We start from the raw sequence: 56418 nt of genomic DNA, 5'->3' as shown, positions 1-56418 counted from the left end.
TGACAGCAGACATTTGCCGTGAGCGCAAAGTCGCGCTGGACGAAGCTGGTTTTGAAGTGGCTATGGAAGCGCAAAGAAAGAAAGCGCGTGAAGGCGGCAAATTCAAGATGGCTGCGGCAATTGAATACAGCGGCGATAAAACCAAATTCGTCGGTTACGACCAGTTGCAGCATGAAGCCAAGGTCATCGCTTTGTATGTGGATGGCAGTGCCGTCAATGAAATCAAGGCTGGCCAGCACGCTATCGTGGTACTTGATACCACGCCTTTCTATGCTGAATCTGGTGGTCAGGCGGGTGATTCCGGTGTGCTGGTGACAGCAGATGGTACGGTATTCGAAGTCAGCGATACGCTGAAAGTGCAGGCCGATGTGTTTGGTCACCATGGCGTGTTGAAATCCGGCAGCCTTAGCGTAGCGCAAGGTGTGAAAGCTGAAGTGGCGACAGAAATTCGCGCACAAACCATGCGCAATCACTCTGCCACGCATTTGATGCACAAGGCCCTGCGTGAAGTATTGGGTAGCCATGTATCGCAAAAAGGCTCGCTGGTGGATGTAGAAAAAACCCGCTTTGACTTTAGTCATAATGCACCGATGACTGCCGATGAAATCCGTCAGGTAGAAACCATCGTCAACCGTGAAATTTTGGCGAATGCTGCTACCCAGGCACAAGTCATGGGTTATGACGATGCGGTCAAGCACGGTGCCATGGCACTGTTCGGCGAAAAATATGGTGACGAAGTACGTGTACTCGACATCGGTTCTTCGCGCGAGCTGTGCGGTGGTACGCACGTGTCCCGCACTGGCGATATCGGTCTGTTCAAGATCGTTGCCGAAGGCGGCGTTGCTGCCGGTATCCGTCGTGTTGAGGCGGTAACGGGCGAAGTTGCGCTGACGCTGGTACAAAATCTGAACAGCCGCATCAATGAAGCGGCTGTTGCCCTGAAAACCCAGCCAGAAGAATTGACGCTGCGTATTGGTCAGGTGCAGGATCACGTCAAGGCACTGGAAAAAGAACTGGCGACACTGAAATCCAAAATGGCTTCCAGCCAGGGCGATGAACTGGTGAACCAGGCGGTGGATGTCAAAGGCATCAAGGTATTGGCAGCAACGCTGGAAGGTGCTGATGTAACCGCCCTGCGTGAAACCATGGACAAGCTGAAAGACAAGCTGAAAACTGCCGCCATCGTATTGGCAGCCGTGAATGATGGCAAGGTCAGCCTGATCGCTGGTGTGACAGCGGATAGCACATCCAAAGTCAAGGCCGGTGACCTGGTCAACTTTGTGGCCCAGCAAGTCGGTGGCAAAGGTGGTGGCCGTCCTGACATGGCACAAGCCGGTGGTACGGATGCCAGCGGTTTGGCGAAAGCACTGGCAGGCGTCAGCGAATGGGTCAGCGCCAAATTATGATACACGTACGTCGCGCTGAAATATCAGATGCGGCCCAGCTGCAAAGGGTGTTCGCCAGCACGGGCACCTATGCAGGGACTTTGCAACTGCCACATCCAACTCTAGCGATGTGGCAGGAGCGGCTGGAAAAGACCGACCCCAAAGACACCCGCCTGGTTGCCATCTATGATGGCGTGGTGGTTGGTTCAGCCAGCCTGCATCTGGAAAAAGCCCAAAGACGTCAGCATGTCGGCAGTGTGGGCATGGGCGTGGCGGATGCGTTTTCCGGGCGCGGCATAGGTACTGCCTTGCTGACCGAGTTATTGCATATTTCTGATAACTGGCTCAACGTGCTCCGCGTGGAATTAAGCGTGTTTTGCGATAACGCTGCAGCCGTACATCTGTACAAGAAATTTGGTTTCGACATTGAAGGCACCATGCGTGCACATGCTTTTCGCAATGGTGAATTTGTCGATAGTTATGCCATGGCGCGCCTGCATCCTCGCCAGGCCTTGGTACCAGCAAAGAAATAAGCATAAGCAAACTTAAGCAAACGGCTGTCGTTTGATTGGTCGCCTGTGCTATTTACGCCAGGTGTCGCCGTTATGCCAAAGGCACAGCCGCTTGCGAATGACAGTCTGAGGTCTGCATGGAAATTAAATTTTGCCCCGTTTGTGCCACGTCACTGATAGAACGTCCGGATGAGCAGGAAGCCGGCAAGCTGCGCCTGGCTTGCCCGGATGGACACTGGACGCATTGGGATAATCCACTGCCGGTGCTGGCTGCCCTGGTTGAAGTCGAAGGCCATATCCTGCTGGCGCGCAACGCCGCATGGCCAGAAAAAACCTTTGCCCTGATCACCGGTTTCATGGAACGTGGTGAAACGCCAGAAGAGGGTGTCGCCAGGGAACTGAAGGAAGAAACCAATCTTGATGCTGACCAGATCACCCTTATCGGCGTCTATGAATTCATCCGCAAAAACGAACTCATCATCGCCTATCACGTCAAGGCATCAGGTGAAATCCGGCTGTCACCAGAACTGCTGGAATACCGCCTGATCGCGCCAGAAAAACTCAGGCCCTGGAATGCAGGCACCGGCCACGCCATGGCAGACTGGATGCGTGCCCGTGGTCTGGAGCCGGTGTATGCAGAATGGGAAAGCAAGTAAGTTTTTTATTAGGACTTACGCAAAACCGCCCAAACTGCGTTGCAGCTCCTTGCCGTACTGTCTTCGTCGCTGACGGTGTAGTCGGTGTTTCAGGCAACATGTTGCCTGCCGACGAAACGAACCTCCCCTGCAAGGGAGGTTTCCTAAAAGCGATAGGTGCAGTCGGGGTTTCAGGCAACATGTTGCCTGCCGACGAAACGAACCTTCCCTGCAAGGGAGGTTTCCTAAAAGCGATAGGTGCAGTCGGGGTTTCAGGCAACATGTTGCCTGCCGACGTAACGAACCTCCCCTGCAAGGGAGGTTTCCTAAAAGCGACAGCCTTGCTGGGACAATTTTGCGTAAGTCCTATTTATTTTGCATGTGCAAAAAAATTGAATGCAACAAGACAGGGCAGATGCATAAACCACAAATTAATGCACTGCTGACAAGCATTGCGGGATTTTACAATTGTTTTGATCAAATACCTGAGTAAAGTAAGTCGTCAGTAAGTTTAATGACTAACATGAAGACGTAAGTGTTCATTGTATGAATTTTCGATTTTGCACTGTTTTTGTGCGGAAAATTTGTAAAATATTTGGTCTTTTGTTGTTAGTCTGCTGCGTTGCACCATGTGAATGAAAATTCCGGTAGAATTGGTGCATCAATTGTCGGGCGAATTAGCTTACTCAATTTGTATTACTGGGAAAATCATGCAATTCAATAAAGAACTGGATGCACGCGGACTGAACTGTCCTCTTCCAATTTTAAAGACCAAGAAGGCACTGGCAGAAATGCTTACCGGTGAAGTCTTGCATGTCTTGGCGACTGATCCTGGATCTGTCCGCGACTTTAAAGCTTTCTCCAAGCAGACCGGCAATGAATTGCTGTCGCACATGGAAGGCGGAAAAGAGTTTGAATACTTCATCAAACGTAAGTAACTTGCTCAACAAGTTTGCTATGTAAGTTTGGCAAACAAGTTTGGTAAATGAGTTTGATCAGGCTGCACGTACCCGCCGGCAAAGCAGTCAATAAAAACCCGCAATCATGTTGCGGGTTTTTTTATGTGTGTCGCTGATCACTATAATTCTTCGAATGCTGTCGCAGGTTTCAATGGCGGCAGGCGGGCCTGCCACATGCCTGGACAGGTATTTTTACCTTGCATTGCCGCATTTTTCCCTAGGGCGCGTTATTTGCGCTGTTTGATTAGGCATTCTGCTCTAGCACTTAAGTGGATTAAAAAGAACGCTCGTGCTAAATTATGCAAAATGTTGATGTTTTCGTTTTATAATCATTAGAATTTACGTATACGTCAATTTGAGAATGCGAAAGCGCAGTAATATAAGTGCTTCAATGTGTGAGGCTTGTGCTTGGACTTGGTAGGGCGCAGTGCTCTTCGTTAAAGCTGCAAGCTTTATGGCAGCTCAGGCAGCAAATTGTCAGTATTCAGCATCCGTATTCGGTCTCTGTATTTGTATTAAGTATATTTGTATCACCTTCGGTATTTCCCAATTAGCTCATAAAGGCAGAACTATGAAAGTCCTGGTACCAGTCAAACGCGTCGTCGATTACAACGTCAAAGTACGTGTCAAATCTGATGGCTCTGGCGTTGATATCGCCAACGTTAAAATGTCCATGAACCCATTTGATGAAATCGCTGTTGAAGAAGCGACGCGCCTGAAAGAAGCTGGCGTCGTGACTGAAGTCATCGCTGTTTCTTGCGGCGTGGCGCAATGCCAAGAAACCCTGCGTACTGCCATGGCTATTGGTGCTGATCGCGGCATCCTGGTCGAAAGCGATGCAGAACTGCAACCGCTGGCTGTGGCCAAATTGCTCAAGGCACTGGCTGACAAAGAACAACCACAATTGATCATCCTCGGCAAACAGGCGATTGATGATGATTGCAACCAGACTGGTCAGATGCTGGCAGCCCTGCTGGGTTGGCCACAGGCGACTTTCGCATCCAAAGTGACGGTTGCTGATGGTAAAGCCACAGTGACACGTGAAGTTGACGGCGGCCTGGAAACTTTGTCCCTGACACTGCCAGCCATCATCACCACTGACTTGCGTTTGAATGAGCCACGTTATGTGACTTTGCCTAACATCATGAAGGCCAAGAAAAAACAACTGGACAATGTCAAACCGGCAGATCTGGGTGTAGACGTTGCTTCTCGCGTCAAGACCTTGAAAGTGGTAGAGCCACCAAAACGCAGCGCCGGTATCAAGGTACCTGACGTGGCCACACTGGTTGCCAAGCTGCGCAATGAAGCCAAGGTCATTGGCTGATTTCATCCGGCTTGATCGGCTTGATCAAGCCTGGACAGGTTTGGATAAAGATAGAATTTAAGAATAATTTTTGTTGCCAGGGCATGGTCCCTGACGACACATCAAGTGGAAGACATCATGACTACACTCGTCATCGCTGAACACGACAACGCTGGCCTCAAGGGCAGCACATTGAATACCATCACTGCTGCCACACAATGCGGTGCTGATGTACACGTACTGGTTGCTGGCTTTAATGCTGGCGCAGTGGCACAAGCCGCAGCACAAATCGCTGGCGTTGCCAAAGTATTGCATGCAGATGCAGCGCATTTTGCAGATGGCCTGGCAGAAAACATTGCTGAACAGGTATTGGCTATTGCTTCTGGCTACAGCCACATCCTGGCGCCAGCAACTGCCTACGGCAAAAACATTTTGCCACGCGTTGCAGCCAAGCTCGACGTTTCGCAAATCTCTGAAATTATCAAGGTAGACAGCCCAGATACGTTCGAGCGTCCTATCTATGCCGGTAATGCCATCGCCACCGTGCAATCGACTGATGCCATCAAGGTTATCACTGTACGTACTACAGGTTTTGATGCTGCTGCCACCGGTGGTTCTGCTGCTGTTGAAACAATTACTGCCGTTGCTGACTCTGGCAAATCTGCTTTCGTTTCCCGTGAAGTGGCCAAGTCTGACCGTCCTGAGCTGACTGCTGCCAAAGTCATCGTGTCCGGTGGTCGTGGCATGGGTTCTGGCGAAAACTTCAAGATTCTGGAACCACTGGCTGACAAGCTGGGTGCTGCCATGGGTGCGTCTCGCGCTGCGGTGGATGCAGGGTTCGTGCCGAATGACTGGCAAGTGGGCCAAACCGGCAAGATCGTTGCACCTACGTTGTATATTGCCGTTGGCATCTCTGGCGCGATTCAGCATCTGGCCGGTATGAAAGATTCCAAAACCATCGTCGCCATCAATAAAGATCCAGAAGCACCGATTTTCTCGGTTGCTGATTACGGCATCGTTGGCGATTTGTTTGAAATCGTTCCACAGTTGGTAGCTGAACTGGGCTAGTAAGCTTGGTACTGTAAATTGTTGGCCGCTATGGCGGCCTGATGGGGGTAGGTAAGCGGTTTATCGCATCATTCAGGCGATCTTCCTGACCTGCCCCTTTTTCTTTTTTTGGGATACAAAAATGAGCTATGTTGCCCCTGTCAAGGACATGCTGTTCCTCATCAATGAATTGGCCGGTCTGGCGGAAGTGAATGCCTTGCCTGGCTGTGAAGATGCGACGGCAGAAACCGTAGAAGCAGTGCTGGAAGAAAACGCCAAGTTTGCCGGTGAAGTGGTCGCGCCGCTGAACTGGCCTGGTGATCAGGCTCCCAGCTACTGGAAAGACGGCGAAGTCTTCACCACCAAGGGCTTTAAAGAAGCCTTCAAGATGTTTGGTGAAGCAGGCTGGCAGGGTGTGCAGCATCCGCAAGAATTTGGCGGCCAGGGCTTGCCCAAGCTGGTGGCAACCCCGTGCATAGAAATGTTGAATGCGGCAAGTATCTCATTTGCCCTGTGCCCCTTGCTGACCGATGGCGCGATTGAAGCCCTGCTGACGGCAGGCAGCGACGAACAAAAAGCCATCTACCTGGAAAACCTGATTTCCGGTAAATGGACAGGCACCATGAACCTGACCGAGCCACAAGCCGGTTCTGACCTGGCGATGGTACGTACCCGTGCGGTACCGCAGGGCGATGGCACATATAAAGTATTCGGTACCAAGATTTTCATCACCTATGGTGAACACGATATGGCAGAAAATATCGTCCACCTGGTGTTGGCACGCACACCTGATGCACCAGAAGGCGTCAAAGGTATTTCGCTGTTCATCGTGCCCAAGTTTTTGGTGAACGCTGATGGCAGTTTGGGTGCACGCAATGATGCACATTGCGTATCGATAGAACACAAGCTGGGCATCAAGGCCAGCCCGACTGCGGTATTGCAATTCGGCGACAACGGTGGTGCCTTGGGTACCCTGGTTGGCGAAGAAAATCGCGGCCTCGAATACATGTTTATCATGATGAATGCCGCCCGCTTTGGTGTTGGCATGCAGGGTATAGGTGTGGCAGAACGCGCTTACCAAAAGGCCGTGCAATACGCCAAAGACCGCGTGCAATCGCGTGACCTGGCGGGTTCTGCCGGCCCGGTTGCCATCATCAACCACCCGGATGTACGCCGCATGCTGATGTCCATGCGTGCCCAGACTGAAGGTGCACGTGCACTGGCCTATGTGGCTGCCGGTATCAGCGACTTTGCCCATCATCATGCAGATGCCGCAGTACGCAAGGCCAACCAGGCCAAGTATGAATATCTGGTACCTATCGTCAAAGGCTGGTCCACAGAAATGTCGCTGGATGTCACATCGACTGGTGTGCAGGTACACGGCGGCATGGGCTTCATCGAAGAAACCGGCGCCGCGCAACACTACCGCGACGCCAAGATTTTGACGATCTACGAAGGCACGACAGCCATACAGGCAAATGACCTGGTAGGCCGCAAGACTTCACGCGATGGCGGTGCCACAGCCAAAGCATTCATCGCTGACATGCGCGCAACAGAAGCACAACTTACGGCGATTGGTTCTGTTGATGCGCTGGCGATACAGCGTCAATTGGCAGCAGGTACAGCTGCGCTGGAAGATGTGGTTGATTATGTCGTCACCAACTTCAAGCAAGACATCAAAGGCGTGTTTGCCGGTAGTGTCCTGTACCTGAAGCTGGCAGGCATCGTCTTTGGTGGCTGGCAAATGGCGCGTGCTGCCATCATCGCCCAGCAAAAACTGGATGCGGGCGAGGGCGATGCGGCTTTCCTGAAAGCCAAGATCGCCACGGCACGTTATTTCGCTGACCATATCCTGTCAGCAGCGCAAGGCTTGCGTTCTGCGATTGTGGATGGCAGTGCAGGTGTCATGGCCTTGTCGGAAGATCAGTTCTGATGCTGGTGGTAACAAAATCAGTGGTTTGTTTTAATAAAAACTGAATAGAAATTGAATATAAGCTGAATAAGGACGGCTCATTCCATGTTGAATGAGCCGTTTTTTTTGATGTTGTCCTGTTTGTCCTTTCCTGGCTTGTCTCTCCCAAATCCTGTGTGCGTTAGCGCATAGAGGCTTTTCACGTTCATCTCTACCATCAAAGCTGGGCATCTGTTTTGCCCGCCCCCGGATGAGGAGAATCCCATGCAACAAACCGTCGCTGAATTTTTGGTTGCCACCTTATATGACATTGGTGTTCGTCAGATTTTTGGTGTGGTGGGCGATGCGCTCAATCCTTTTACTGACGCGATACGAAGACACAAGGGCATGGAATGGATAGGGGTAAGGCATGAAGAAGGTGCTGCACTTGCGGCAGCAGGCCAAGCCAAGCTGACCGGTAAGCTTGCGGTCTGTTGCGGCACGACAGGTCCGGGCGCCAATCACCTGATCGCGGGCTTGTATGAGGCGCACAAAGATCATGCCCCTGTGCTGGCTATTTCTGGCGGGGTGCCGGCCGCTCAGCGGGGTAATGATTATCTGCAGGAAAATACACCTGATCTGCTGTTTCGCGATGTCGCGGTATACACCCAGACGCTGACGAATGCAGAACAGGCCGCACATATATTTCATCAGGCTATTGCCCATGCTTATAGCATGCACGGAGTTGCTCATCTTAACATTCCGCCAGACGTATTCTCTGCAAAAACGGATGCCACGATGAGCAGTCTGGCCACCCTGCGTGCCGCACCAGAAATGGCTGCCGATCCTGAGGATGTTGCGGTGGCGGTTCATTTAATCAGCCAATCAAAAAAAATCGCGATTTTTGCTGGTGCAGGCTGTCGTTCAGCCATTGCACAAGTACTGCAACTGGCAGAACGTTTGCAGGCACCTGTCATGCATACTTTTCGGGCCATGGACATGGTGGCCCATGACCATCCTTTGTGGATGGGAGGGGTAGGCCTGATAGGTGGTGCGCCGGGTGTTGATGCCCTGCAAAATGCAGAATTGGTGCTGATGCTGGGATCCGATTACCCCTATACCGAATACCTGCCCAGGAACGGTAAGGTCATACAAATCGACTTGCGCGCCGAGGTGCTGGGGCGACGCACCGGCGTGCAATTGGGCATAGTCGGTGCGGTCAAACCCAGTGTCATGCAATTGCTCGGGCAATTGCCGCAGCGGCAAGATCAGGATTTTTTGCGGAGCGTGAGCGAAGCACGCAAAAAATGGGAAGAGATGCTGGATAAAAAAGCCGGGTTGAAAGACAGCAATGAGCATGTCAATCCGCAGGCTCTGACACGTGGCATCAGCCTGCATGCGCAAAGTGATGCTGCCATTATCATCGACACGGGCGTGGTGACACTCTGGTGCGGTAATTGGTTGCAGCAATCTGGCCAGCAAAGAATTTTGGCTTCATTCAATAACGCTGCTGTAGGCACCAGTTTGGGTCAGGCCAATGGCGTGCAGGCCCTGAATCGCGACAGGCAAGTCATCGTGGCGGTAGGGGATGGCGGCTTTACCATGTTGCTGGGTGAATTCATGACCAGTGTAGAACATCGTTTGCCGGTCAAGGTGATTGTTTTCAATAATCAGCAATGGGGTCTGGTCCATCTTGAAATGGAAGAGGCGGGTTTGCCTGCAGATAAAGGCAGCACATTTCCGAATATGGATTTTGCATCCTTTGCCCTGGCCTGTGGTGCATCAGGATTTACAGTGAGAAAATCCAGCGAACTGGAAAATGGCTTGCGCCAGCTATTTGCCGCAAGCGGCCCCGCGCTCCTGAATGTATTTATCGATCCCGCAGAGCTACCGTCCATGCCACATATCCACATTGACCAGATATGGCGTTTTGGTTTAGCACGCGTCAAGGAAGCCTTTTTGTCCATACGTGGTGGCTGAGAGGGAGTGATCCAGAGTGATAAGGCGTGAGGATAAAGAGTGAAAAATAGAACGCATTCATGACTAAGCGCATAGGCACGGCACTATGGAGAAAATCTTTCACCCGTATCGTCAGCAAGATGGCGAAGACAGCGACACGGGCGGGATCCAGGGTGATCAGGGAAGCGCTGACGACGGTGCCGGAAAATCGCAAACGCGTACCGGTTACAACACGACCGGTGTCGAAAGAGCGCAGCGAGCCCGGATTGACTGTCGGCATGACAGGTGCAAGGCGCTATCGTCTGTATAAGCCACCTGGCGTGCGGGGCACGGAATCTATTCCTCTGATCGTCATGCTGCATGGTTGCGGACAAGATGCCGCAGCCTTGGCAGCAAGTACCAGAATGAATCAAATTGCCAGGCGCGAACGTTTTCTTGTGCTTTACCCTGAGCAAGAGCGTCTTGCGAATGTTCAGGCTTGCTGGAACTGGTACGAAGCGCGCTCGGGCAGGGCGCAACGCGAGGCTGATTCTATTGATGCAGTGATCGATCAAATTTGTTTGACACAACCAGTGGATAGTCGTCGCATTGCGCTGGCCGGATTGTCTGCGGGAGCCAGTATGGCTGCACTTATGGCGATACGACACCCTGAACGTTTCCGGGTGCTGGCCATGCATTCCGGCATTGCAACGGGCCTTGCACATTCATCCGCAACGGCCATCATGGCAATGCGAGGGCGCAGGCTTGTGGCAGATGCGCTGCCAGCAGGATTGAAGTTACCAGCTTTGTTGATCATGCAGGGCAGTAAAGACCGCGTGGTTGCTCCCGTCAATAGCGCATTGCTGGCGCAACAATGGACTGCCCAATCGGGGGCGAAAGCGGGCGTGCCACGTACCGTTCAGCGCGGCGCACGTTACCCGGCAACGATTACCGATTATCGTATCCAGGGACAAATCGCCATCACCTTATGTGAGATAAATGGACTGGATCATGCCTGGAGCGGTGGCGCTGCGGGCCATGCCTATAGTGATCCCAAAGGTCCTGATGCATCCGGCATGATATGGGCTTTTGCACGCAAACAATTTGCATATGCAGTCTGATTTCTGCCATTGCAGATCAATCTGCCTTTTACGTGCAGCTTCGCTGCGTTCTTTCAGTCTGGTAGCGTTCAAATCATTGTCCGCAAGTTTGGACTGAGGGCAGGCTCTTTCACTGGTGTGCCAGTGTTCGTCAGCGTACAGACATCAACTACTGAGGCGCATACGCTAAAGTCACTCTCGAAGATTTTTGATGAAAAGACTCCAGAACTCCTTGCGAATAAAAACCAATTGAAAGCGGATGGATACTTCTATGAACAACAATACGACTGATGCAAATATGCTGGTAGTCACCCAGGAAAACGCTTCCCGTTCAGGCACTTCAGGCGTGTCCTGGGGGGCGGTGCTGGCCGGAGCGGTCGCAGCGGCAGCACTGTCCCTGATACTGTTGATGCTGGGTGCCGGGCTGGGTTTATCTTCGGTGTCGCCCTGGTCTTATAACGCGACTGTAATGGGTATATCCACCATTGCGTGGCTTGCTTTTACCCAGCTTGCGGCTTCTGGTATAGGTGGCTATATCGCGGGTCGCTTGCGTATCAAATGGAGCAATGTGCATGACGATGAAGTGTACTTTCGCGATACCGCGCATGGCATGCTGGCATGGGCCGTGGCTTCATTATTGACGGTGGGTTTGCTGGCCAGTGCTGCACACAGCATAGTGAGTGGCGTAGTTGATACGGCAGAGAAAGGTGCGGGTATCGCAGCGACAACAGCAGTCGCAGCGGCAGCAGGAACGCCGGCAACAGGTAGCCCAAAAATGAATCCCGCTGATTATTTTACGGACATGTTATTGCGCTCCGGGCAGGCTTCTACAGATAGCAATGCTGCACACATGGAAGTGAGCAGGATTTTATCTGTTGGTGTTGTGGCGGGTGCACTATCGCCGGGTGACCGGGATTATTTGGCAAGCATCGTCGCCAAACGCACGGAAATGACACCGGCTGATGCAGCAAAACGTGTTGATGCAATCTTTGAGCAAATGAATAAGGTGGTAACAGATATTGGGAATGCGGCTAAATCAGCGGCTGATCAGGCACGCAGGGCTGCCGCAAATTCTGCCTTGTGGATGTTTGTCTCACTGCTTCTCGGTGCGTTTGTGGCCAGCCTGGCAGCAACACTGGGTGGTCGTCAACGTGACCAGGCACATGTGATTTCATAATCATCACCCTTGCTTCCTGGTGGGGCAGGGTATACCTCATCGACTATTTTTTTGGAGCCTATCATGCGTTCAATTTTACTTTTACTGCTCGGCATACCTCTGCCTATCGTTATTCTGATTGCCTTGTTCGTTCGTTAATACATCGGTATCGTTGAGGCAAGTAAAAATGCCCCCGAAAAAATTTTTCGGGGGCATTTTATTTATTCAGGTAGATGTCGCATGGCGCACGCTACAGGTGCTATTTTTCTGCTCGGTAATCAGATCAACCGTATGCGCCACCGGTGTATAGCAGGTCAAAGGTGCGGGCAATGGCGGCGATCAGCGTAAATGCGCCTACACCCAGTGTCAGCACCAGCAGCAGGGCCAGTGGCCAGGTTGACTCGCTGGTTTTACCGGATTTGCTATTATATTTTGCGTCCCATTTTTCATCCGGTGTCAGGCCCATGACCAGTGCTTGCAGTATGGCGGCCAGGAAAGAAATCAGCAGCAGGCTGTATTGCACGATTTCGGGTTTGCCAAAATAGAAATAGTGGATGACCATGCTGAGTGGCAGTGAACTGAAATGCAGCCAGCCCCACTTGTCTTTTTTGCCAGCAAGATAAAAGCGGTGCAGGCCTATGCAGCCAAATACGGCGGCCAGCAATGCTGTCAGGGCTTTATTTTTATGCGGTGTGGTATTGGCGAGTGTCATTGCAGCATGTCATCAAAGTGGAAGCTGTGATTGTATGTCAAGCCGCCCTGATGTGTCGGAATAGTCACGTTGATCAATAAAAATGCGTTTGCGCAAGGGAAAAGTGGGATAGTCCTTGCGACTTGCTTAAGAAACGGGCTATAATCTACAGCTTTTTCCGCGTTCAGACATTTTTTGGAAATATTATGGTCGTTATTCGTTTAGCTCGTGGTGGCGCAAAAAAGCGCCCTTTTTACAACATCGTTGCAACTGATTCCCGTAATCGTCGCGATGGTCGCTTTATCGAGCGTATCGGTTTCTACAATCCTGTAGCAACTGGTAATGCCGAAACAGTACGTGTAGCAGCAGATCGCCTGGCATACTGGCAAGGTGTTGGCGCGCAATTGTCGCCAGCAGTAGCTCGTCTGGTAGCATCCTCCAAAGCTGCAGCTTAATAGCCGCTTTGATGTCTGCTGGAGTTCATGTTCCTGATGATCTGGTCCTGGTGGGCTATATCTCGGGAGCATTTGGTATTCATGGCTGGGTAAGGATACGTCCTTATTCTGCTGATGCTGATGCAATGCTGTCAGCAAAGACCTGGTGGTTGGATAAACCTGAGTTGCGTGATGTTGATCGCATGGAAGTCAAAATCCATGGCGAAGACGTGGTTGCGCGGCTGGTAGGTGTGCCTGACAGAAATGCCGCAGAAGCGCTGAAAGGTGCAACTGTGCAAATTTCTCGCAAGCATTTTCCTGCTTTGGGGACCGGTGAATTCTATTGGCTTGATCTGATAGGTTTGCAGGTAGACAATCTTCAGGGTGAAAATTTAGGTGTCGTCAGGGATTTGATGGACAACGGTGCACATCCGATTTTACGGGTTGCGGCAGCGGATGTACCCGAGAATGAACTGGCGAAACACGAACGCCTGATTCCTTTTGTAGAGACTTTCGTCAAGGAAGTGGATCAAAAGACAGGCAAAATCCAGGTCGACTGGGGTTCGGATTATTAAGCTGATGCATTCAGAAGGCATAAGCATGCAGTTCGATGTCATTACGCTGTTTCCCGAAATGTTCGCTGCCATTACCCAATCTGGTGTGACCAGGCGGGCGTTCGAGCAACAAAAATGCGAATTGAAGCTGTGGAATCCACGTGATTTCACCACAGACAGGCATCGTACCGTGGATGACCGGCCTTACGGCGGTGGCCCCGGCATGGTGATGATGGCAAAACCTTTGCAGTCGGCAATTGACGCGGCAAAGCAGCGCCAGTCTGTCTCGGCACAGGCGGTACCCAAGGTCGTTTATCTGTCGCCCCAAGGCAAACCGCTGACCCATCAAAAGGTCATGCAATTGTCCGAAGCTGCGGGTCTGGTCTTGTTGTGTGGCAGATATGAGGCCGTTGATCAGCGTTTGCTCGACAGGTATGTCGACGAAGAGATCAGTCTTGGTGACTTTGTGCTGTCTGGCGGTGAATTGCCGGCTATGGCCCTGATGGATGCCGTGATACGGCAAATCCCCGGCGTCTTGCATGATGAGTCGTCGGCAGTGCAGGACAGTTTTGTCAATGGTTTGCTGGATTGCCCGCATTACACCAGGCCAGAAGTATTTGAAGACGAAACCGTGCCTGCCGTGCTGATGGGCGGCAACCATGCCGAGATCGAAAAATGGCGCCGTCAGTGTGCACTGCAAGCCAGTCAGCTAAAGCGCCCGGATTTGATCGCCGCAGCCCGGGTTGCCGGTTTGCTGAGCCGTGCCGACGAAAAGTTTTTAAGCAGTTTGTAGTATTTTTCAGCTTCAGGGCTGAAATCTTTAAGCGTGAATCAATTGATTCACATGTTAAACCCCATCCTCTACCGGGCATCAGTCAGAACCAGATTCTGCGGCGTCGGCAAGATGGTCATAGGAGTAAAAAATGGATCTGATCCAAAAATTAGAGCAAGAAGAAATTGCTCGCCTCGGCAAGAACATTCCTGACTTTGCGCCAGGTGACACAGTTGTAGTGAGCGTCAACGTTGTTGAAGGCACACGCAAACGTGCACAGGCTTACGAAGGTGTTGTTATCTCCCGTCGTAACCGTGGTTTGAATTCCAACTTCATCGTCCGTAAGATTTCTTCCGGCGAAGGCGTTGAGCGTACATTCCAGTTGTATTCCCCACTGATCGCTTCTATCGAAGTGAAACGTCGCGGTGACGTACGTCGCGCCAAGTTGTACTACCTGCGTGAACGCTCTGGTAAATCTGCTCGTATCAAAGAGAAATTGCCAGCACGTAAGGTTGTTGCTGCAAAAGCAGAGTAATATCTGTTATTGCCGTATCGAAAAAAGGATGCTCAGGCATCCTTTTTTTATTGCTTTTCTTTAAATTTTTTCAAATGCTTTTTAGCGTGCCCGGACAGGCAAAGCAGGCTCTGTCCCGGTGTGATTTAAATCCCCCGCGATTGTGATAGCAATTCCGGGCCTGATTTGCTTGTAGACTTTTTCATCGTGAGCAACATTTTTCTGAATCCTGAATCCCTGCCCATCCAATCCGTGGCGACCGAGCCGGCGGTGCCTGTCAGCCGCCTGTCGCCAGCGTGGTTGCGTGCGCGTTTTGCCCAGCCGCCCGAGTGGACACCAGAAATCAATGATGAACATTCACTGTCCAGGAACCTGCCTTTTCGCCCGGCATCGGTACTGATACCCATCGTCATCCGCCAGAGCGGGCTGACCCTGCTGCTGACCGAGCGTGCAGCCAATCTGAATCATCATCCTGGCCAGATCAGTTTCCCTGGTGGGCGTTTTGAAGAAGAAGACATCAATCCGGTAGAAACCGCGCTGCGTGAAGCAGAAGAAGAGGTGGGTCTGAATCGCCGCTATGTGGATGTGCTGGGCCATTTGCCGGATTACCATACTGGCACCGGTTACCGCGTCAGCCCCGTGGTGTCGCTGGTAGACCCCGGTTTTGACCTGCGGGCCGATCCTACTGAAGTTGCATCGATTTTCGAGGTGCCCCTGGCTTTCCTGATGGATGGCCAGCATCACCAGCGCCGCCTGTTTGAACTGCCAGACGGCAGCGGCCAGAGGCAATTTTATTCCATGCCCTATGAGCAGCATTTCATCTGGGGAGCCACCGCCGGTATGCTGCGCAACCTGTTTCATTTCTTGCGCGCATGACAGCAAAAGACTTGCCTTCTTGTGTCCTGAGTTACTAATTCGTTGAATAAATCCGGCGAGAATCGATACGATACTGCCTCGCAAATGCGCGCAAGGCACCAGCCTTGCTGTGCTTTGCTCCTTGTCTCATACCGATTTCGCCTGATTTATTTTTCAACGAATTAGTAACTCAGGACACTGAACAAAGCTTCATAATCTGGGCAAATCGGTTTACACTTGCCGCATTTGCAAATTCATTGTTGCCAGCCTTGCGCTGCAACATCAATTCAGTCAATTATGACCTTTATTTCGATTCTGTTAGCTCTGTTGATCGAGCAGCTCAAACCCTTGCGTGCGGATAACCCTATCTATACGCAAATTCAGACGCTGGCTGAAAAAATCGAGGCCTCGTTCAATGCCGGTAAAGTCAAGCATGGTCGCCTGGGCTGGTGGATCATAGTCGGCCTGCTGACTGTGCCTACTGCGCTGATCTACTGGCTATGCCATCGCCTGAGCCCATTTGCGGCCCTGATCTGGAATGTGATCATCGTTTACCTGACGCTGGGTTTTCGTCGTTATAGCCACTATTTCACGTCGATACAATTGGCCCTGAGTTCAGGTGACGAAGACGCCGCCCGCCGTTATCTGGCGGAATGGACGCATCTGGACACCACTGGCTTGGATGTGTCTGAAATTTCAAGACTGGCTGTCGAGCGTTCGCTGATTGCCAGCCATCGCAATGTGTTTGGTGTGTTTTTCTGGTTCCTGATGCCCGTAGGGCCAGCCTGTGCCGTCATGTACCGCGTGGCCGAATACCTGTCGCGTGCCTGGAATGAACCCGACCACATGAAGAATGAAGAATTCGGTGTCTACGCAGCCCAGGTGTTTTACTGGATAGACTGGATACCAGCCCGCCTGACAGCCGTTGCCTTTGCCGTTGTCGGCAATTTTGAAGATGCTGTGTATTCCTGGCGTAATTATGCTGATCGCTGGTCTGACGAAGCGGTGGGTATTATCCTTTCCGCCGGTGGTGGTGCACTGGGCGTGCGTCTGGGCGAGCCAGAAGAAAAAGCCATGGTCTTGCAGGCCGATGCCAGCGCCGTCGATGTCGACAGCCTGGAACTGGAAAGCCAGCCCGGTGCCGAAGCATCACCCAGAGCCCTGCAAAGCGCCGTGGGTCTGGTCTGGCGCGCCTTGTTGCTGTGGATGCTGCTGTTATTGCTGCTCTCTTTTGCTGCCTGGGTATAAATAAAGAGCTGGCGCTCATGCTGCCAGCTTTTTTCTTCTTGCATGCGTGATGCCCTGTCTGCCCTGTCTGCGCAGCCACCATCCTGATATGAAAACTGCCTGCTGATCACATGAAAAAAATTATCGCCCCTGGTATTTGCCTGCGTGCCTTTGAGGCGCAGGATGCAGAACAATTTACTGCTATGGTGCTGGAATCGGTCCCTACCGTGGGTCGCTGGATGTCATGGTGCCATGCCGGCTTTACGATAGAAGGCACGCATGAATGGTTTGACACCTGCAACCGTGGCCGCGCAGAAGGCACAGCCTATGAATTCGGTATCTTTGCTGAAGACGGCAAGGAATTGCTGGGCGCCTGTGGCTTGAATCTGATCAGCAAGATGCACAATTACTGTAACCTCGGCTACTGGATCAGGCAATCCAGGCAGGGGCAGGGTATAGCCACCCGGGTGGCACGCATACTGACCGAAGCCGGATTTAAAGAACTGGGCTTTAACCGTATCGAGATCGTCGTGGCCGAAGGCAATGAACTCAGTATGCAAGTCGCCAGAAAGCTGGGTGCGCTGCATGAATGCACAGCCCGTAACCGTTTGATGGTTGGTGGCTTGCCGGCAGCGGCTTCGATCTATTCGCTGATACCGCAGCAATGGCCGGCACTGCCATATCAGATCATTATCGAGAGTTAAGTTTTCATATCAGGAGAGGGGAGCTTGTATGCAAGTGCTTGTTTCCGCCAATGACACTTCCCCCAGTGCCAGCCCTGATGCTGCCCATACCCATCACACTGCCCGCAATGCGACCATAGACATTGCCAAAGGGCTGGGGATTATCCTCGTGGTGTTCGGCCACAACTGGATCATTGCGCATGATCATGGCGAATTATTTCGTATTGTCTTTTCTTTCCACATGCCCCTGTTCTTCTTTCTATCTGGTGCTGTGTTTCATCATGATGCCGGTTTCCGGGACTTTCTGGTCTTCAAGGCGGATGCGCTGCTGAAACCGTATTTTGTGGTGCTGCTGGCCTGGGGGGCTTTTCGCATTCTGTTTGGGCATGTGCCATGGGATACTTACCTGGCCGGCATGTTATATGGCACTGGCAGCACCATAGAATGGGTGCCGTTATGGTATCTGCCGCACCTGTTTTTAGCCATGCTGGCAGCCTGGGGCCTGCTGCGTATCATCGATCATTTTGACGCCAGACAGGGTCTTGTTGCGCTTGTTACTACACTGCTGCTTGGCCTTGGGATCGTGCTGACACAGTTTGTGGCCCAACTCGACGGGCAAGCCTATACCCATCTGAACCAGGTACTGGGGAACCGGCAAAACAACTTCCCCGGCCTGCCCTGGAGCGCTGATCTGCTGGGCATCAGCACTGCCTTTATCCTGCTGGGTTATCTGTGGCGCGACAAGGTCATGCATTTCAAGCCGCAGCCATGGGGCGTGGTGCTGGCTGGCCTTACCTTCGTGGCCTTGCATGTGCTGTTTGACGACACCATAGATTTGAACATGCGCCTGTACGGCAGTTGGTGGGTTTCCACGGCACAGGCACTGGCTGGTATTTACCTGTTGTTGAGTCTGGCTGACGTACTGGGAAAATGGAATGCAAGCAGGCGGGCTCTGGCCTATCTGGGCAGCAGCAGCCTGTTCATCATGATTTTTCATTCATGGATAGAGTGGAAGGTGTTTGCCCTGCTGGGCAAGTTGGATGCCCTTGGGGATGCGTCATGGCATAATTATCTGCACGCCAGCATCGCCCTGGTATGCGGCCTGCTGTTGCCTTTGCTGATGCTGGAAGCGGTGAAAAGACAAAGTTTGCTGACCAAATTGCTACTGTCGTTAAGAGGCCGGCTGTAAAAAATCAGGCAACATCTTGTGAGTCAGCGCTGCACAAGTCATTACCACGTAGCTTGTCTGTGTTCATATACGAAGACCTTGCCGGTTCGGGCGCAAGCTGCTGCTTTACTATGGTCCAAAATGAACTATATTAGCCAGATGCCATCCTGGCTTTCACATGCTGGAACGGATTTTGCAAAGACTCGTAATATATCTACCTGGCGATTTTGATTCAAGTCTTCTATAAGATATAATATGGAAGTATTTTGAAAGCTTGGTATCACATAATGATGTTGAGCTTTATTCACTCTTGCTTTATCGCAAGCCGAGCACATGGCCGATACCAAAAAAACGCAACAAGTCCGCGAGTTTTTCATCCAGGGCATCACCAGTGATGGGAAGCAATTTCGCCCCAGTGACTGGGCAGAGCGCCTGTGTGGAGCCATGTCCTGTTTCAGCCCTGACGGTGGCCGTCACTCGCATCTGCAATATTCACCTTATGTTCGCCCCATCCTGCTGAATGGCGTGCGTTCTGTCGTGGTCAATGAAGCCATACGTGAAATCGAACCGCTGGCCTACCATTTCGTGGTCAGTTTTGCCAAAGATAATGATTTGCAAATTATCGATGCCTGTCTGTTGCCAGACGAGCCCAAGGCCGGTAAATAAATTTCGCCAAATCCTATCTGGTTTAGTTGCAAGCTTGGGTTGCAAGCAGAGCCATACTTTGTTCCTTGTCAAACCGTCTGGTTCTGAAACGCCGCTATCACCTGTTGTCTTAGCCAGCGATTGGCCGGGTCATTTTCCACATTCTGGTGCCAGTACAGGTACACGTCCCATGAAGGCATGGCTACGGGTAGAGGAAATATCTGGTTGCCAAACTGTTCATTCGCAATGCGCGCATAGCCTTCCGGCATGGTCAACAACAAATCGGTCTGGCTAACCACCCTGCAAGCGGCGAAGTAATGCTGGCAGCGCAGGCGTATGCGTCTTTGCAGGCCCAGGCGACTCAGTTCAAAATCTTCCAGACCCATACCCTTGCGGCGTGAGCTTGCCAGTATGTGTTCAGCCTGCATATACGTGTCCAGATCCAGCTTGCCATGAATGTTGGGGTGATCACGTCTTGCCAGCACGAAGGTATTGCCTTGCACTACCTTCTGGCGGTGTATTTCATTTGGCAATGGCAACAACATGTCAATCGCCAGATCCAGGCTGCCAGCTGCCAGTTCACTGACCAGTTCCCGCCTTTCTACCTGTATCGCTGCCAGATTGATTTGCGGTGCCTGCCGCGTAATGCTTTCCATTAATGGTGGCAGGGCAGTCGATTCCAAAACATCACGTAAGGCAAGATTGAACTGTTTGCTAGCCAGTGCCGGATCAAACTTGTCATTCTCGGTCAGCGTCACTTCCAGCCCGCGCAGCGCCTGCCGCACAGGTTCTATGATGCTGCGCGCCAGCGGGGTCGACACCATTGTCTGCCCCTGGCGTACAAACAGCGGGTCATTGAACAATTGCCGCAGGCGGTTCAAGGCATGGCTGATGGCTGGCTGGGTCAGGTTCAGTTGCTGGCTGGCACGGGTCACGCTGCCTTCGGTATAGATGGCAACAAAGACGGTGAAAAGGTTTAAATCGACACGGGATAAATGCATGAGATTAATTAATTCAGATAATAACTATTCATTTGATCAATTATAGGCGCGGGCATACACTTTGTTCATTGATTTACACATGATTTTTCGCATTGGAAGCAATAAATGGCAGCTTTATATCTGGTCAGGCACGGGCAAGCTTCATTCGGTAGCCAGAACTATGATCAATTGTCTGAACTGGGCGAACAGCAAGCACGCCACCTTGGCCGCTGGTGGGCAGAGCGTGATATGCAAGTGTCGCGGGTTGTTACTGGGGCCTTGAAACGGCACCAGCAAACCGCACAAGCCTGCATCGCAGAAATGCGGCAACAGGACCTTGATGCACTCGATACATCTGCATGGCATTGTGATGCCGGTTTCAATGAGTACAACCATCATGAAGTCCTTGCGCGGCATGTGCCGGCCTTTGATGACCCGGCAGCGGTCAAACATTTCCTTATGAATACGCCGAATGGCAAGCAGGCCTTTCAGGATATTTTTGCCCAGGCCATCAGCCGCTGGATGTCGGGTGAACATGATACTGAGTATGTGGAAAGCTGGAATGCATTTCGCCAGCGTTGCGTCACCGCCATGCACAAACAACTGGCGATTGCTGATGATGCCAAAAACATTGTCGTGTTCACCTCTGGCGGCACCATATCGGCGCTCTGCCAGCATGTGCTGGGTTTTCCTGATCCGCGCTTTGCTGAACTCAACTGGTCGCTGGTGAATAGTGCCGTCACGCGCTTTCATTTGCAGCCGACAGCAGATGGCGTATTGCGTCCTGCACTGGCTTACCTGAACAATTTTTCGCATCTTGAAGTGTTGAATAATCCCAAAGCAATTACCTACGTATAAATAAATAAGAAACCAAAGAGACGAGAGAGATTAGAAATGACAGCAATGTTCGATTTAACCGGCAAGGTCGCACTGGTCACCGGCGCCAGCCGTGGCATAGGTGAAGCGGTTGCCAAAACCCTGGCTGCCAACGGTGCTTATGTCATCGTTTCCAGCCGCAAGGCAGAAGCTTGCGAAGCCGTGGTAGCAGCCATTATTGCCGCTGGCGGCAAGGCCGAAGCACGTGCCTGCCATATTGGTGAAATGGCGCAGATTGATGCCCTGTTTGCCGACATTACGGCAGCGCATGGCAAGCTCGATATTCTGGTCAACAATGCCGCCACCAATCCGCACTTCGGGCATATCACCGAGACGGATGTGGGTGCCTTCCAGAAGACGGTAGATGTCAATATACGTGGCTACTTCTTCATGTCTTCTGCCGGTGCCAAACTGATGGCAAAACACGGTGGTGGCAGCATCATCAATGTGGCTTCCGTCAACGGTGTGGTGCCAGGTGCCATGCAGGGGATTTATTCCATCACCAAGGCGGCAGTCATCGCCATGACCAAATCCTTCGCGCTGGAATGTGCGGCCATGGGCGTGCGCGTGAATGCCTTGCTGCCAGGCGCGACGGACACCAAGTTTGCTTCGGCCCTGTTCCACAATCCTGTCATCCTCGAAAGAGCACTGACCCGCATACCGATGAAGCGCATTGCTGAACCCGATGAAATGGCGGGCACGGTCTTGTACCTGGCATCGAATGCGTCCAGCTACACCACCGGGGCCTGCATCAATGTTGATGGCGGTTATCTGGTTAGTTAATACGGCAAATAACAAGGCGCGATCATGAAACCGGCATACGTGGCAAGCAATCCAGATTACGCAACGCAACTGAAGAGTCTGGTGCTGGCCATGCCCATGGCGCAATGGCTGGGCATACAGTTTGTGATGGTGGAACCGGGCGAAGTGGAACTGGATATTGCCTACCGCGAAGAACTCAGTTTCGTACCCGGAAAGATGCAGGCCACAGCGATATTTGCAGCGGCAGATTTTGCCGGTGTTTCTGCTGCCGGCACCCTGTTGCCACCGGGCTGGATCAACGCCAGCATAGACAGTAGTTTAAAAATAGTCGCTCCCGCCGATGGTGAAAAACTGCGGGCACGCGGACGTGTGGTTTCACACGGGAAGTTATTGACAGTCAGCGCCGCAGAGGTTTTTTCTGTACGTGATGGCGAAGAGGTTTTATGCGCAACAGCATTGCTGACGGCGCGCAATATTGAGCTACAAAGAAAGTAAAGCGGGCATAGCCATGTCCATTTGAAAAAACTGAACAAACCGAGCTAACTGAACAAACAAGGAAAAAGGACACATCATGGATTTTCAATACAGCCCCAAAGTCAAAGATTTGCAGGCACGCCTGATCGCTTTCATGGATGAGCACGTCTATCCAAATGAAAAGACTTTCTTTGGCGAGATTGCTGCCAACCGCAAGGCAGGCAATGCATGGATACCGACCAAGGTCGTTGAGCAACTGAAAGCCAAGGCGCGCGATGCCGGTCTGTGGAACCTGTTCTTGCCAGAATCTGGCCATGGTGCAGGTTTGACCAATCTGGAATATGCACCGCTGTGCGAGATCATGGGCCGCGCTGTCTGGGCACCTGAAGTATTCAATTGCTCGGCACCCGACACAGGCAACATGGAAGTATTTGCCCGTTATGGCACGCCGGAACATCAGGAACAATGGCTGAAACCATTGTTGCGTGGTGAAATCCGTTCCTGCTTCGCCATGACAGAACCGGCAGTGGCGTCATCTGACGCCACCAATATTGAATCATCGATAGTGCTTGACGGCGATGAGTACGTTATCAATGGCCGCAAATGGTGGTCCTCCGGTGCCAATGATCCGCGCTGTAAAGTGTTCATCTTCATGGGCAAGAGTGATCCTGATAATGCTGACCGCCATAAACAGCAATCGATGATCATCGTGCCGCGTGATACACCGGGCGTGACCATCCTGCGCGCCTTGCCGGTATTTGGGTATGACGATGCACCGCATGGTCATGGTGAAGTGCTGTTTGAAAACGTGCGCGTGCCCGCATCCAATATCTTGCTGGGCGAGGGCCGAGGTTTTGAGATTGCCCAGGGCCGTCTGGGGCCTGGCCGTATCCATCACTGCATGCGTTTAATCGGTTTGGCAGAACGTGCACTGGAAGACATGTGTAAGCGCTCGTTGACACGTGTGGCCTTTGGCAAACGCGTAGCAGAGCAGGGCGTGACATTGGAACGCATTGCCAATGCCCGCATCCTGATCGACCAGGCACGCTTCCTGGTCCTGAATGCCGCACAGATGATGGATACGGTAGGCAACAAGGCAGCCGCCAAAGAAATCGCCATGATCAAGGTGGCAGCACCGACCATGGCTTGCCAGGTCATCGACTGGGCCATACAGGCGCATGGCGGTGGTGGCGTGTCGGATGATTTTGGTCTGGCGTATTCATACGCACAAGCCCGTACCCTGCGCCTGGCTGATGGCCCGGATGAAGTACACAGGAATCAGATCGGCAAGATGGAGTTGAAAAAATATACGGAGAAAAAATAATTACTTGTAGTTTCATAAGTGCGATTTACGGGTAGTTCCGGATTGGTCCTTCCTCTTTTTGAGGCAGGGCTTTTCCGACGTTAACTTCCCAGTTTTCCCAGTTGGCTGACATTTTCAGATGCTAATCGGGACTTATGCAAAATTGTCCCAGCAAGGCGTAGCGACGAAGACAGTACTTTAGTACAAAGTTTGTACTGACGGTCGCTACAACGCAGCTGGGGCGGTTTTGCGTAAGTCCCACTTAAAAAGAGAGACAAAAATGCGCGACTTACAACCCTGGATCAAATCTTACCCCGCAGGCGTGCACTGGGACGCCAACCTGCCCATCAGCAGCGTGCCACAATTACTGCATGATGCCGTCGCCAAATGGCCGGACTTGCCCGCACTGGAATTCATGGGCAAAAAGACCAGTTATGCGGAACTGCAAAAACTGGTGAACCAGGCCACCAAAGGCTTTCAGCAACTGGGGGTGAAGCCCGGCGTACATGTGGGCCTGTATTTGCCGAATACACCGCATTACGTCATCAGTTTCTTTGCGATCTTGCAGGCCGGTGGCACCGTGGTGAATTACTCGCCGCTGGATGCCGAGAAAGTGCTGGAGCATAAAATTGCCGACAGCCATACCGATATGCTGGTAACGCTGGACATGGTCATGCTGTATCCGCAAATGGCCAAGATGCTGGGCCATACCCGTCTGCAAAAAATCATCATCGGCAATATCCCGGAAATGACGCCTTATCCGGATGCCGTCAGGGCGAATCTGGACAAGGCCGGCCAGCTCAGTACGATTCCAGACAATGCACAACATCTGCTGTTTGCAAAACTGCTGAACAATGATGGCGAATACGCGCCCATTGCGGCAATCGATCCCAAAGAAGCCATCGCTACCCTGCAATACACGGGCGGCACCACTGGTCTGCCCAAGGGGGCCATGCTCACCCATGGCAACCTGACCACGGCGTGCAGCCAGATCATGGAAACCACCAATATCGAGCCGCGCGTGCTGGAAGAGGGCAAGGAAAAACTGCTGGCTGTGCTGCCGCTATTTCACATCTATGCGTTGACGGTGGACATGTTGTTTGGCATACGCCTGGGTGCAGAGATTGTCTTGCATACCCGCTTTGATGCTGATGCCGTGGTGAAGGATCTGGCGAATAAGAAGATCACGGTATTTCCCGGCGTACCCACCATGTACACCGCCATCATCAATCATCCGCAGATTAAAGAATATGATCTCAGCGCACTGAAGTTTTGCAATTCTGGCGGCGCACCCTTGCCGACGGAAGTACTGCAACAATTCCAGGCACTGACAGGCTGTACCCTGCTGGAAGGCTGGGGTATGACTGAAACCTCACCCACTGGTACCTTCACACCTTTAGGTGGCGTGCGCAAGACAGGTTCCTGTGGTTTGCCTACGCCCGGCATCAGCTTCAAGTTTGTCAGCATTGATGATCCGCGTCAGGAGGTGGCACCGGGTGAACGCGGTGAAATCTGTGTCGCTGGTGCGAATATCATGAAAGGCTACTGGAACAAGCCAGATGCGACCCGTGAAGCTTTTACTGCCGATGGCTATTTCCGCACTGGCGATGTCGGGTACATGGATGCGGACGGTTTTGTGTACATCGTTGACCGTACCAAGGACATGATTCTGTCGGGTGGCTATAACGTCTATCCACGCAATATCGAAGAAGCGATTTATGAACACCCGGCAGTAGCCGAGGTCAGCGTCATCGGCATCCCCGATTCTTATCGCGGGCAGGCGGCAAAGGCCTTTATCAAACTCAAGGCAGGGCAGGCCGTATTCAGTTTTGATGACCTGAAAGACTTCCTCAAAGACAGGCTGGGCAAACATGAAATGCCGCAAGCCATGGACATTCGGGCTGAATTGCCCAAAACGCCGGTAGGAAAATTGTCCAAAAAAGAATTATATGAAGAAGAGGCGAAGAAACGGGCAGCGTCATAAAATAGGTATGTCGGCTGGTTAGTTGCGCGTTTTGGCGGCTTTTCTTTGTTGTGAGAAAGGCCGCATTTTTTTATCCTTGTTTCTTGCTTTCAGCGGGCCCGGCTTGCTCTGGTGTTTGCAATGCGCGCAATTCTTCCTTGCTGCATTCCACGACGATGGTCCGGGTATCAATGGCCTGACTCAGGCTGCTTACCTGTAGTTCAGGAACGGCTTTTCTGGGGCGCACGGGTTGTGGGTGATGCAGAAAGAACATGGCGTACTCCTTGAATTTGGATGAACAGATTGAGACCAAATTCCAAATTTCAAGCCTGATTAACTTGTCGTAGCGTTTGCACGGATCTATTTTCCCGTAGGGGATCGTGAGACCGGCAATTGCCACCAGTCCGGATAATGTATTGCTTCCTCAAATCTGTCATAAACTTGGCGGTGACAGTGTAAGGATTTCCCAATCCAGAGCGGAAGTAATGTAAACCTGCGATATATTCAGGTTGAAAATTGATCTCTATTTTTCCCTCCATTAGCCACGTTGCTGGAATATTTTGTCTGTGCATTAGTGCATGCAGCTTCACTTTATAGTCATACATGACAGCATTAAACGCTGTGCTTTCCGGAGTGCATACAATATTCAGCAGATCTAGCGTCACCAAAGAAATAGATTGCTCATTCGCAAAGCGGCACAGCTTGCCTATTGCCCAATATCCTTCCAGATCATTATTGCGGCTGTTAAAGCTATCTGCAATCCCGGCAGCAATTGATTTGAGTTGCTTTCTGCGCGACACGAATTTTCCTTGTTCTTTTTAATTCATCTCAATCTTAAATCAAATCTTTCAAAGCACTACGCAAATCCGGGTAATCAAAGCGGAAACCCTCTTCCAGCAATCTTGCAGGTGCTACGCGCTGTCCTTCCAGCAATAAGTCAGCCTGTTCGCCCAGCATCAGGCGCATGGGCCAGGCAGGGGTAGGAAGGATGCAAGGGCGACGTAAAACACGCGCGGCGATGGTACTGAACTGTTTTTGTGTCACACTTTCAGGTGCCGTGAAATTATAAGTGCTGTCCAGTGGCAGGCTGGCTTCATGCTGCCAGATGTGGGCAATACCACGCAGCACATCATGCACGTGTATCCATGACTGCCATTGCTTGCCACTACCCAATGCACCACCAAGGCCCAGTTTAATGGGCAAGAGCATCATCCCCAGCGCACCTTGCTGACCAAGAACGACGCCTAAGCGCATCCTGGCGACCTTGACACCGCAGGTGCTGGCGGCCTGGTTTGCCTGTTCCCATTCCTGGCAAAGTTCAGACATGAAGATGGATTGCGGTTCTGCATTTTCGGTTAATTCCCTGTCGTCACCCCGGGCCTGTATGCCGTAGTAGCCGATGGCTGAAGCTGCCAGTAAAAGCCTGGGTTTGCTGTCTGCCTTGTTGATCCATTCAATGATTTGTTTCGTCAGACCGGTGCGGCTTTGGCGCAATTCTGCTTTACGTTTTTCTGACCAGCGCCAACCCAGTATGCGTTCACCTGCCAGGTTGATGATGACATCCACACGCTGATTGGCTGGCAGGTCCTGCATCGTAGCAATCGCCTTGACCTTGCCGTCGAATTTCCAGTTGGCCTGTTTGGGATTGCGGCTTAGCACCGTTACTTGTTGTCCGTCAGCCAGCAAGGCCTTTACCAATAATGTGCCGATAAAGCCAGTAGCGCCGGTGACCAGAACCTGCTCTGATTGGTCGCTAAAATGAATCATGTTTTTTCCCCTTTCTTTGATTGCCAGTTTGCCCAGTCGCAGCGCTGCAAGGCCGTCACGTACACCAGAAATGCCTACGCCTGCGCCGCACAGGGCCAGGAATACGCTAAGCCAGCCATGCGGCTGCCACGACATATATGTCGGTGCCTGCCACCAGCCTTGCGTATCGAATACACACAGGACCAACAAGGTGATGAAAGCGCCACCGTTGATGGCGAGTATGGTGTGAGTAACACGCTCGGTTGCGGGTAGCAGGCGGGTCTGGTCTTCAATGACAAAGTCCCATAAGGTGAGGACGATTTCTACGCCAAATACTAGCAGCAATACGATAGACCAGTTTCCCTGCCATACCCAGGCCGACAAACCAATGAAAAGTAAACTATAGATTAGCGCACGGACTGCATGTATGCCCAGTTCCTTGCGGGCACTCGCTCGTTGCGCCAGTGCCTCCGTCAATTCGTGGTGATACAGCGTATCGAAAGCACCAAGCAAACCTTGAGCGGCCATCAGTTGCAGGGCAATGAGGTGAGTGTTCATAGATTTCTTCCTGAGACGGGAGCATCCATTTTCCAAAGTATGAACAACGGCGGGATCATGCTCAGTACAGCAAACGCATCAACCCAGACATTCACCAGCATATCCGCCTGCATGGAAATCAGCATGTCTTGCGGTGCCCATATCAGGATACCTATCATCAGCCACAGCCACGCAAAGCGACTGCGATGCCGGTTGCCGAGATACACCAGCGCACCCATCCACAAACCGACTGTTTGCACGGTTGCGCCGAACAGACTCATCCACCAGACCTGCATAGTGCGGGCCGCATCGGGCGCAGCCTGGGGCCAGAAGTGACGTTCGATGTGCTGGTGATATACCTCAACCAGCCCGGTATTCGCTAACCACGGAAGCAGGGCGCCAATCACAAAATGAACCATGGCTGCTGCATACATCCAGCGTATCAACCAGGTTCTGAGCAGAATATGTTGCTCTTGTTGCATTTCTTTTCCTTTATTTCTTTAATTTCTGTCGTTACAGAAATTAAAGATCATGCGACGGCGACTGTCAAGTCATTTGCGACATATCTTTCAACTTATCCTTCAACTTATCCTTCAACTTATCCACCAACAAATCTTTCAACTTGTCGTTCAACTTCAGCCATGGCGTACAATCCACGCTGCACGTTTCCCTCGCAAACCAAACCCACATTAAACCCACATTAAACCCATATCAAACATGAAAGTCCTGCTCGTCGAAGACGATCCCATGATCGGTGAAAACATCCAGATCGCGCTGGAGAGTGAATCCAATCTGGTCGACTGGTTAACCAGTGGTGAAGCCGCAGAGGCCGCATTGCAAATACATAGTTATGATGTGCTGCTGCTGGACCTGAGCCTGCCACAGCGCGATGGCATGGATATCCTGAAAGCCTTGCGCAAACGTGGTGATACCCTGCCGGTGCTGGTGATGACAGCACGTGATACCGTGGCGCAGAGAGTGCAGGGTTTGCATGCCGGGGCGGACGATTACCTTATCAAACCCTTTGACCTGGATGAACTGATCGCCCGCATGCATGCCTTGCTGCGCCGTTCACGCGGGCGGGTGGATAGCTCTTATGTCTGTGGCGAGGTGGAGGTGGACTCGACCACGCGCCAGGTCTTCAACGCCAAGGAACAAGTGATTTTATCGGCGCGTGAATGGACCATACTGGACGCCCTGATCGCCAGGCCAGGTGCCATCCTCTCGCGCAGCCGGCTGGAAGAATTGTTGTTTGGCTATACGTCTGAAATTGAAAGTAATGCCGTCGAAGTATACATCCACGGTTTGCGAAAAAAGCTGGGGCAGAAATTCATCGTCAACGTGCGCGGCGTCGGTTACATGGTTGAGAAGAACGCATGAAATCCCTGCGCCTGCAAATGATGCTGCTGTTTGGCATAGCCATTCTGACTGCCGCCGCCCTGCAGTTTGCCACATCCCTGCATGCTGCCATCAGCGAAGCCGACAAGCTGTTTGATTACCACATGCAGCAAATGGCCCTGGCTCTGCAAGACGGCGATTTTGATCAGGTAGACTGGCATACCCTGCCCGGTACCGAGATGGATGATTTTGATTTTGTGGTACAGGTATGGTCAGAAGATGGTGCCAGGGTCTACCAGTCACGCCAGCATCGCAGCCTGCCGAAACAGGCCGCCCTTGGCTATTCCACCGTCAACTTGGAAAACGGTGACTGGCGCGTATACGCCGCTGAAGAAAACAAACGTGTGATTCAGGTCGCACAAAAAATCAGCGCCCGTCGTGAGCGTGCCTTTTCATTCGCACTCAGCACCCTGTGGCCTGTTATCCCGGTATCCATCTTGCTGTTTTGCGCGGCGTGGTGGGGCGTCAGCTCAGTGCTGGCACCACTCAACCGCATCGGTAGCGAACTGGCCAATCGCAGTGCCAATTCCATCGATCCGGTGTCAGACAAAGGTTTGCCCGGCGAAGTGTCCTTACTGGTGACAGAACTAAATTCGTTGCTTAGCCGCATGGGCCAGGCCCTACAGGCGCAGCAGCGCTTTGTCGCGGATGCCGCGCATGAACTGCGTTCACCCATCACAGCCCTGCGCCTGCAAGTACAAAACCTGGGGCGCGCCAAGGATGAAAACACGCATGATCAGGCCGTCAACCGCCTGCTGGGTGGGGTAGACCGCGCGTCGCGCCTGGTGGAACAATTGCTGGCATTGGCCAGGCAAGACCCAACGTCACAGGCGGCAGTCAGCTTCAGCCCGACCTTGCTCAACGCCTGTGTGGAGCAGGCCGTCAGTGACGTGACCCCGCTTGCCGTTTCCAAGAAAATCAGCATCACCAGCCAGATGTCTGCGAATACAGAATTGATGGGCGATGCCGAAAGCCTGCGCGTCATGATACGCAACCTGCTGGACAATGCCGTACGTTATATCCAGGGGGAAGGGGCAATCTACATTACCCTGATTGACGATATAGGCGGTATACAACTGGTGATCCAGGATTCTGGCCCCGGCATACCCGAAGCCGAACGTGAGCGTATTTTTGATCGTTTCTACCGTGTCGCCGGCAGCAGTGCCAGTGGCAGCGGCCTGGGTCTGGCGATTACCAAAGCCATTGCCGATCGCCATCAGGCAAGCATACAGATGGCCCAGGCTGCCATCGGCGGGCTGGAAGTACGCATACAATTTTCGGCTTCCCTTCGCCATGCAGGTTAAAGATAGCCGAAAATTGGCTGACAAATATTGTAAAAATCATCAATCTCAGGGTAAAAATCCCTGTTTTATCTCTATCCACGGGTATTTTTTAAGATTCGCCTAAGTTTCCTAGGGCACCATAGCGAAGTTTTGTAATACCTGTGGTGTGTACTTCCCCGCTTCAGGTTTGAATTCATTAATTAAAACTTCGAGGAAATTTTCATGCGTGCAATCAACACAATCAAAAGCGCCGCCAGTCTGGCAGCAGTAGCAGTTTTATTGGCAGCCTGTAACAGCACACCCATCAAACCGGCAGAGCCAGTTGCACAGCCACAGCAGCAACCAATACCAAAACCAGAAGCAAAAAATGACCGCATCGTGACGCCTGTTGTTGTCAAAGATGAACTGGATGATCCGAACAGCCCATTGGCGAAACGCAGCGTGTATTTCGATTTTGACCAATACGTTGTCAAACCAGAATACAGCTCTACCGTGAATGCCCATTCCAAATATCTGGCTGCCAACAAAGGTAAAAAAATCCTGATTCAAGGTAATACCGATGAACGTGGTGGCCGTGAATACAATCTGGCGCTGGGCCAGAAACGTGCTGAAGCCGTACGCAAGTCCTTGTCCCTGTTGGGCGTACCTGAAGCACAAATGGAAGCCGTTTCCCTGGGTAAAGAAAAACCAAAAGCAACTGGCAGCGATGAAGCTTCCTGGGCAGAAAACCGCCGCGCCGATATTATTTATTCCGGCAAATAATGCTTGAAAAGGGAACCTGTGGTTCCCTTTGTATGACCAGACCATGCGGTGGTACATTTGATCGTTATCAGGTGTGCTGCCAATTGGTTTTTTTGTTTTTGATACATGTAACCGAATGCCCAGATGTTAATGCGTAAGTTAGTCGTCGTCTTGCTGTTTTATAGCAGCAGCCTGGCTGCCATGCAGTTGAATTCCCAGAATGCGATTGTGGTCGATGACCGCAATGGCCAGGTCCTGCTGGAAAAAAATGCCTCCACCGTCGTACCCATCGCCTCGCTGACCAAGTTGATGACCGCCATGGTCGTCCTCGACAGCAAGCCTAATATGGATGAAAAAATCGACATCAAAGAAGATGACGTCGACCAGTTAAAACATAGCCGATCACACGTACCTGTAGGCAGCTCCATCACCCGCAGGGACGCCCTGCAACTGGCACTGATGTCTTCCGATAACCGCGCCGCAGCATCGCTGGCACGCACCTATCCCGGTGGCAACAATGCCTTTCTAGTCGCCGTCAAAAGCAAGCTGGTCGCCCTGGGTATGCCCAACACCGTCATCAAGGAAGCCACCGGCCTGTCGCCAGAAAACACGTCCACCGCCGCCGACCTGGTCAAAATGGCCCAGGCCGCTGCCCGTTATCCCGAAATCGCCGACATCACCACCGATAGCGAAGACAGCATCTCACTTAAGGATGGACGCACGCGCGAATTCCACAACACCAATCGTCTGGTAGGTAAAAAAGGCTGGGATGTCCTGCTTTCCAAAACCGGCTTCACCAACGAAGCAGGCAATTGCCTCATCATGCGCGTCAAACTCGCAGGCAAAATGGCCACCCTGGTATTACTCAACGCCAGAGCCAGTTCAGCCAGATTGATGGATGCCTTGAATATAGGCAAACTGCTGGGCTACAAAGAAGAAGTCAAACACAAGCTGGCGCGGCATAGACGGCGTCGCTGATAGTGCAGGCGACTGGCGACAGTCGCTCTGACCTTTGATCCGCAAATAATCAACTGCGCAAAGTAATACCCTTCCACTGGTGTGACATGGCAGACATACGCCATGCCATAGCCATCTGTCCGCATCCATCTGTCCACATCCCCACGTCCACATCTATAGTCACGCTTGCAAAAAGGAATAATTCTCTATTTCCTCTCAGATCAATTTGCAAGAACTGCGCTCTTCGCCATAAACGGCATGCAAATATTATTGTCTTTATGTTAAATATAAAGCACAATGTTTCATCTTGCGAAACGCGATCAAGCCAGATCGAAGTGAGCCAGGGGCAGCAAGTTGCAACTCATCGTTTAATTCCTGAAACACCCTCCATACTTATGAGGCCATCATGCAAATTGATTTCCATCATGCCGTCACCTACGTCGTTGCACGCCTGGCTGGTTTCCCTCACGACGAGGCGCATATCATTGCCTACAGCGCGCAGTATGTGGATGATGCGACCAATGACGGTTATATAGAATTTGATACCGGTGCCCTGTATTCCCGCATTGCGTCCGCCCACAAGATGCTGGACTACAAGAACTTTAATGACCTGGCCAATCACCACGCATGGATACCATTTCATTTCCTTCCCGGTAATAACGGACTGCCGGCAGGCCAGGGCAATGATCTGGGCTTCATACAAAGAATTATCTGCAAGCCAAATAGTTATGTGGCGCGTGACATGGTAGCCGAATGTATCCAGCGAAAAAAAGACAGAAATGCGCTGCACCGGCTGGGAATCACCATGCACGTCTATGCTGATACATGGGCACATCAAGGCTTTGTCGGTGTCGAACATAAAATTAACCGGGCCTCGGAATTAAGCAGCAATCATGCAGGCCTTGCATCCGCCAGTATGACTGACAGCATCAAGAGGTATTTTTCCGGATTATTTGACCATGCAAAGGGCGAACTGGTCGCAGACGCATTACCTTTGGGACATGGGGCAGTATTGAGTTACCCAGACCGACCTTACCTGAACTGGACATATACAAACGGTGAAGGAAAAGTTGTTAAACGAAATAACCCGGCAGATTTTCTGGACGCTGCCGACCATATGTGCATCGCCATGAAAAGCTTCATTGCAGGTGATCCATCATTGAGCACCACTGGCTTGGCAGCGGACGACAAGAAGAAGATCGATAAACTGATCCGGGAAACAGTCAACGAAGATGGCGATATCAGACATGCGACATGGTTAAAAGCCATCAAGAAAGGGGACTTCAGTTTTGGAAAAAGTGACGTGAACTATGTAGCCAAAGGCTTGAATTCCTGGAAGCATGCGGCCTTGAACACGATAGAAACTGAAGACACAGGAAATGAAAATTTTACCTACCACCCCAATTTCCTCAACAGCGACTGGAAAAAATTCCACGACGCGCTGCAAATGCACAGGCTATACGTTGTGCAAGAGCTTTTACCTGGATACGGGATTTGTGCGGCATAATTAAATCTGTCCCCTGCTAAAAAAGGAGAGAGAAATGATAGAGAACCAAGCGGCGATGGCCACCGATAACCTGAGTCTGCAACGGCTCTACCATGGCACCCGGGCTGACCTGAAACCGGGCGACCTCATCGAACCCGGCTATGCCTCTAATTACGGCAAGCGCAAAAAGGCGAGCTATATCTATCTGACCGCCACCCTGGATGCCGCCACCTGGGGTGCAGAACTGGCACTCGGCGACGGCCCCGGCAGAATCTACATCGTAGAACCAACCGGCACCATCATGGATGACCCCAACCTGACAGACAAAAAATTCCCGGGTAATCCAACAAAATCATACCGCTCCCGCGAACCGCTGCGGGTTGTGGGCGAAGTAACAGATTGGCAGGGCCATCCTCCTGAATTGCTGCAAGCCATGAAGGACAATATCGAACGACTCAAGGCGCTTGGCATTGAGGCTATTGATGATTAGTGGCACCTTCTTTTAAAACCCTTGCAAGAGCGCATGGTCATTTATACCTTACCCAAAAACAGAGATATGCATGTGGATTAATCTTGAACACTGCTGGCGTTGCCCCACCAGAGCCGCTATTGATGCGCTGGCGCTCAGGTTAAATCTGCGCAATACCCGGGACATGCAGGACTGGGAATATGAAGTTTCAGACGCCAAGAGAATCGACGAATTTTTAGCCGCCTATGAAAGTGGTGAGTTGAACGATGACGAACGCTTCACCCTGATGGAAACTTTGTTGGAGTCCTGTTGCGAAGCGGAAATGTACGACAAGGCATTTTTATCCAGCGATGTCTGGAAAAAAATACTGGCGTTGCTAGAACAAAATATTGCACTGCATATTTACACGGTCTGGTATTGGTCCGCCACTGAAAAAGCGGAAGAAGATATTAGCGATTCCTTCGCTATAACACCCTGTATCCGAACTATTTTATTGCGGCAGCAGCATGCGTTTGCTCTACCTGTAAACATTCCTGAAGGAATTGATGCGTGACCCTGATTCGAATATTTTTTTGTGCTCTGATACTGCAATCAGGTTTTTTAAGCATCACTTTTGCCTCGCAAAATGAAATTGACCGTACTGAGACTAACAGGAAACATAAATTAATTGACGGAGTAGTTCAAAGAACAGTATTTCTTCTTGAAAATCCAAGGGAGCAACTAGTCGAACCTACAAATAGCCTTGAAATGGGGGAAGTAGTCTCAATTCAAAAACAGGAAGGCGATTGGATGTATGTTGCAAGCCCGGAAAAAGCCGGATGGTTAAAATCTGATAACGTAATTTTAAGAAGTCGTTTTTCGCTGACTAAAACATGGGCGGCTCCTCAACATATTAATGTAGGAGATGGAGACTATGAAGCAACATATACCTTTATGAAAGGCGGCAGTTTTTCACTAAAGGAAACGACATTGATGGGAGATAATTCGTATCGCCTGATTAAAAGAAAAGGAAAGCTTTTTCAATTCAATAATTTTTTGTGGGCCAAAGTAGAAGGCGAGCCTCTGGACGTAATAAGAATATTTTTAATCGGTACAAAAGGGAAATTGTGTTGGAAAATGTATATGGATGGACGGTGTTCTATTCAATAAATTTTTTAATATGGCCGTCGGATAGAAATCGGTCATTAGTATTATTTTTCAATTTTTAATTCCAGTGGCTATCAAGTCACATCGGCGCTAAAACGAGGTATGCAACATGAAATTCAACTACTCTTTTTCTCTTACACCACCCGCGCAGCCAAGTCGAAAGCTCGTCGAGTATTCTTACAGCGAATTTTTAATTGATTTGCCGTCTCATTGGAAGCTTGTCCCGAATTCACAGCACAACACGCTTACGTTTCAATCTGATATAGAAGGCGCCTCAATTATTATTAGTGTAGATTTTTATGATGTGCCGTCTTCGAAAGCGCAGACGGTGGCAGAAAAATGTATTGATGGCCGCTTATCTGCACATGAACAACAATTCCCAGCGCGGGTCGAAGTCCTTCAACGCAGCATTCGCATGCATTCGGGCGGTACGGGACTTGAAATGAGTTATGCCGCCGAGGTCGCTGGTGATCATATGTTCATGTACTTAGGATATGTGACATCACGTAAAATCCTTAACTTAACTATGGTATGCAAGCCGGAAAGATCGAAAGCATCGGAATTATTCAACGTAACTATTGGAAACTTCCGCCCTAAATTACCTTAACAAGACATTCAAAGTTGATGTCATGTCATGATATGACTAGATTTAAGGGTGGCATTGATGCCACTCTGGCATATTTATTTCTTTGACCTCTGCTTTGTTTTTGAAAGCGACGATACTCGCTGATCCGAATGTCTCGGTGATCATGTTAATGTCCAGGTAGGCATTGCGTACGTCAGCAACATATCTTTGAATTACTTTGCTGGAACCAAAGATTGCCATATGCGGTTTGTCAAAATTCTCGTCCATACGAACGGCTTTCTTTTTCTCGGTACCTACCATTCTTGTGCGCGCATTGAATGAGTAGCCATTGTCAATATAGCCGATATAACCTTCTACGTACTTATTGCCGATCATTGTAAAAAAACCGGAAAATAGCTCAATCATATTATCGCTGGAAATTTTTTGCGTTTCGTCGACAAGTCGAATTTCAATAAAGATAGAAACAGGATCTCGTTTCAACCGATTGAAGAAAACATATCCTTCACGCGTACCAAGACTAAATAATTCTTTTCCAACCGGCCGTGTATAGTCTACAAAATCAAATTTCTCGATCGCCGCCCAATCTTCATTCAGGGGGCTGGGTTCAATCGTCATTTTGATATTTTCCAATTCTTCAGGCAATAACTTCCTTATGCCTTTTCCGCTAATTTCTAGACGGTTGATGCCGTCGGGATAGGTCTTTCTGAAGTGGGAAAATATGTCCGTTAGGGTTTTCTTCTTTGCCTTTTTTACACCGGCCTTGCTGAGGCCTTTGTAATTCCATACGCCTTCATCGCCACAAAGACTAACCAGAAATTCCAGCAGAAATGGAAAGAGTGTTTTACGCTCGTAAATATAGAACTGTGCGTAAATGTTGGGGTTAGTTTCTTTCATGGGCTTCTCGATTTGTATATCAGCGACCTGCATTATTGCCTGTATTTAGGCGGCGAAGTTTAATTCTGCAACGTACTTATACAAGACGGTATCGCCGACTGTATTTCTCTGCCCGCACACGACAGAGCAGACTAAGTAGCTGCTGTGCAGTCTAACAAATTTTATCTATAGTTTGTGAATAGTGATGAATCGCCAAAATTAATGCATACCCTAGTCCACCTGTCATTTGCGGCAACAGGAGAAGTGATTCGCAAGAAACGATATGCACGCGAATTTAATTTGCAGCCGATAGATGAATACGACTGTTGTAAAGCATCGCATTATTGGCGAGATCGATATCGGCTTTAACGCGTGTTTCTTGGCAATGGTAACTGCTCCCGTAGGATTTCCTTGCGAGATCTTGGGGTGCCTGGAAAAAATGCCTTACTTCGCCTATTATTGTATGGATACTTTTTAGCACGTCATATGTGCTCAGCTTCGTTCACCATTCATATCGCAGAGTCAATCATGCCATCTTTCGAACAACTCACTATCGATACCCCGCGCCTGCATTTGCGGCCCTTGCGTCTGGATGATGCTGATGCAATTTTGCGCATACGTTCAAACCCGGATGTCATGCGCTACATGCCATCCGCACCCTGGACCGAGTTGGCACAGGCCACGGCGATGGTCGAGCGCGATAAGGCGGCCATGCTCAAAGGTGATTTTGCGCGACTGGGGTTGATACGTAAAACTGACAATCTCTTTCTTGGCAGTTGTATTCTGTTTCATCTGGATGCCGGGTGTCGCCGTGCTGAAATTGGTTATGAAATGGACGCCGCAGTCTGGGGGCAGGGCTATATGCATGAAGCATTGGTCGCCTTATTGAATTATGGTTTTAATGAAATGAATCTCAACCGTGTCGAAGCCGACATAGCGCCGCACAACCTCGGCTCTGCCAAAACACTGGAAAGACTGGGTTTCATTCAAGAAGGTTTTTTACGCGAACGCTGGATCGTTGAGGAAAAAGTGTCAGATTCGGCGTTATATGGTTTGTTGCGCAGTGATTGGGTGAAGCGTGCATAAGTGGACTACGAGCATTGCGGTTGTCTGATCTGGTGCTGTGGACGAAATCAATAACGTCGCCCAAAGCTAGAACTCATTTCATAAATAGGTGTGAGATGCGTTTGTCTTATAACGCAGTCCAGCACGCGTTATAAGACAAACCCTTCGGGAGCTGACGATTCGGGCACATTGCTGCGTTGCGTCGCGTAACCAAGGCACCAGCCTTGGCTACGCGACGCGCCTTGCACTGCATCCCGAATCGCCTTGCTCGCACTCACCCCTATTTATGAAATGAGTTCTAGTCATAGCGAGGGGGCGGTGCGACGATATCGATAAATATGCAGACGCTTTTCTCGCACGCATCCCTATTTATGCAATGAGTTCTAGTCTTTACCCCTGTACCCCACTATCAAAAACCTGCCTCGCCAACTTCATCTTATCAAAATTCTTCTCCGCCCAATCCACCAGTGCGCCCATAGGTATCATGACCGAGATACCCAGTTCGGTTAATTCATATTCGACGCTGGGTGGCTTGGTGGGAAATACTTTGCGGGTCAATAAACCATCTCTTTCGAGGTCGCGCAAAGACTGGGTGAGCATGCGTTTAGAGATGTCGGGGACTTGCTTGTGCAATTGACTGAAGCGCAGCGCGCCTGATTGCAGGGTCAGCAAGATCAGGGGCGTCCATTTGGTGCTGATATGGTCGAGCACGTTCCTGACCGGGCACATGGCCGGATCAAAATCAGACGCCATTCCTGCGCGTTTTGGTGGGTTCACTTCAGGTAACCTTGGCATGAAAAACTGCCTCCTTACAATTTTTATACTTAGTCTCTATTATAGACCTTGTTGGTTGTCGTGTCGAAACAAGGAGAGATTCAGTCATGAAAAAACAGGCACATCGTTTCAAGAACTTGGTTGGCAAGAAGTTACTGCGCCTGGGCGCAATGACGGTACTTGGCTTATCCACAATGTCCATTTTGTTACCAGCGGCCAGCTATGCACAAGAGCCGGTTGTTGGTGTTGCCAATCCTGACGCGTTGTTCACCAGCAGTGATCCCAGGCTGCATGCAAACAAGCAGGTGGCCTATCACATAGTCAAAGACTTGCTGGAAGCCGGGCATTGGGAACAGGCAGACAAGTACCTGTCCAAACGCTATATACAGCATAACCCGAATGCGGCGTCTGGTCTGGATGGCGTGATCAAGTATTTTGTCGAGGTCAGAAAGGTGCAAGCCAAACCTATTCCAGAAAAAATGACAAAACCGATCGTTGCCGTGATTGCCGAAGGCGATCTGGTGACTGTCATGTATCCCTTGCCGGTCAGGGACAAGACCACCAACCAACTTTTATACACAACTACCTGGTTCGATACCTGGCGGATTGTGGATGGCAAGGCGGATGAGCATTGGGATTCTGCTTTAAAGAATTAAGCCATGAATTGGAACTCATTCCGCTGACAGGAATGGGATGTATTGAACTTTCGAAAGGAATTATATGATCGCAGTAACAGGTGCAAGTGGACAATTAGGTCGTCTGGTGATTCAGGCTTTGTTGGGCACTGTCCCAGCCAATCAGGTGCTTGCCATTGTAAGAGATGTGAGCAAGGCCGATGATTTACGTGCCAGCGGCGTGCAGCTCCGGCAGGGGGACTATAGCAAGCCAGAGACACTGGCCAGCGCGCTACAGGGAGTTAAAAAGCTGCTGCTGGTATCTTCCAGCGAAGTCGGACAAAGGCTGGAGCAGCACAAGAACGTGATTCAGGCGGCAAAAACTGCGGGTGTCGAATTGATTGCCTACACCAGCATCCTGCATGCAGATACGTCGCCACTGGTGTTGGCGAAGGAACATATTGAGACCGAACAACTGATACGCGACAGCGGCCTGCCTTTCGTCTTTTTGCGCAATTCCTGGTATATAGAAAATTATTTTTCTGCGGTGGGTACAGCGCTGGAAACGGGCAAGGTATTTGGCGCGGCTGGTGAAGGAAAATTCTCGGCTGCATCACGGGCAGATTACGCCGCCGCAGCAGCGGCAGTGCTGACTGGAAGCGACCAGGCCGGTAAAATTTATGAACTGGCAGGTGACCAGGCATTTACTCTCGCAGAACTGGCAGCGACGCTGGCAGACCTTTCGGGCAAGCCAGTGGCGTATGTGAATTTTGCCGAAAACGAATACAAGGATATGCTGGTCTCATTCGGCCTGCCGGAAGGCTTTGCCTACGTCCTGGCGCAATCGGATACAGGTGCTGCGCAGGGTGGCTTGTATGATGGCGATGGCCAGCTCGGCAAGCTGATCCAGCGTCCAACGACGACTTTGCGCGCTGTGCTGCAAGCACACCTGTCGTCGATCTGATGTCATTGCGGATTTGCTAAAAATCTGCGAGCCAGAAACCAGTATGGCTGCTGTTGCAGGCAGCTTTGCTGGTTTTTATTTATAGGACTTACGCAAACCAGCTGCATTGCGTAGTGAGCCTGGGTAGATACGATTAGCTGAGCGTAATCGTACGCATGCTGTGCCTGGCAATGACGAAAAAGCTTCAAATTTTCATTTCTTCTATCCGACGAGAGGAAATTCACTGTTTTGTATTTTCTTAATTAAATCAGCTAATGAAGATAGCAAGTCGTCACGGACATGCGTACGATTACGCTTCGCTAAATCGTACCTACAATTGCTGTGCCTTGCCTTACGCAGGTTCCCCCTTTATCAATTCTAAATTCCCTTTCAAATAGCTTACAAATATCTGGGCTTATGAAAGTTCCACGACAGGTCGAAACGCATTTCTTTAACAGTTGAGGCGTTACAAAAAACGGCGTGTAAGGTAGAAATTCCCGGTTTCAGTCATCGAAATCCCCAGTTCATCGGATTGCATGACTTGGCGATGATGACATCGCCTACCATGCGTGGCAATGATTTCTATTGGAGAACCGAGTGAAAAACCTGTCGTCTGCCCTGTTGACTGCATCCCTGTTGTCATGTTCCATTTCCTTCGCCCAGGATACGAGAAGTGTCCCCGAGCTAAGGGCGGCTGGTGAGCCACTACGCGATACCGTATTGCCCGGACAGGCAATGCCAGCGCCAGAATCATTGAAATTAACTCTTTGTGAGACAGGTATTTTTCGCAAAGACAAGCTGACATTCGTCGCTGTCACGAAAACAGACAAGGGATTTAGCTACACCTTTAGCGACGGGACGATCGGCAACATGCAGGATGCCAATGCATTGATCGAATGCAAAAAAGATGCGGTTCTCGTCAGAGAAAAAGATAGTTGGCCGAAAGTCGTCATTTCTGAAACAAATATGCGATTTGAATCAAACGGTGTCATGCTCGCAGGTCGTTTGATGGAAGCACCAGGTGCGGGGGAAAATACGCCTCTCGTCGTCTTTGCCCATGGTTCCGAGGGAACTGGCTGGATTGATCGCGCAGGCGACCCTTACCAGATGGTCGGGCGGGGCGTGTCGGTTTTTGTGTATGACAAACGTGGTACCGGGCTTTCCAAAGGCGAATATACACAGAACTTTCCTCTTTTGGCCGATGACCTGGTAGCGGCTTCGCGCGAGGCCAGACGACTGGCGGCAGGTCGCTACGGTCGTTTCGGCCTCGTAGGCTTAAGCCAGGGTGGGTGGATAGTCCCACTTGCGTCAGCGCGTGCGCAGGCAGATTTTCTGGGTATAGGCTATGGTTTGGCCGTTGATATTACAGAGCAGGATGCGGCGCAGGTGATGAAAGAATTGCGTGACCGCGGCTATGGCGATGACATTATCGCCAAGGCCAGGAAGCTGACAGATATCACGGCAATAATCGCAAGATCAGAAGCCAAAGAAGGTTTGGACGAGCTTGCAGAAGCGCAGAATCAATTTGGAAAAGAAGCCTGGTTTTCTGGCATAAGAGGAGGGTATTCGGGCGCGCTTTTGGGTATGTCTGCGGATAGTCTGCGCCGTAATGGCATACCACCACAATTCCAAAAACTGAATATCGACTGGTCGCTGAATCCCGTGCAGGTCTTGAGCAAGGTCAATGTCCCGCAGTTGTGGGCATTCGCGGATGAAGACCGTCAGGCCCCCGGTGCCGTTACTTTGGAGCGACTCTCAGAATTACGCAAGCAAGGTAGTCATATCACGATCTACCGCTTTCCCGATACCGACCACGGAATGCGGGAATATGTAGAGGCAAAGGATGGCGCGGGCAAGCATGTTCGTATTGCACCGGGGTTTTACGAGCTGATGGCTGACTGGGCAAAAGGCAAACTCGATGGCACCTATGGGAAGGCGTATCGCCAATAGCGTATTGCACAATATGGATAGGCCCACAATGAACCAGCAATTGAACCAGTAATAAACCATTAAGGGGTCATTACTGGTTCAGCAAACAGCCTTGTTTAATCAGCCAACAGGGCATTTACTTTGCTTACCCATACTGTCGGATATTTGATAGGTGCTTCCAGATGCCCGCCTTCAAATTCCCAGAATGTTTTTGTCGTCGTGGCATTGGCAAATACCAGTTGGCCCTGGCTGAAGGGTACAGACTTGTCGCCGGGTGAATGCAGCACCAGCAGTTTGATCTTGCCGATTTCCTTGATGTCTTCTTTGGCAGAATAAGGAGACATCAGACTCGCACGTACCGTTTCCTGGATTTCTTTTGGCACGCTTGCCACAGCAATATCGGTGAATGAACTCATGGGGCCATCCAGTACCAGCGCGTCTATCTTGCCCACATTGGTTTTGCTGAGATGGGTGGCAATCTGGCTTCCCAAAGAAGCGCCGATGACGATCAGTTTTTTGCCTTTTAGCTCAGGTCTTTGCAGTAACTGATCAAACACCATTTGCCCGTCGCTGGCAACATTCAGATGCGTCGGCTTGCCGGTAGAAAGCCCAAAGCCCCGGAAATCGATCATGGCGACCTGAAAACCATCTTCTACCAGCGGGCGCATGAATTTGGAATAAACAGACACGTTGCCGCCAGCACCATGAAAATAAATGATGGTCGCCTTGGGCGTTTGCTTTGGTTTGAGCCAGATGCCCGTGACTTCATCATCACCTGCTTTGAAGCGCAATTCTTCGTAGTCCAACCCTTCAATTTTTACCATCACTTTCGATGGATAATAAAACCTGTCATCAGACTGCGCCCATACGCCGGAGTGGAACACGAATACAGTGAGCAGGGCGAATATCAATTTTTTCATCTTCAATCTCTCTATCAATTATATTAAACGGCGCTACCAGAATCACCTGGACTGGAAGCGCACCGGACACGGGGTTTTACCAATCGCAATCATTTCTCATTGCAGTGAACCAATTTTAATGCAGGACATTCTTTGTGCAGTACCTATGTCGCCAAGCGTCATTTTTGATCGTATATTGCGGCTGTTTTTGGCGTGAAAGGGAATGCACACATCTGCCAGCAGGGGATGTGGGGGGAGCTGGCATTGTGTGATAGAGAGTTTTGCAATTCAAACTATCCAGCGTAGTGGACGGAGATATTGACGATGCTGGTTTACTTTACTTAATGCACTTATTCGCTCTGCATGGAAGTGGACTGCGCTGTTTCAGGTTTGAAATAACATGAAGCAGGAACAGCTTGCCGTTTTAGTTTGTACAGATACCTCGCGCCAGACTTATCGGTTTTTAGCCTGATCGTGTCGAAATAGCGTCGCCTTAAGTCGGCATTGCCACGCAAATTCAGGGGGATGTCTTCCAACAGCACTAGTGGGTTGGCAGCAATAGGGGCGAAGTCCTGGCCGGGACGGTATTTGGAAAAAGCAAAACCAAGGCGTTTGACATAGACCGCAAACATGGGCTGGCTTTCTTCCACGCCACAAGCCAGCAGCACGGCAATGGCCTGATGTTGTGCCGATGCTTTCCATTGATTATTTTCGTAGTAATACAAACCGGCATCATCATAATTTTCTATGGTGCGCCAACTGCTTGCTGGTAAATGCCGGCTCACTCGTAACGCTCGCTTATTGAGCTTTAATGCTGCTTGTTGATCATGGCCTTTTTCGAATGCGGCCATGGCTGCATTGCGCAACTTGTCTGCCTGCATTTCAAGCTGCGCTTGCCCTGCTTGGCCTAGCAAGGGCAGGAAAAAGAGTAGAAATGGCAGAATTTTTGTCATTGTGGCAAGCTGTTGGTGATTCGTGTTCTACGATTATACGACCATGCCGTGATGTATTTTAGTTAAAAAATGATGGGCAAGCTCAAAGCCAACCCTGATCCCGTGCCAGGCGATACGCTTCGACCCGGTTTTTGGCATGCAGTTTGCTGATGGCTTCTGACAGGTAATTACGCACCGTGCCTTCTGACAGATGCATGATAGTGGCGATGTCGGTACTGGTGGAGCCTGTGCCTGCCAGACGCAAGACCTGGCGTTCGCGTTCGCTGAGCGGGTCTTGTTCGCCGCTCCAGCTTTCCAGCGCCAGTTCTGGTGCGATAGCGCGGCCACCGCCGTGCACGGTGCGGATGGCAGCTGCCAGTGTGTCGGCAGGGGCATCTTTCAGCATATAGCCCCTTACACCGCTGGCCATGGCGCGCCGCAGATAACCGGTGCGGGCAAACGTGGTCAGCACGATGACTTTGCAGGGCAGTTTCTTTTCTGCAATGGCGGCGGCCAGTTCCAGGCCGGACATGATGGGCATTTCTATGTCGGTGAGGACGATGTCGGGACGTTCTTTTTCACACAGGGCATAGGCTTCCTGCCCATTTTTTGCCAGGGCGATGACTTCCAGGTCATCTTCCAGACCCAGCAGGGCAGCCAGTGCGCCAGAGACCAGTGCCTGGTCTTCTGCGATGATGATGCGTATCATGTGGATTCTTTCAAAGGCAATGACAAATGCAGGGTCAGCCCCTGTTCAATACGGATATTCAGCGTGCCGCCCAGGGCCTGCACACGTTCATTCATGCCGTTCAGGCCGCTACCCTTATGCAGGGTTTGCCTGCCGTCGATATCATTGGCAGCGATGTTATTTTTTGCGATGCCATTATCGGCGATCTGTAATTCTACCTGTCCCTTGCCCGCAGTCAGGCGGATCTTGCACACACTTGCCTGGGCATGGCGGATGATATTGGTGACGGCTTCGCGCACGGCCAGTGCCAGCACATTTTCCATGGCGGCTGGTAGCTGGACTTTTTCCATCTCGGTTTCCAGCTCGACGGCAGCAGCGCTCAGCGCGTTCCTGGCGGATTGCAATTCATGCAGCAGACCAGTGGCGCGGTAGCCGATGACGGCAGCACGCACTTCGGCCAGCGCCTGGCGAGCCGTGTATTCGATATCGCTGATTTCTTTTTTGCTGGCTGCCGGGTTCTTGTCGAACAATTTACCTGCCAGTTCTGCCTTCAGTGTGATGACGGACAGGGTATGACCCAGCAGATCGTGCAAATCGCGGGCGATGCGTTCACGTTCGGCCAGCGCCGCCAGGTGTTCGACTTCTTCCTGTTTGCGCAACAGGTTTTCATTGCTGCGTGTCAGGCGCTCACTGATGATGGCACCTATCCCGCTGGGGATGCTGAAGATAATCGCCGGCACCCAGAAAAATGTTTCCAGCCGCATGCTGACGGTGGCGACAATGATGATGCCAGCGATCACCCATAAAGCTCTGTAGGCCTTGCGGGTATCCGGTATGCGTGAGCACATGGTGGCGGCAAAGATGCAGAAAGTGGAACCACCAAAATTAACCGGCGCCCAGATGATACCCATGGCACATACCACCAGAATGCAGGCATGTATGCGCCAGCCACTGGACCAGAAGCTGTAAAAATACACCGGCAAAAAAAATATCAGGCTGGCCGCCAGCAATAATATTTCTCTGGTCGAAGGAGTAATATAAAAATACTTCATGCCAAAAATGGCGAATGACAACAACCAGAAATATGGTGCCTTGCCATGACGTGGCGGCACCCAGGGTAGGGACAGATGATTGAAGATGGATGTGCTCAAGCGGTTTTCTCAGGCTTTCTCAGGTTTTCTGTAAGGGCTCAGTGGTGCTAATAAACTGAGCCCTGATATTCTTTTAAGTCCTATAAGTGACATTATTCCTTTAAAAGGCGTATATCCGCAATCTGAAACCGATATTCACCCGGTTGCGGCCCGGCGTTAAAGGCGATCAGGGTGATGATACTGGGGTCCATGCCTTTGAACTGGCTGAAAGGAATACTGATTTCCTTCCATTCTTCGGGTGCTGTAAAGCGTACTGAAATCGGGATGTAGCTTCCCTCTACGCTAATGCCCACGCTATATTGTTTCCCATCACCTTTGACCTTGAACTTCAGAGTGTTGGCTGCGCTCAGGTCAGTTGCTTCCATTGCCTGTTTGCCCGGCAAGAATGCCAGGCCGGCCCAGGGGTAGGCAAATCCGGGCCTGATGGTCGCCACCACATTGACGGCTGCGACGTCATTGCTACCATCCGGCCCGGCATCTGCCAGCTTGATGTCGATGGTGGATTTGCCACCCATGGGCGCATCATTCGATGGGACCCAGCCAAGACCGAAAGGGCTGGCGAGTTTGTCTTTTGTGAACAGGCTGATACGGCCATCCACAGGCAATTGCACCATCAGTTTCTTTTGTGCATTCAGGCGTGCCACTCCTGGATTTTTTGTTCACGTTGTTGTGTGACGCGTCCGCCATCTTTCCACACTTCGACAATATTGCGGCTGGCGCTGATGTCCTGGTCTGGCTCGCCACTGACCAGCAACAGGTCAGCCTTATAGCCTTTGGCAATGCGCCCGCGATCTTTCAGGCCAAAGGCATGTGCAGGAACCGATGTGGCCGATGCCAGTGCCGCTGCCGGGCTTAAGCCAGCTTTGACCAGTGACGCCAGTTCATGATGCAGGCTGGCACCATATTGGGTACCGGCATTACCGGCATCGGTACCGGCCAGTATCGGTATGCCAGCAGCGTGCATGGCTGCTGTCATCATGTTGGGTACTTTAAGCATGTCGGCATCTGCCCTGGCCCGGTAAGGTGAATTCAGTGGCTGCAATTGTGCCTTGTTCAGCAATGCCGTCATACGGGTATCGTTGAGGATATCGTCTTCCTTGACACCGGCAATGCTTTCCAGCACGCTGGAGGTGGGGATGATAAAAGCATGCCTGTCCCTGGCAGACTTGACCAGCGCACGCATATCCTGGTCGCTGATCTGCTTGCCTGCAAACAGATGGACCAGGGCGTCAGCACCGGCGTCCATCGCATCCTTCGCCTCTTCCAGATTGCCTATATGCACCACGGCGAGCTTGTGGCGTAGGTGAGCGGCCTTTACCAGGGCCTTGACGGTAGCCGCATCCAGGCTGTTGAAGGGATGTTGCTCATTACCATGTTCCAGCACGATTTTAATGAAGTGCGAGCCTTCGGCAATGCGCGCATCGACCCAGGCCTGGGCTTCTTCCGGTTTGGTCAGCGTTGGGATGGGCATGCCATATTCAGTGCCGTGACCGCCTGGTGCCGTGGCCAGCGTACCAGCAGAAATCAGATCAGCCTGGTCATGGTTTTCACCCTTGCGCATTTTTTCATTTATGCTGGCAACCAGTTTGACATTGTTGAACATATCAATCTGGGTGGTGACGCCAAACAGCAAGGGCAGGTCCAGATCCTGGAAGGCGTGGACATGCGCGTCTATCAATCCGGGCAGCAGGGTACGGCCCTGGCCTTCAACAATGTGTGTATCCGCTGACGGCTTGCCTTTGAAGTCGAGATCCCTGATCTTGCCATCAGCGATCAGCACATTTTTGTCCTTAAGGATTTTCTCGCCATCAAAAACACGTACATGACGTATCAGGAAACTATCGGCAGCAAAGCTGGTCGCCAGACCGGCTGCGTTCAGGCTGCATGCGATGGCAAGGCTTAAAAGGGTTTTGTTCATGGTCGACTCCGTAGTGGGGGATGTCGCCATTGTGCTGATGTAAGGGAAGATAAGACAGAAGCAATTGCCACCAGTTTCATATGACATTTGTCATATGCAGAGATCAGGCATGAGATTGGAACTGATTGGGACTGAGGGAGTGGAATTGAGGGCGGGCGGAAGGGAAGGGGAAGCTGGCAGCATTGACGCTACCAGCCCGGTCAGGAATGACTAATATGACCAATTCGTCTTACGGTACCTTGCACAGACAATGTGTCAGTGCAGTAAAGCTTTTGCCTTCCTTGTTGATTTCTGACAGCCAGGTCAGGTCAGACAGCATTTGTGCCGCTGCTGCCGGTGGCAGGCCGGTAGGTACGACAGCGACCTTGAACTGGTCTTGCAATATCTGGGCAGTCTTGGCACCAAAGATGCTGAAGATGCGGTCAAACCTGGATGGTTCGCGTTCGATATAGCTGATGCGATAATCATTGCCCAGCTTGGCGCGTGTCGATGCCGATTTCAATGCATCCGCGTAGCTGCCTATGGTATCGACCAGGCCACGTTCCTTGGCTTGCAGACCTGTCCATACACGACCCTGGGCTACGGCATTGATTTTCTCTGGCGTAGTTTTGCGGGCAGCAGCAGCCTTGCCGGTAAAGTCGGCATAGGTATGGTTGATACTGCTTTGCAGGACTTCAGCAAAACGCGGGTTCAAAGGACGCAAGGGATTGAATGGATCAGCCAGCCAGGTGGTGGGTGAGCCAGCAGTATGCACGCCCAGTTTGTCCATGGCCTTATCGGCCGTCGGCAAGATAGCAATCACGCCGATGGAGCCGGTGATCGTGGCTTCATCTGCAATCACTTCATCTGCCGCCATGGATATCCAGTAACCGCCCGATGCAGCGACGTTACCCATGGATACCACCACTGGCTTGCCAGCCTTGCGCGTCAGTTCCAGTTCACGGCGTATCAGCTCTGAGCCGAAAGCACTGCCGCCAGGCGAATCTACCCGCAGGACGATGGCCTTGATGGCATCGTCTTCACGTGCCTTGCGGATCAGGCTGGAGGTAGACAGGCCACCAATGGAACCCGGAGGTGCCATGCCTTCGCTGATTTCGCCAGAGGCAATGATGACGCCTACCGCATCGCCAAACAGTTTGGGTTTCTGGCGTGCCAGATAATCATCAAAAGCGACCTGACGGAAGCTTTTGCTCTGTTCATCTTTGATGCCGCGTTTAAGCATCAGCTCACGCAATTCATCACGGGTTTTCAAACCATCGACCAGCTTGGTGTTGAGCGCCAGTTTGGCGATGTCGCCACCGGCTGCGGCCAGCAACTGGGTCAGGTCATTGATGCCGTTCATGATGGTACCTTCCGGCAGCTTGCGGGCTTTTTCCACATCCGTGGTGTAGGTCTTCCACAAGGCGGTGTACAAAAAGCTTTCGGCTTCTGCGGCTTCTGGTGAAGGCGCATTGGCGACGTAGGGTTCACCAAAGCTCTTGTAATCACCGGCTTTCAGGACGGTGACAGTGACACCCAGTTTGTCCAGCGCATCACGGTAGTAATTCTGGTAACGTCCAAAGCCTGTCATCATTACTGAACCCATAGGGTGCAGGTAGACTTCACTGGCATGTGCTGCCAGGTAGTACTGACGCTGGTCAAAACTTGAACCCCAGGCCACCACGGTTTTACCACTGGCCTTGAAACGGTCAATCGCGGCGGCGACTTCACGCAGCATGGTCAGGCCGGTGCCGCTCATATCATCCAGCAGCAGGACAACGCTGCTGATTTGCGGATCTTTGGATGCCTGGTCCAGCACCCACAAGATGTCACGCAATTGCGTGGTCCTGCGGACATCGCCACGGGCTTCTGCCAACAGCGTATCGCGGGCATTGCCAGAATTCTGTTCAACCAGGGTGCCTTTCAGATCGAGCAGCAACGCGGTCTTGTCCTCGATTTTTTTAGGTCCCCCGCTAAACAGGCCGACGGCAAGCATGATCAGGATGATCAGCAGAATCAGGTTAAGGATGACCCGGCGGCTGAAGTCCAGCGCCGACCAGGCATATTTGAAACCTTTTCCTATCCAGGTTAGTGGGGTGAAAGCCATAGTGAGTTCGTCCTATTTGTTCAAGTGATTCTAATGAAACGGGTGCTGTCTTGACTGTTTAATCTGGCCAGACGGTTTTAAGCAACTGGGCCAGGTGAGCACCTGCGCGGGCCAGGGCATCATCTTTCAGGCTGGCCATGGTTTTTTCATATTCCAGTGGCAAAGCGATAGACCAGTTATTGCCTTTTTGATTCGGTGTGCTTTTGCTGAATTGGGTACCGGCAAACAAAATTCTTGCATCGCGGATGGCATCATTTGCCCACAGCACTGGCAGTTCTTCAATGGATGCATTGGCCAGGGTCAGAGTTTTGGCTTTTTTTGTCAGTGTTTCATTCATGCGGCCACGCTTGTATTGCTGTGGCAGATCATCCCACAGCGAATGCAGATTGCCGCAAGGGCATTGCAGGGCATTACCGCCTACAGTATTGGTGGCATGGTCATACTGACCTTCATCCGGGTTGACGATCTTGCCTTCTGCATCCAGGAAGATGGAGCCGACATGCAGGGGCTGGTGCAGGTCGCCGACATAATGCGTGAGCAGGGTCAGGGCTTCTTGCTTGTCCTTGAAATTAAAGGGCTTGGGCTGCGGTTTGTCTTGCAGCACCAGGACGGCGGCACGGATGGCATTGACCACGTCATGGTCGCTGGTGCCGACATAGCCGGTTTTGTATTGGTCATGTTGCAGGGCCACGTCCGCGTAATGGTATTGCTTGTGGCAGTTTTCTTCGCCGCTGGCAGGCTTGCAATTGGTGTCATTGCGTTTCACATAATCGCTCATGGCAGCAATGCCTGCGGCGGTTTCAAACGATGCACATTCCGGATAACGGCCCGTGGATGTGTAGGCATAGTCTTTTTCGGGCGAGATACCTTTGACGCAATCACCCCAGACCGCCACTTTTTCCAGTGTATTATCACCCAGCAGGGCTTTGACCTGAGCGCCCGCCTTGCTGCCCGCCAGCAGGGAATCGGCAATCGCCCCCACGGTCTGGTGGCCATCGGCACCCCAGGCAAAACTCAATTGTGGCAGGCTGGCCATGGCCAGCATCAGGGCTGAAATCAGTATCTTTTTCATAGGAAGTTCAGATAGCGGTTAAGGAAGGTACGACCGCAAGTTGCGGTCACAAGTATCGTTAATGGTAATACACAAAGATGACGAGGATATAGCAAACTGCATCTTTGTGTACAGATCAGGAAGCGTATTGCTGGCGCACCCTGACTAAGGGCCAGGGGCCGGGTTTGTGGCTGATGCAGGTAACACACACTGATGCGTGTCGGTGGACCTCTAACCTGGCTTGCGGAAAAGCGTCGGTCACCTATGGCGATTTATTTGCTGCGCCCTACGTTCTGGACCTGAAAACTGTCCAGTTGCACATGGTATAAGTTATTCAAACCAGTCAACTCGGTGGCGGGCCTGGGTATCCAGTCCAGGTTTTCAAACACGATTACCCAGTGTTTGGGCGCGCCCAGTTTTTCGTGTTCCAGTACAAAGCGTATCGGCAGGCTGATGCCAGCCTCATTGCTTTGATACAGCACGGTTCCTTCCATGCTGGCAGAAAAGCTGAATTCCATCTTCAGAGGCTTGCCGCTATCCGGTTGCAGCCAGACCTTTGCTGTCTGCGGACGTTTTTTTGTGCCCAGTTTCAAGCTGTACACCGCCCAGGTGTCGCCATCAATCAATTGATCGGCCTCTCTTTGGCGAAAGCTAAGGCCAGTCAATACCAGATTGGGGTGATTGGCGATGGGGCTGGAAACATGGGTCTTGCTGCTTGGTGTTGCCCCTTGCAGGCTTTCGATAGTACGTACCGGTTCTCCATTGGCCCATTTGCTTAGTTTCGCCCGTTTGGCAAACTGACTGGGGCTGAGCCAGTTTTTTTCTTCTTCTGTATAGCTGGAATCCACTGTGGTAGCGACCCAGGTTTTGCTGAGCTCTATCTGGGTGAAGAATTTTTGCCACAGGACATCATCATCGGCCTGAGCGCAGGCTGGCAAGACGAAGGCAAAGATGCTGAAGACGAACAGATGGAAAGTTTTCATGTCGGCCGCAAAATTGAATGAATAGTAACTGTTGTTCTTATAGCATTCTTGTGGCCTGATTGGCAATCTTTATTGCTTATTTTATTGCTTATGATTTCCTATCACCCGTGGGGTATTCGACTTCGCTCCCAATACCAGCTAAACTTGCGTGTTTTTCTTCCATTTTTGCGGCATCAGCATGAACACCATGAACCCATCCCCAGACGACAGCGCGCAAGCCGCCAACGAGATCCCTGAGACAGCCTCGGAATCGACGACGACCAGTGCGCCATCGAAAGATCTGATCAGCCGCGAAGTGGCACGTCGCCGTACCTTCGGCATTATTTCCCATCCGGATGCCGGTAAAACCACACTGACCGAAAAGCTGCTGATGTTTTCGGGCGCGATTCAACTGGCAGGCACGGTCAAGGCACGCAAGAGCGGTCGCCACGCGACCTCTGACTGGATGGAAATAGAAAAGCAACGCGGCATTTCGGTTGCTTCATCGGTCATGCAGTTTGAATACCGCGACCACGTGGTCAATCTGCTTGACACCCCGGGTCACCAGGATTTTTCTGAAGATACCTACCGCGTACTGACGGCTGTCGATTCGGCCCTGATGGTGATCGATGCTGCCAAGGGTGTGGAAGAACAGACTATCAAGCTGCTGAACGTGTGCCGCATGCGCAATACGCCCATCATCACCTTCGTCAACAAGATGGACCGCGAAACCCGCGACCCGCTGGAATTGCTGGATGAGTTGGAATCGGTACTGAAGATACAGTGTGCACCGGTGACCTGGCCCATAGGCATGGGCAAGACTTTCCGTGGTGTGTACCACATCCTGAAAGATGAGATCCTGCTGTTCACGCCGGGTAGCGAACGTGCCGATCAGGAATTTGAAGTCATCAAGGGCATCAATAATCCGCGTCTGGTAGAGATGTTCCCTCTGGAAATCGAACAATTGAAGATGGAAGTCGAACTGGTCCACGGTGCGTCTCATCCTTTCAGTCTGGAAGACTTTTTGGCAGGCGTGCAGACGCCGGTATTCTTTGGTTCTGCCATCAACAACTTCGGCGTGCGTGAAATCCTGAACGCCTTGCTGGACTGGGCACCGGCACCGCGTGAACGTGATGCCACCGTCCGTTCAGTCGAACCAAAAGAAACACCGTTCTCTGGTTTTATTTTCAAAATCCAGGCAAATATGGACCCGGCCCACCGTGACCGTATTGCCTTCCTGCGTGTATGTTCCGGTCGGTTTGAACGTGGCATGAAGCTCAAGCATCTGCGCCTGAACCGCGAGATCAAGGTGTCGTCTGTCGTCACCTTCATGGCATCGTCGCGTGAACAGGTGGAAGAGGCTTACGCCGGTGACATCATCGGTTTGCCTAATCATGGCAATATGCAGATTGGAGACAGTTTTTCTGAAGGCGAACTGCTGCAATTCACCGGCATCCCTTACTTTGCGCCAGACTTTTTCCGTACGGCACGTATTTTGAATCCCCTGAAAATCAAGCAATTGCAAAAAGGCTTGCAGCAATTGGGCGAAGAAGGTGCAGTACAGGTATTTAAACCTGTCGTCAGCAGTGATTTGGTGCTGGGCGCGGTAGGCGTTTTGCAGTTTGAAGTGGTCGCCAGCCGTCTTAAAAATGAATACGGTGTAGATGCCGTGTTTGAAGGCACCAGCATCAGCAGCGCGCGCTGGATCAGTTGCGAAGACAAGAAAATGCTGGCCGACTTTGAGCGCTCCAGCGCCGGTGGCAACATTGCCTATGATGCTGCGGGTAACATGGCATACCTGGCGACATCGGGCGTGAACCTGAAGCTGACGCAAGAACGTTGGCCTGGTGTAACTTTCCATGCCACCCGTGAGCATGCTGCCAAGCTGGGTTAAAATCACCCGAGCGCAGACAAAACGAATCAACAAGCGGCTGACAGGGCAAAAAGTGCCTGTCAGCCGCTTTGTCATTGGTGCTTACAAAATTGACTTGAATGCAGATTTTAATTTGCTAACATGGTCATTTAGGCCGCATTTTTTGCGCGCTGCAATGACATATAGCTGTCATACTGCAAGCGCAAAGTAGTGCTTGGCGCTGTTGAGCTAACAGCAGGTCAGCATGCGCGATACTTCCAGGCAATTCCATTCCCTTCCCGATTTTCTGTAACAACTTGAATGAGGAGCGTGATCATGGCATTATTTTTTATTGAAGCCGTCCGTTATGATGACAGTGGACAGCGTATCGCCAAGGTGCGATGGGGCAAGAGCAAGGGCGGTCAGGTCATGCCGCCAGCAATGGTCGATGATCCACAAGAAGCGGATGTCCAGGTGGTGCTGGATACGATTGCCAATGGCGATGAAGTGATACCCAAGTTTAGCAATGGCAATGGCATCATCCTTGGCCCCAAAGTCGTCGGCATCCAGTATGAAGATGGCGCACAGGGCCTCAGCTCGGCGAGTGATGACGTGCCCGGCCACAGTCTGAACGACCTTCCTTCCTTCTGATTTTACTGGCACGCTGCTGCCCGGGTGGCAGTGTGCCCCTACCTGCATGTATGCATATGCGCAAGCCTGATATATGCAAATAAGAAATACTTCGTTGTTCTTGAAAGTCCAGTCTCCATATCATATGCAGGTCGCCGGATAAATTCTTATCCGGCCTGTCGCGATTTACCGGCAGTCGTTGTTACCCATGACTGCCTGCTTTTTTCAGGAATATGATGAAACTCTCTACCAAAAAAACAATATCCACTTTGCTGGCCGGTGTCATTCTGGCTGGTGCGTCCCTGTCTGCTACAGCAGCCGATCTGCTTGATACCGTCAAGACCCGTGGCACGCTTAAAATTGCACTGGAAGGTACTTATCCTCCGTTCAATTTCAAAGATACCAAAACCAATGAACTGGCCGGTTTCGATGTCGATGTTGCCAAGTTGCTGGCCGCCAAATTGGGCGTCAAGCCAGAATTTGTGACTTCGGAATGGAGTGGCATCCTGGCTGGTTTGTCCGCCGGCAAATTTGATGTCATCGTCAACCAGGTCGGTATCACAGACAAACGCCAGGAAACTTTTGATTTCTCTGACCCTTATACCGTCTCCAGCGCCCAGCTCATCGTCAAGAAAGATGACAAACGTGTTTTCAAAAGCCTGGAAGACCTGAAAGGCAAAAAACTGGGCGTGGGGCAGGGCAGTAATTATGAAGAACGCGCCAAAGCAGTTGCCGGTATTGAAGTCAAAAGCTATCCGGGCGCGCCAGAATACCTGCAAGACTTGGCCGCAGGCCGTGTTGATGCCGCACTCAATGACAGCCTGATGGTTGCCTATCTGCTCAAGGCGAGTGCCTTGCCGATCAAGGCGGGCGCACCTGTTGGTGAACTGGCCAAGAACGGCATCCCGTTCCAGAAGGGCAATCCTAAATTTGCTGCTGCCCTTAACAAGGCACTGGCAGACATCATCAAGGATGGCAGCTTTGCCAAGGTATCCAATAAATGGTTCGGCAAGGATGTCAGCAAGGCACCGGCAGCGCAATAAGCTACAATCAGGGCGACTTTGCTTTGCGAAGAGCAATAGCCGCCCGATACGCTGTATGATTAAGTGGGTATCGCTCACTTCACATATCCCCGTTCAGCAAGGCGGGGATATTTCTTTTTAAAGCCGCCATGGAACTTTTAGAATTGCTGCAGATGGCCGCCCCGGTCATGATGAAGGGGGTTGCCTATACCTTGTTATTTGCGATTGGTGCCATGGCTGGGGGCCTGATACTCGGGTTTTTGCTGGCCGTCGCACGCATACTGCCGTTTGCCGCGATCAGTACCCCGGCCGCCATCTACGTCAGCCTGATACGTGGCACGCCGCTGCTGGTTCAGATTTTTGTTATCTATTATGGCTTACCCGGCATAGGTATAGAATTTTCTGCCACAGCAGCCGGTATCCTGGCGCTGAGCCTGAACGCGGGCGCTTATCTGTCAGAAAGCATACGTGGGGCCATCCTGGGTGTCAGTCGGGGCCAATGGCTCGCCAGTTCCAGCCTGGGATTGAACTACGGGCAGGCACTGCGCTATATCGTGGTGCCGCAAGCCATGCGTACTGCCGTGCCATCCATGAGCAATACCCTGATCAGCCTGATCAAGGATACCTCGCTGGTATCGGTCATCACCGTGACGGAGCTAATGCTGGCCACCAAGGAAGTCATTGCCACCAGTTTTCGGCCTTTACCCCTGTATATTGCCGCTGCCTGCGTCTACTGGGCGCTAAGCCTGTGTTTTGAAGTGGTACAAAGGCGGCTGGAAAAACGCCTGCAAAAAGCCCATCAGGTGTGAATGTCTTCAAGACCTGGAAAAGTTTTTTTTCAGGCGGGGCGCCA

At 51.4% G+C, this 56418-nt stretch carries 59 protein-coding genes (2 of these 59 running past the window's edge); 41 read left to right on the top strand and 18 right to left on the bottom strand.

The annotated features are described in order from the left end of the window. The 10 genes from alaS to ACO0LK_RS21255 all read left to right on the top strand — a co-directional run. Nucleotides 1–1406 carry the 3' portion of an alanine--tRNA ligase gene (gene alaS / locus ACO0LK_RS21300; protein WP_422978601.1) on the top strand. The gene continues 1207 nt to the left of window position 1, outside the view, so only the last 1406 of its 2613 coding nucleotides appear in the window; the start codon falls outside the window, past its left edge; it ends in the stop codon at nt 1404–1406. Beyond that, entirely contained in the window at nt 1403–1918 is a 516-nt protein-coding gene (locus ACO0LK_RS21295) for a GNAT family N-acetyltransferase (RefSeq protein ID WP_422978599.1), read from the top strand. Before alaS ends, ACO0LK_RS21295 begins: the two co-directional genes overlap by 4 nt. A 116-nt stretch (nt 1919–2034) precedes the next feature. Next, a complete protein-coding gene (locus ACO0LK_RS21290; RefSeq protein ID WP_422978597.1) occupies nt 2035–2553 on the top strand; it encodes an NUDIX domain-containing protein in 519 nt (172 codons plus the stop codon). A gap of 689 nt (nt 2554–3242) precedes the next feature. Next, nucleotides 3243–3470 (top strand): sulfurtransferase TusA family protein, encoded by a 228-nt coding sequence (locus tag ACO0LK_RS21285; RefSeq protein ID WP_422978617.1) that lies wholly within the window; start codon nt 3243–3245, stop codon nt 3468–3470. A gap of 592 nt (nt 3471–4062) precedes the next feature. After that, nucleotides 4063–4815, top strand: a complete 753-nt coding sequence (locus tag ACO0LK_RS21280; RefSeq protein WP_422978595.1) for an electron transfer flavoprotein subunit beta/FixA family protein — start codon at nt 4063–4065, stop codon at nt 4813–4815. A gap of 117 nt (nt 4816–4932) precedes the next feature. Further along, nucleotides 4933–5862, top strand: coding sequence for an electron transfer flavoprotein subunit alpha/FixB family protein (locus tag ACO0LK_RS21275; RefSeq protein ID WP_422978593.1), 930 nt, complete (start codon nt 4933–4935; stop codon nt 5860–5862). A 121-nt stretch (nt 5863–5983) separates the two neighbouring features. Beyond that, nucleotides 5984–7774 (top strand): acyl-CoA dehydrogenase, encoded by a 1791-nt coding sequence (locus ACO0LK_RS21270; RefSeq protein WP_422978591.1) that lies wholly within the window; start codon nt 5984–5986, stop codon nt 7772–7774. Nucleotides 7775–8017: 243 nt separating this feature from the next. Further along, on the top strand, nt 8018–9712 hold the full coding sequence (locus ACO0LK_RS21265) for a thiamine pyrophosphate-binding protein (protein ID WP_422978589.1): 1695 nt from the start codon (nt 8018–8020) through the stop codon (nt 9710–9712). Nucleotides 9713–9771: 59 nt separating this feature from the next. Continuing rightward, nucleotides 9772–10791 carry an alpha/beta hydrolase family esterase gene (locus ACO0LK_RS21260; RefSeq protein WP_422978587.1) on the top strand — a complete coding sequence of 340 codons (1020 nt, stop codon included), beginning with the start codon at nt 9772–9774 and terminating at the stop codon, nt 10789–10791. A gap of 250 nt (nt 10792–11041) precedes the next feature. Beyond that, entirely contained in the window at nt 11042–11947 is a 906-nt protein-coding gene (locus tag ACO0LK_RS21255; RefSeq protein WP_422978585.1) for a hypothetical protein, read from the top strand. A 262-nt stretch (nt 11948–12209) separates the two neighbouring features. Here the strand turns inward: ACO0LK_RS21255 and ACO0LK_RS21250 are convergent, their stop codons facing one another. Then, nucleotides 12210–12638 carry an NINE protein gene (locus ACO0LK_RS21250; protein ID WP_422978583.1) on the bottom strand — a complete coding sequence of 143 codons (429 nt, stop codon included), beginning with the start codon at nt 12636–12638 and terminating at the stop codon, nt 12210–12212. Nucleotides 12639–12823: 185 nt separating this feature from the next. On the opposite strand from ACO0LK_RS21250, the gene rpsP reads away from it, so the two are divergent. The 9 genes from rpsP to ACO0LK_RS21205 all read left to right on the top strand — a co-directional run bounded on the left by rpsP (nt 12824) and on the right by ACO0LK_RS21205 (nt 19490). Then, nucleotides 12824–13072 (top strand): 30S ribosomal protein S16, encoded by a 249-nt coding sequence (gene rpsP / locus ACO0LK_RS21245; protein WP_186947492.1) that lies wholly within the window; start codon nt 12824–12826, stop codon nt 13070–13072. An 11-nt stretch (nt 13073–13083) separates the two neighbouring features. After that, on the top strand, nt 13084–13626 hold the full coding sequence (rimM, locus tag ACO0LK_RS21240; protein WP_186947493.1) for a ribosome maturation factor RimM: 543 nt from the start codon (nt 13084–13086) through the stop codon (nt 13624–13626). A gap of 25 nt (nt 13627–13651) precedes the next feature. Beyond that, nucleotides 13652–14398, top strand: a complete 747-nt coding sequence (trmD, locus tag ACO0LK_RS21235; RefSeq protein WP_422978580.1) for a tRNA (guanosine(37)-N1)-methyltransferase TrmD — start codon at nt 13652–13654, stop codon at nt 14396–14398. 130 nt (nt 14399–14528) lie between these two features. Next, nucleotides 14529–14912, top strand: coding sequence for a 50S ribosomal protein L19 (gene rplS, locus ACO0LK_RS21230; RefSeq protein WP_186947495.1), 384 nt, complete (start codon nt 14529–14531; stop codon nt 14910–14912). Between the two features lie 186 nt (nt 14913–15098). Further along, a complete protein-coding gene (locus ACO0LK_RS21225; protein WP_186947496.1) occupies nt 15099–15767 on the top strand; it encodes a CoA pyrophosphatase in 669 nt (222 codons plus the stop codon). A gap of 276 nt (nt 15768–16043) precedes the next feature. Beyond that, on the top strand, nt 16044–16994 hold the full coding sequence (locus ACO0LK_RS21220) for a CobD/CbiB family protein (protein WP_186947497.1): 951 nt from the start codon (nt 16044–16046) through the stop codon (nt 16992–16994). 110 nt (nt 16995–17104) lie between these two features. Then, nucleotides 17105–17677, top strand: coding sequence for a GNAT family N-acetyltransferase (locus tag ACO0LK_RS21215; protein ID WP_422978577.1), 573 nt, complete (start codon nt 17105–17107; stop codon nt 17675–17677). A gap of 28 nt (nt 17678–17705) precedes the next feature. Next, on the top strand, nt 17706–18845 hold the full coding sequence (locus ACO0LK_RS21210) for an acyltransferase family protein (RefSeq protein ID WP_422978575.1): 1140 nt from the start codon (nt 17706–17708) through the stop codon (nt 18843–18845). Between the two features lie 312 nt (nt 18846–19157). Beyond that, the gene (locus ACO0LK_RS21205; protein ID WP_186947500.1) at nt 19158–19490 is read left to right on the top strand and encodes a DUF3579 domain-containing protein; all 333 of its coding nucleotides are present in this window, start codon (nt 19158–19160) and stop codon (nt 19488–19490) included. A 68-nt stretch (nt 19491–19558) separates the two neighbouring features. Here the strand turns inward: ACO0LK_RS21205 and ACO0LK_RS21200 are convergent, their stop codons facing one another. Then, nucleotides 19559–20470: a LysR family transcriptional regulator gene (locus ACO0LK_RS21200; RefSeq protein ID WP_422978573.1), complete on the bottom strand. Its 912-nt coding sequence runs from the start codon at nt 20468–20470 to the stop codon at nt 19559–19561. Nucleotides 20471–20575: 105 nt separating this feature from the next. On the opposite strand from ACO0LK_RS21200, the gene ACO0LK_RS21195 reads away from it, so the two are divergent. The 5 genes from ACO0LK_RS21195 to ACO0LK_RS21175 all read left to right on the top strand — a co-directional run bounded on the left by ACO0LK_RS21195 (nt 20576) and on the right by ACO0LK_RS21175 (nt 25848). Further along, entirely contained in the window at nt 20576–21307 is a 732-nt protein-coding gene (locus tag ACO0LK_RS21195) for a histidine phosphatase family protein (protein WP_422978569.1), read from the top strand. 36 nt (nt 21308–21343) lie between these two features. Next, entirely contained in the window at nt 21344–22108 is a 765-nt protein-coding gene (locus ACO0LK_RS21190; protein WP_422978567.1) for an SDR family oxidoreductase, read from the top strand. 24 nt (nt 22109–22132) lie between these two features. Beyond that, entirely contained in the window at nt 22133–22582 is a 450-nt protein-coding gene (locus ACO0LK_RS21185) for a PaaI family thioesterase (RefSeq protein WP_422978565.1), read from the top strand. 76 nt (nt 22583–22658) lie between these two features. Then, a complete protein-coding gene (locus ACO0LK_RS21180) occupies nt 22659–23885 on the top strand; it encodes an acyl-CoA dehydrogenase (RefSeq protein ID WP_422978563.1) in 1227 nt (408 codons plus the stop codon). 259 nt (nt 23886–24144) lie between these two features. Beyond that, a complete protein-coding gene (locus ACO0LK_RS21175; protein ID WP_422978562.1) occupies nt 24145–25848 on the top strand; it encodes a long-chain-fatty-acid--CoA ligase in 1704 nt (567 codons plus the stop codon). Between the two features lie 70 nt (nt 25849–25918). On the opposite strand, the gene ACO0LK_RS21170 is transcribed toward ACO0LK_RS21175, so the two are convergent. Genes ACO0LK_RS21170 through ACO0LK_RS21155 form a run of 4 tightly spaced genes read right to left on the bottom strand, consistent with a single transcriptional unit; the run spans nt 25919 to nt 28592 of the window. After that, on the bottom strand, nt 25919–26101 hold the full coding sequence (locus tag ACO0LK_RS21170; RefSeq protein ID WP_422978560.1) for a hypothetical protein: 183 nt from the start codon (nt 26099–26101) through the stop codon (nt 25919–25921). Between the two features lie 49 nt (nt 26102–26150). Continuing rightward, entirely contained in the window at nt 26151–26627 is a 477-nt protein-coding gene (locus ACO0LK_RS21165) for a hypothetical protein (protein ID WP_422978558.1), read from the bottom strand. A 34-nt stretch (nt 26628–26661) separates the two neighbouring features. After that, nucleotides 26662–28131, bottom strand: coding sequence for a TIGR01777 family oxidoreductase (locus ACO0LK_RS21160; protein WP_422978556.1), 1470 nt, complete (start codon nt 28129–28131; stop codon nt 26662–26664). Continuing rightward, entirely contained in the window at nt 28128–28592 is a 465-nt protein-coding gene (locus ACO0LK_RS21155; protein ID WP_422978554.1) for a cell division protein, read from the bottom strand. The genes ACO0LK_RS21160 and ACO0LK_RS21155 overlap by 4 nt, the downstream gene beginning before the upstream one ends. Before the next feature lie 235 nt (nt 28593–28827). Between ACO0LK_RS21155 and ACO0LK_RS21150 the strand changes: the two genes are divergently transcribed. From ACO0LK_RS21150 to ACO0LK_RS21110, 9 genes are all read left to right on the top strand, one after another. After that, entirely contained in the window at nt 28828–29490 is a 663-nt protein-coding gene (locus tag ACO0LK_RS21150) for a response regulator (RefSeq protein ID WP_422978552.1), read from the top strand. Beyond that, nucleotides 29487–30812 carry an ATP-binding protein gene (locus ACO0LK_RS21145; RefSeq protein WP_422978550.1) on the top strand — a complete coding sequence of 442 codons (1326 nt, stop codon included), beginning with the start codon at nt 29487–29489 and terminating at the stop codon, nt 30810–30812. Before ACO0LK_RS21150 ends, ACO0LK_RS21145 begins: the two co-directional genes overlap by 4 nt. 210 nt (nt 30813–31022) lie before the next feature. Continuing rightward, the gene (gene pal, locus ACO0LK_RS21140) at nt 31023–31553 is read left to right on the top strand and encodes a peptidoglycan-associated lipoprotein Pal (protein ID WP_422978615.1); all 531 of its coding nucleotides are present in this window, start codon (nt 31023–31025) and stop codon (nt 31551–31553) included. A gap of 129 nt (nt 31554–31682) precedes the next feature. After that, nucleotides 31683–32510, top strand: a complete 828-nt coding sequence (locus tag ACO0LK_RS21135) for a serine hydrolase (protein ID WP_422978548.1) — start codon at nt 31683–31685, stop codon at nt 32508–32510. Nucleotides 32511–32895: 385 nt separating this feature from the next. After that, the gene (locus ACO0LK_RS21130) at nt 32896–33996 is read left to right on the top strand and encodes a DUF6765 family protein (protein ID WP_422978546.1); all 1101 of its coding nucleotides are present in this window, start codon (nt 32896–32898) and stop codon (nt 33994–33996) included. A gap of 34 nt (nt 33997–34030) precedes the next feature. After that, on the top strand, nt 34031–34465 hold the full coding sequence (gene arr, locus ACO0LK_RS21125) for an NAD(+)--rifampin ADP-ribosyltransferase (protein WP_422978544.1): 435 nt from the start codon (nt 34031–34033) through the stop codon (nt 34463–34465). A gap of 70 nt (nt 34466–34535) precedes the next feature. Next, entirely contained in the window at nt 34536–34997 is a 462-nt protein-coding gene (locus ACO0LK_RS21120) for a hypothetical protein (RefSeq protein WP_422978542.1), read from the top strand. After that, a complete protein-coding gene (locus ACO0LK_RS21115; protein WP_422978540.1) occupies nt 34994–35593 on the top strand; it encodes a hypothetical protein in 600 nt (199 codons plus the stop codon). The genes ACO0LK_RS21120 and ACO0LK_RS21115 overlap by 4 nt, the downstream gene beginning before the upstream one ends. 106 nt (nt 35594–35699) lie before the next feature. Further along, complete coding sequence (locus tag ACO0LK_RS21110; protein ID WP_422978538.1) at nt 35700–36197, top strand: hypothetical protein; 498 nt, start codon at nt 35700–35702, stop codon at nt 36195–36197. A 42-nt stretch (nt 36198–36239) separates the two neighbouring features. Here the strand turns inward: ACO0LK_RS21110 and ACO0LK_RS21105 are convergent, their stop codons facing one another. Beyond that, the gene (locus ACO0LK_RS21105) at nt 36240–37070 is read right to left on the bottom strand and encodes a hypothetical protein (RefSeq protein WP_422978536.1); all 831 of its coding nucleotides are present in this window, start codon (nt 37068–37070) and stop codon (nt 36240–36242) included. A 507-nt stretch (nt 37071–37577) separates the two neighbouring features. On the opposite strand from ACO0LK_RS21105, the gene ACO0LK_RS21100 reads away from it, so the two are divergent. Further along, a complete protein-coding gene (locus ACO0LK_RS21100; RefSeq protein WP_422978534.1) occupies nt 37578–38135 on the top strand; it encodes a GNAT family N-acetyltransferase in 558 nt (185 codons plus the stop codon). A gap of 369 nt (nt 38136–38504) precedes the next feature. On the opposite strand, the gene ACO0LK_RS21095 is transcribed toward ACO0LK_RS21100, so the two are convergent. Continuing rightward, a complete protein-coding gene (locus ACO0LK_RS21095) occupies nt 38505–38909 on the bottom strand; it encodes a winged helix-turn-helix transcriptional regulator (RefSeq protein ID WP_422978532.1) in 405 nt (134 codons plus the stop codon). Nucleotides 38910–38995: 86 nt separating this feature from the next. On the opposite strand from ACO0LK_RS21095, the gene ACO0LK_RS21090 reads away from it, so the two are divergent. From ACO0LK_RS21090 to ACO0LK_RS21080, 3 genes are all read left to right on the top strand, one after another. Then, nucleotides 38996–39544 carry a nuclear transport factor 2 family protein gene (locus ACO0LK_RS21090; protein WP_422978530.1) on the top strand — a complete coding sequence of 183 codons (549 nt, stop codon included), beginning with the start codon at nt 38996–38998 and terminating at the stop codon, nt 39542–39544. Nucleotides 39545–39608: 64 nt separating this feature from the next. Beyond that, nucleotides 39609–40466 carry an SDR family oxidoreductase gene (locus ACO0LK_RS21085; RefSeq protein WP_422978528.1) on the top strand — a complete coding sequence of 286 codons (858 nt, stop codon included), beginning with the start codon at nt 39609–39611 and terminating at the stop codon, nt 40464–40466. A 576-nt stretch (nt 40467–41042) separates the two neighbouring features. Continuing rightward, nucleotides 41043–42395, top strand: a complete 1353-nt coding sequence (locus ACO0LK_RS21080) for an alpha/beta hydrolase family protein (protein WP_422978526.1) — start codon at nt 41043–41045, stop codon at nt 42393–42395. Nucleotides 42396–42490: 95 nt separating this feature from the next. Here ACO0LK_RS21080 and ACO0LK_RS21075 read toward each other — a convergent pair whose 3' ends face one another. The 9 genes from ACO0LK_RS21075 to ACO0LK_RS21035 all read right to left on the bottom strand — a co-directional run bounded on the left by ACO0LK_RS21075 (nt 42491) and on the right by ACO0LK_RS21035 (nt 52082). Next, entirely contained in the window at nt 42491–43294 is an 804-nt protein-coding gene (locus tag ACO0LK_RS21075; protein WP_422978524.1) for an alpha/beta hydrolase, read from the bottom strand. Nucleotides 43295–43623: 329 nt separating this feature from the next. Next, nucleotides 43624–44226: a hypothetical protein gene (locus tag ACO0LK_RS21070; RefSeq protein ID WP_422978522.1), complete on the bottom strand. Its 603-nt coding sequence runs from the start codon at nt 44224–44226 to the stop codon at nt 43624–43626. 82 nt (nt 44227–44308) lie between these two features. Beyond that, a complete protein-coding gene (locus tag ACO0LK_RS21065) occupies nt 44309–44914 on the bottom strand; it encodes a response regulator transcription factor (protein ID WP_422978520.1) in 606 nt (201 codons plus the stop codon). Beyond that, entirely contained in the window at nt 44911–46044 is a 1134-nt protein-coding gene (locus ACO0LK_RS21060) for a sensor histidine kinase (RefSeq protein ID WP_422978518.1), read from the bottom strand. The genes ACO0LK_RS21065 and ACO0LK_RS21060 overlap by 4 nt, the downstream gene beginning before the upstream one ends. Nucleotides 46045–46136: 92 nt before the next feature. Further along, on the bottom strand, nt 46137–46688 hold the full coding sequence (locus ACO0LK_RS21055) for a CIA30 family protein (RefSeq protein ID WP_422978516.1): 552 nt from the start codon (nt 46686–46688) through the stop codon (nt 46137–46139). Next, nucleotides 46676–47962, bottom strand: coding sequence for an amidohydrolase family protein (locus ACO0LK_RS21050; protein ID WP_422978514.1), 1287 nt, complete (start codon nt 47960–47962; stop codon nt 46676–46678). The genes ACO0LK_RS21055 and ACO0LK_RS21050 overlap by 13 nt, the downstream gene beginning before the upstream one ends. Nucleotides 47963–48191: 229 nt before the next feature. Beyond that, the gene (gene sppA / locus ACO0LK_RS21045; RefSeq protein WP_422978512.1) at nt 48192–50048 is read right to left on the bottom strand and encodes a signal peptide peptidase SppA; all 1857 of its coding nucleotides are present in this window, start codon (nt 50046–50048) and stop codon (nt 48192–48194) included. 58 nt (nt 50049–50106) lie between these two features. Continuing rightward, the gene (locus ACO0LK_RS21040; RefSeq protein WP_422978510.1) at nt 50107–51120 is read right to left on the bottom strand and encodes a S1/P1 nuclease; all 1014 of its coding nucleotides are present in this window, start codon (nt 51118–51120) and stop codon (nt 50107–50109) included. A 251-nt stretch (nt 51121–51371) separates the two neighbouring features. Further along, nucleotides 51372–52082: a hypothetical protein gene (locus ACO0LK_RS21035; RefSeq protein WP_422978508.1), complete on the bottom strand. Its 711-nt coding sequence runs from the start codon at nt 52080–52082 to the stop codon at nt 51372–51374. Between the two features lie 187 nt (nt 52083–52269). On the opposite strand from ACO0LK_RS21035, the gene ACO0LK_RS21030 reads away from it, so the two are divergent. From ACO0LK_RS21030 to ACO0LK_RS21015, 4 genes are all read left to right on the top strand, one after another. Continuing rightward, nucleotides 52270–53955 (top strand): peptide chain release factor 3, encoded by a 1686-nt coding sequence (locus ACO0LK_RS21030; RefSeq protein ID WP_422978506.1) that lies wholly within the window; start codon nt 52270–52272, stop codon nt 53953–53955. A 294-nt stretch (nt 53956–54249) separates the two neighbouring features. Beyond that, nucleotides 54250–54564, top strand: coding sequence for a hypothetical protein (locus ACO0LK_RS21025; protein WP_422978504.1), 315 nt, complete (start codon nt 54250–54252; stop codon nt 54562–54564). A gap of 215 nt (nt 54565–54779) precedes the next feature. Further along, nucleotides 54780–55586 carry a cystine ABC transporter substrate-binding protein gene (locus ACO0LK_RS21020; protein ID WP_422978502.1) on the top strand — a complete coding sequence of 269 codons (807 nt, stop codon included), beginning with the start codon at nt 54780–54782 and terminating at the stop codon, nt 55584–55586. A gap of 128 nt (nt 55587–55714) precedes the next feature. Further along, nucleotides 55715–56374: an amino acid ABC transporter permease gene (locus tag ACO0LK_RS21015; RefSeq protein ID WP_422978500.1), complete on the top strand. Its 660-nt coding sequence runs from the start codon at nt 55715–55717 to the stop codon at nt 56372–56374. Between the two features lie 6 nt (nt 56375–56380). Here the strand turns inward: ACO0LK_RS21015 and ACO0LK_RS21010 are convergent, their stop codons facing one another. After that, nucleotides 56381–56418: the end of a YoaK family protein gene (locus tag ACO0LK_RS21010; protein ID WP_422978498.1), read on the bottom strand. Its footprint extends 712 nt past the window's final position; only the last 38 of its 750 coding nucleotides appear in the window; the start codon falls outside the window, past its right edge; the stop codon is at nt 56381–56383.

It is taken from the genome of Undibacterium sp. Ji49W (assembly GCF_049340205.1).
In the GTDB taxonomy this organism is placed as follows: domain Bacteria; phylum Pseudomonadota; class Gammaproteobacteria; order Burkholderiales; family Burkholderiaceae_D; genus Undibacterium.
The sequence above is the reverse complement of the archived record's forward strand: the minus strand, read 5'-3'. Positions and strand labels throughout refer to the sequence as shown.

What these genes read in the sequence shown, in the direction of transcription:
- ACO0LK_RS21295 (WP_422978599.1), top strand. Translation starts at nt 1,403, where the DNA reads ATGATACACGTACGTCGCGCTGAAATATCAGATGCGGCCCAGCTGCAA.
- ACO0LK_RS21290 (WP_422978597.1), top strand. Translation starts at nt 2,035, where the DNA reads ATGGAAATTAAATTTTGCCCCGTTTGTGCCACGTCACTGATAGAACGT.
- ACO0LK_RS21285 (WP_422978617.1), top strand. Translation starts at nt 3,243, where the DNA reads ATGCAATTCAATAAAGAACTGGATGCACGCGGACTGAACTGTCCTCTT.
- ACO0LK_RS21280 (WP_422978595.1), top strand. Translation starts at nt 4,063, where the DNA reads ATGAAAGTCCTGGTACCAGTCAAACGCGTCGTCGATTACAACGTCAAA.
- ACO0LK_RS21275 (WP_422978593.1), top strand. Translation starts at nt 4,933, where the DNA reads ATGACTACACTCGTCATCGCTGAACACGACAACGCTGGCCTCAAGGGC.
- ACO0LK_RS21270 (WP_422978591.1), top strand. Translation starts at nt 5,984, where the DNA reads ATGAGCTATGTTGCCCCTGTCAAGGACATGCTGTTCCTCATCAATGAA.
- ACO0LK_RS21265 (WP_422978589.1), top strand. Translation starts at nt 8,018, where the DNA reads ATGCAACAAACCGTCGCTGAATTTTTGGTTGCCACCTTATATGACATT.
- ACO0LK_RS21260 (WP_422978587.1), top strand. Translation starts at nt 9,772, where the DNA reads ATGACTAAGCGCATAGGCACGGCACTATGGAGAAAATCTTTCACCCGT.
- ACO0LK_RS21255 (WP_422978585.1), top strand. Translation starts at nt 11,042, where the DNA reads ATGAACAACAATACGACTGATGCAAATATGCTGGTAGTCACCCAGGAA.
- ACO0LK_RS21250 (WP_422978583.1), bottom strand. Translation starts at nt 12,638, where the DNA reads ATGACACTCGCCAATACCACACCGCATAAAAATAAAGCCCTGACAGCA.
- rpsP (WP_186947492.1), top strand. Translation starts at nt 12,824, where the DNA reads ATGGTCGTTATTCGTTTAGCTCGTGGTGGCGCAAAAAAGCGCCCTTTT.
- rimM (WP_186947493.1), top strand. Translation starts at nt 13,084, where the DNA reads ATGTCTGCTGGAGTTCATGTTCCTGATGATCTGGTCCTGGTGGGCTAT.
- trmD (WP_422978580.1), top strand. Translation starts at nt 13,652, where the DNA reads ATGCAGTTCGATGTCATTACGCTGTTTCCCGAAATGTTCGCTGCCATT.
- rplS (WP_186947495.1), top strand. Translation starts at nt 14,529, where the DNA reads ATGGATCTGATCCAAAAATTAGAGCAAGAAGAAATTGCTCGCCTCGGC.
- ACO0LK_RS21220 (WP_186947497.1), top strand. Translation starts at nt 16,044, where the DNA reads ATGACCTTTATTTCGATTCTGTTAGCTCTGTTGATCGAGCAGCTCAAA.
- ACO0LK_RS21215 (WP_422978577.1), top strand. Translation starts at nt 17,105, where the DNA reads ATGAAAAAAATTATCGCCCCTGGTATTTGCCTGCGTGCCTTTGAGGCG.
- ACO0LK_RS21210 (WP_422978575.1), top strand. Translation starts at nt 17,706, where the DNA reads ATGCAAGTGCTTGTTTCCGCCAATGACACTTCCCCCAGTGCCAGCCCT.
- ACO0LK_RS21205 (WP_186947500.1), top strand. Translation starts at nt 19,158, where the DNA reads ATGGCCGATACCAAAAAAACGCAACAAGTCCGCGAGTTTTTCATCCAG.
- ACO0LK_RS21200 (WP_422978573.1), bottom strand. Translation starts at nt 20,470, where the DNA reads ATGCATTTATCCCGTGTCGATTTAAACCTTTTCACCGTCTTTGTTGCC.
- ACO0LK_RS21195 (WP_422978569.1), top strand. Translation starts at nt 20,576, where the DNA reads ATGGCAGCTTTATATCTGGTCAGGCACGGGCAAGCTTCATTCGGTAGC.
- ACO0LK_RS21190 (WP_422978567.1), top strand. Translation starts at nt 21,344, where the DNA reads ATGACAGCAATGTTCGATTTAACCGGCAAGGTCGCACTGGTCACCGGC.
- ACO0LK_RS21185 (WP_422978565.1), top strand. Translation starts at nt 22,133, where the DNA reads ATGAAACCGGCATACGTGGCAAGCAATCCAGATTACGCAACGCAACTG.
- ACO0LK_RS21180 (WP_422978563.1), top strand. Translation starts at nt 22,659, where the DNA reads ATGGATTTTCAATACAGCCCCAAAGTCAAAGATTTGCAGGCACGCCTG.
- ACO0LK_RS21175 (WP_422978562.1), top strand. Translation starts at nt 24,145, where the DNA reads ATGCGCGACTTACAACCCTGGATCAAATCTTACCCCGCAGGCGTGCAC.
- ACO0LK_RS21170 (WP_422978560.1), bottom strand. Translation starts at nt 26,101, where the DNA reads ATGTTCTTTCTGCATCACCCACAACCCGTGCGCCCCAGAAAAGCCGTT.
- ACO0LK_RS21160 (WP_422978556.1), bottom strand. Translation starts at nt 28,131, where the DNA reads ATGAACACTCACCTCATTGCCCTGCAACTGATGGCCGCTCAAGGTTTG.
- ACO0LK_RS21155 (WP_422978554.1), bottom strand. Translation starts at nt 28,592, where the DNA reads ATGCAACAAGAGCAACATATTCTGCTCAGAACCTGGTTGATACGCTGG.
- ACO0LK_RS21150 (WP_422978552.1), top strand. Translation starts at nt 28,828, where the DNA reads ATGAAAGTCCTGCTCGTCGAAGACGATCCCATGATCGGTGAAAACATC.
- ACO0LK_RS21145 (WP_422978550.1), top strand. Translation starts at nt 29,487, where the DNA reads ATGAAATCCCTGCGCCTGCAAATGATGCTGCTGTTTGGCATAGCCATT.
- ACO0LK_RS21135 (WP_422978548.1), top strand. Translation starts at nt 31,683, where the DNA reads ATGCGTAAGTTAGTCGTCGTCTTGCTGTTTTATAGCAGCAGCCTGGCT.
- ACO0LK_RS21130 (WP_422978546.1), top strand. Translation starts at nt 32,896, where the DNA reads ATGCAAATTGATTTCCATCATGCCGTCACCTACGTCGTTGCACGCCTG.
- arr (WP_422978544.1), top strand. Translation starts at nt 34,031, where the DNA reads ATGATAGAGAACCAAGCGGCGATGGCCACCGATAACCTGAGTCTGCAA.
- ACO0LK_RS21120 (WP_422978542.1), top strand. Translation starts at nt 34,536, where the DNA reads ATGTGGATTAATCTTGAACACTGCTGGCGTTGCCCCACCAGAGCCGCT.
- ACO0LK_RS21110 (WP_422978538.1), top strand. Translation starts at nt 35,700, where the DNA reads ATGAAATTCAACTACTCTTTTTCTCTTACACCACCCGCGCAGCCAAGT.
- ACO0LK_RS21105 (WP_422978536.1), bottom strand. Translation starts at nt 37,070, where the DNA reads ATGAAAGAAACTAACCCCAACATTTACGCACAGTTCTATATTTACGAG.
- ACO0LK_RS21100 (WP_422978534.1), top strand. Translation starts at nt 37,578, where the DNA reads ATGCCATCTTTCGAACAACTCACTATCGATACCCCGCGCCTGCATTTG.
- ACO0LK_RS21095 (WP_422978532.1), bottom strand. Translation starts at nt 38,909, where the DNA reads ATGCCAAGGTTACCTGAAGTGAACCCACCAAAACGCGCAGGAATGGCG.
- ACO0LK_RS21090 (WP_422978530.1), top strand. Translation starts at nt 38,996, where the DNA reads ATGAAAAAACAGGCACATCGTTTCAAGAACTTGGTTGGCAAGAAGTTA.
- ACO0LK_RS21085 (WP_422978528.1), top strand. Translation starts at nt 39,609, where the DNA reads ATGATCGCAGTAACAGGTGCAAGTGGACAATTAGGTCGTCTGGTGATT.
- ACO0LK_RS21075 (WP_422978524.1), bottom strand. Translation starts at nt 43,294, where the DNA reads ATGAAAAAATTGATATTCGCCCTGCTCACTGTATTCGTGTTCCACTCC.
- ACO0LK_RS21070 (WP_422978522.1), bottom strand. Translation starts at nt 44,226, where the DNA reads ATGACAAAAATTCTGCCATTTCTACTCTTTTTCCTGCCCTTGCTAGGC.
- ACO0LK_RS21065 (WP_422978520.1), bottom strand. Translation starts at nt 44,914, where the DNA reads ATGATACGCATCATCATCGCAGAAGACCAGGCACTGGTCTCTGGCGCA.
- ACO0LK_RS21050 (WP_422978514.1), bottom strand. Translation starts at nt 47,962, where the DNA reads ATGAACAAAACCCTTTTAAGCCTTGCCATCGCATGCAGCCTGAACGCA.
- sppA (WP_422978512.1), bottom strand. Translation starts at nt 50,048, where the DNA reads ATGGCTTTCACCCCACTAACCTGGATAGGAAAAGGTTTCAAATATGCC.
- ACO0LK_RS21040 (WP_422978510.1), bottom strand. Translation starts at nt 51,120, where the DNA reads ATGAAAAAGATACTGATTTCAGCCCTGATGCTGGCCATGGCCAGCCTG.
- ACO0LK_RS21035 (WP_422978508.1), bottom strand. Translation starts at nt 52,082, where the DNA reads ATGAAAACTTTCCATCTGTTCGTCTTCAGCATCTTTGCCTTCGTCTTG.
- ACO0LK_RS21030 (WP_422978506.1), top strand. Translation starts at nt 52,270, where the DNA reads ATGAACCCATCCCCAGACGACAGCGCGCAAGCCGCCAACGAGATCCCT.
- ACO0LK_RS21025 (WP_422978504.1), top strand. Translation starts at nt 54,250, where the DNA reads ATGGCATTATTTTTTATTGAAGCCGTCCGTTATGATGACAGTGGACAG.
- ACO0LK_RS21020 (WP_422978502.1), top strand. Translation starts at nt 54,780, where the DNA reads ATGAAACTCTCTACCAAAAAAACAATATCCACTTTGCTGGCCGGTGTC.
- ACO0LK_RS21015 (WP_422978500.1), top strand. Translation starts at nt 55,715, where the DNA reads ATGGAACTTTTAGAATTGCTGCAGATGGCCGCCCCGGTCATGATGAAG.